Source organism: Streptomyces poriferorum (assembly GCF_019399235.1).
In the GTDB taxonomy this organism is placed as follows: Bacteria; Actinomycetota; Actinomycetes; order Streptomycetales; family Streptomycetaceae; genus Streptomyces; species Streptomyces poriferorum.
This window is the reverse complement of record NZ_JAELVH010000019.1, coordinates 1-41,269: the sequence shown is the minus strand read 5'-3', so window position 1 is coordinate 41,269 and position 41,269 is coordinate 1. Positions and strand designations below refer to the sequence as shown.

Sequence of the window (41,269 nt, the reverse complement as noted above, 5' to 3'; positions counted from 1 at the left end):
TGGTGACCGCGTCCGTCGGCACCGTGGCGCCGCCGACGACCGTCAGTTCCTGCGCGAACGACCGGAACGTCGCCACGCACCGCCCCTCGTCGAACACCCCCTGCGTGCGAGCCAGGTCCAGATACGGCAACCGGCCCGCCACCTCCTCGTCCGACGGTGTCGGCGCGCGCAGGAAGCCGGTGTTCAGGGCGCGCAGCCAGTCGTGGAGCTCGGAGTCGGTGATGGGGCGGATGTCGAGGGGGCGGGCGTCGAGAGGGCTCATCCGCCCCACGCTAGACACGAGGGCGAGGGATGTCGCCCGCTTTTCCAGGGGCCGCCGGCCCTCAGAACGCCGCCCGGATCTCCCCGACCTCCGCGCTGCCGCCCATCAGCGGCGCCCGGCCGATCCGCGACACCACCGGGGCCTCGACGCCGAGCAGGCCCAGCGCACGGGCCAGTACGGGGCCGAGTGCCCGGGTCGATCCGTCGTCGATCTTGAAGGCCAGTGCCCGGCCGTCCGCCAGCGCCACCGCCTGGACCGCCTCGGCGCCCATCTTGGACAGCGTCCCCGGCACCTCCCGCATCAGCCAGGTGTCGGGGCGACGGGTGCCGGCCACGTACTCGGGATGGGCGCGCATCGCGTCCGCCACCCGGCGCTCCGCCGTGCCCTGCTCCGCCGTGACGAACGTACGGAACGCCCGCGCGAGGCCCACCAGGGAGAGCGCCATCAGCGGCGCGCCGCAGCCGTCCGTCCCGACCGCGGCGACCGGCTCGCCCGCCGCCTCCTCCACGACCCGGTGGACCAGCTGCTGGAGCGGGTGGGCCGGGTCGAGGTACGTGGCCGGGTCCCAGCCGTTGTGCAGGCACACCGCGAGCATCGCCGCGTGCTTGCCCGAGCAGTTCATCGTGATCCGCTCCCGGACGTGACCCGCCGCGAGATACGTCTCCGCCTCCACCGGGTCCAGCGGCAGATCGGGCGGGGTCTGCAGATCGTCGGCCGACAGCCCGTGCTCGGTGAGCATCTTGCGTACCAGATCGAGGTGGAAGCCCTCACCCGAATGGCTCGCGGCGGCCAGCGCCAGCCGCTCCCCCGACAGGTCGAGACCGGCCCGGAGCACCGCGGCGGCCTGCATCGGCTTGTTGGAGGAGCGCGGGAAGACCGGGGCCGCCGGATCACCCAGGGACATCTCCACGCTGCCGTCCGCGGCCAGGACGACCAGGGAGCCCCGATGGTGCCCCTCGACGAAGCCGGACCGGACGACCTCGGCCAGCACGGGCAGAAGGGGGGCCCGGCCGGATATGCCGGACGGGGACGACGGGGCTGCGCTGGAGGTCATGGTGGCCTTCCGGGGACGGGCGGGACCCGCCTCCGGAAGGGTCGCTTCAGGCGAGCAGGTCGTCTACTTGTGCTTCCCCGTCACGGTACCTGCGGGCGATCTCCGCACTGCAATCGTCCGCGGTGCGCTGGAGCCGGAAGCGGCGTCGGGAGACCTGCTGTTCGTAGCGGACCAGGCGTCCCATCGCGGTGTGCAGCTCTTCGTCCGTCCGGGCGTCGAGGTCGGAGAGTTCGACCTCGGCCAGCGTCTCCGCCGCGAGCTTCCGGTACTCGTCGCTGCGCGGCGTGCTCAGCGTGACGTGCCGTGCGGAGGAGCGGTGCAGCGACGGGGTGTCGGCGAGGATCTCCGAGAGCCGGTCCACCACCGGGGACTCCGGGTCCCGCCGCCGCGCCAGCTCGGCCCGCAGGATGTCGATGCGCCCCTGGACGAGCCGCCGCACGTAGCTGAGGTCCGCCTCGTCCCGCTGCGCGTCCCGCCGCAGCGTGCGCAGCTCCGGCAGCCGCAGGGCACGCAGATCGCGCGGGGCCGATGCGGCGGGCCCCTCCTCGGAGCCGTGCCCGGTCCGCTGCACGGGTGGGCGCATGGTGCTCGCACCCACAGAGGCATTGTTGTTGACGCCGGGGTGCGCGACCGGCACTGCGCCCGGGGACTGCCCGGTTCCATGCATGCTCATGCTTGTGTCCATCCCCTCGACCGGTGCGTCGGCACACCGCCTCCTGTGCATCGTGCCACTCCGAGGGGTCCCGTGGAGATGCTCTGTACCCGTTCAGCCCAAGATAGGTTGGTCTGTATGCGTGCAGTGGTACAGAGGGTGGACGGTGCGAGCGTCACGGTGGCGGACGCCGGGGGCGAGGGCGGCGGTTCGGCGGTCGTCGGCGAAATCGTCGGCGAGGGCCTGTGTGTGCTGGTGGGAGTGACCCACGGCGACACCGCGGAGAAGGCGGCCCAGCTCGCCCGCAAGCTGTGGTCGGTCCGCATCCTGGAGGGCGAGAAGTCCTGCTCCGATGTGAATGCACCACTTCTGGTGATTTCACAGTTCACTCTCTACGGGGATGCCCGCAAGGGCCGCCGGCCCACGTGGAACGCCGCGGCCCCCGGCGAGATCGCCGAGCCGCTGGTCGACGAGGTCGTGGCGCAGCTGCGGGCCCTGGGCGCGCAGGTGGAGACGGGCCGGTTCGGAGCGGACATGCGGGTCTCGCTCACGAACCACGGCCCGTTCACCGTCATCGTCGAGGTCTGAGCCGGAGGCGGCAAGTACGCCGACGAGGCCCGAGCCGGACGTGGCAGGTACGCCGACGGGCCCGAGCCGGACGCGGCAGGCACGCCGACGGGGCCCGAGCCGACGGGTACGCCGGTCGGGCCCTACGGTTCGACGACCGTCTCCTGGGCCGCCGCCGTGTCGCCCGCCAGCAGCTCCGCGTCCACCGCCACGTTCCGCTTCACCAGGGCCAGCGCGATCGGCCCCAGCTCGTGGTGGCGGGCGGACGTGGTGATGAAGCCGAGCTGACGGCCCTCAGCCCCGTCCGCGGCCAGCCGCACCGGGGTGCCGTGCCCCGGCAGCAGCACCTCGCTGCCGTCCAGGTGCAGGAAGACCAGGCGCCGCGGCGGCTTGCCGAGGTTCTGCACCCGGGCCACCGTCTCCTGGCCCCGGTAGCAGCCCTTCTGGAGGTGGACGGCGGTGCCGATCCAGCCCAGCTCGTGCGGGATGGTGCGGTGATCCGTCTCGAACCCGAGCCGCGGACGGTGGCCCTCTACGCGCAGCGCCTCGTAGGCCAGCACCCCGGCGGCCGGGCCGTGCGCCGCCGCGAACGCCTCCAGGCCCTCGCGGGGCAGGAACAGATCGCGGCCGTACGGCGTCTCCCGCACGGTCGCGCCGTCGGGGACCTCCGCGATGGAGCCGGCCGGCAGGTACACGACCGCGAAGTCCTCGGTACGGTCGGCGACCTCGACGCGGTAGAAGAACTTCATCGACTCCAGATAGGCGATCAACTCGCCCTGGGTGCCCGGCTCGACGTGCATCCACACGGTCTCGCCGTCGTCGACGAGATACAGGGCGTGCTCGATGTGCCCGTTCGCCGTGAGGATCAGGGACTCGGTGGCCCGGCCCGGGGCCAGCTCGCTGACGTGCTGGGTGATCAGGAGATGCAGCCAGGCCAGCCGGTCGCTCCCGGTGACGGTGACGACCCCGCGGTGCGAGAGGTCGACGAGACCGGAGCCGTCGGCGAGGGCGCGCTGCTCACGGAACAGGTCGCCGTAGTGCGCGGCGACGCCTTCGTCGCGACCCTCGGCGGGGACGGCGCCGGGCAGGGACAGCAGGGGGCTCTTCATGCGACCAGCGTACGACTCGGTCTAGGGCTGGGGCCCGGCGGCCGGACCGGTCATCGCTCCGGCCGACTTCGCCGTGCAGTCGGCGCAGCGGCCGAAGATCGCGAAGTGCTTCATGTCCGTCTCGAAGCCGAACGTGCCGCGCAGCTTCTCGGTGAACTCGGCGACGACGTCGACATCGGCCTCGATGACGTTCGTGCAGTCCCGGCAGACCAGATGGATGTGGTGGTGGCGGTCGGCCAGGTGATAGGTCGGAGCGCCGTGGCCCAGATGGGCGTGGCTGACCAGATCCAGCTCCTCAAGGAGCTCCAGGGTCCGGTACACGGTGGAGATGTTCACTCCGGACGCGGTCCGGCGCACCTCGGACAGGATGTCGTCGGGCGTCGCGTGTTCCAGCGTGTCCACGGCTTCCAGGACAAGCTGCCGCTGCGGCGTCAGCCGGTAGCCGCGCTGCCGAAGATCGGTCTTCCAGTCGGTGCTCACCACAGGCTCCAGTGTAGATCCGGGCCGGCCCGTCACCCGGCTGTCCGCCGGAAATGCGCCTCGTGGGCTACTTGAAGAACGCGATTCCGTCGTCCGGCAGGTCGCCGAGGCTCTTCGCCATCGCCGCGACCTCTTCCGGGGTGACGACCTTCTTCAGGTGCGCCGACATGTACGGCCGCAGCTCGACCTCGGGCGTGGACTTCTCGCCCACCCACATGAGGTCGCTCTTCACGTAGCCGTAGAGCCGCTTGCCACCGTTGTACGGGCCGGAAGCCGCCGTCCGGGCCACCGCGTCGGTGACCAGGTCGATCTGCGGCTTCTGGTGGCCCAGCTCGCCGTACCAGATCTCGATGACGCCCTGGTCGCGGACCATGACGACCTCGACCTTGCGGTCCTTGTCGATGCGCCAGTAACCGGACTCGGACTCCAGCGGCCTGACCTTGTTGCCCTCGGCGTCGAGCACCCAGGAGTGCGAGACGTACTCCAGGAAGTCCCGGCCGTCGTGGCTGAAGGAGACCTCCTGGCCGAAGTTGCACTTCTCGGCGCCGGGGAAGTCGGACACACCCGCGCCCGCCCAGTTGCCCAGCAGGAAGGCCAGCGGGACGAGGTCCGGGTGGAGGTCGGACGGGATCTCGATCATGAACGGCTCAATCGATCTGTGAGGCGGAAGGCGGGAGGCAGGGGCGCCGGATGAGGAAGGGGGTTCAGCGCTGACCCTGGTACAGCTTCTTCACGGTCAAGCCGGCGAAGGCGAGAACGCCGACGCAGACCAGGACCAGCAGGGCGGAGAAGAATGCCTCAAGCACGGGAGCTCCTTGAACGAGCGGTATGGCGGCAGTACAGGGCCGGGCCCCAGCCTAATGGGTGGGGTCCCGGCCCGCCGGTTCGGGGCGTGCCGCGGAGCGGTCAGCCCAGCAGCTGGTTCTGCAGGATCACGGTCTGGTGGAAGGGCACGCGCGGCGTTCCGCCGCTTCCCTTGCGGGACTGGACGATCAGGGCGACAGTGTCGCCGGCGACCAGATACGCCTGCCGCGCCTGGGCGGCGCCATAGGGCTTCGCTTCGGTGAACACGTAGGACGAGGTGTCCGCCACCTTCCCGCCGCCCGACCACGACTCGTCGAGGTCCGTATCGGCCACACCTGCCAGCGGATGGCCCGCCGTCGGTCCTATGGAGCAGTCGTCGCGGAACGCGTCGGCGAAGGCGGTCGAGTTGAACTGGAGCAGATGGACCCGGCTCGACGTGCCGTCCGGCATGGTCCAGCCGCGCGCCGCGATGTGGCGCAGCGCCCCGTCGCGCAGCGTGGTGGTGATGTCGGCGCGGAAGTCATTCTCGTACTCCGACACGAACTGCCGCGTGCTCACCCACCCGCCTCTCAGCTCCATGTCGGCCGTCGCTCCGGCCAGGGCCCGGAACAGCAGGAATGGTGTCTTTCGGATTCAGAATGGGTCCCCCCACGAGACCTGAGGCGCAGATTCCGTGATCTGCGCACCCCACTGACCCGCCGGGCCTCAACGAGGGTGTGCGCACTGGGATTACAGTTCGACATATGCCGAAGAAGCTCGTGATCAAGGTGACCGCAGGTGCCGACTCCGCCGAGCGCTGTTCCCAGGCGTTCACCGTCGCGGCGGTCGCCGTCGCCAGCGGCGTGGAGGTCTCGCTCTGGCTGACCGGGGAGTCCGCCTGGTTCGCGCTGCCGGGGCGTGCCGCCGAGTTCGAACTGCCGCACGCGGCGCCGCTGCCGGATCTGATCGAGTCGATTCAGGCGGGCGGACAGATCACGCTCTGCACCCAGTGCGCGGCCCGCCGGGACATCACCGAGCAGGACGTCCTGGATGGCGTACGGATCGCCGGAGCGCAGGTCTTCGTCAGCGAGATCATGGCCGACGGCGTCCAGGCGCTCGTCTACTGACGTTCACCGCCCCGGACAGGCACACGCGCACGTCCAGCTCGGCGCGGACAGGCACCCACGCACGTCCACTGACCGGCTAGGCATACGCGCACGGCGCCCCTCACTGGCGGCGCTTCTTCCCGTCGAGTTCGTCCCACCACGCGTCCGACTCCGGATCACCGGTCGCTTCGCCCTTGCCCGGACGCGCGCGCGGCCGGGACGGAGGCCGGGGCGGCGCGGCCGCGGGGTCGTCCCACCAGCGGTCCTCCGGGCCCTTCCGGTTGGCGACCATCGCCGCGACGGGCGGTATCACCATCGCGACCACGCACATCGCGATGGCGGCGGGCATCGACCAGAGCCTCACGAAGGCCCAGGCGGAGACGAAGAGGACCAGACAGATCCCCATCATCACGAAGTAGGCGCGCCGGCGTCGGCGGTACATGCTTCCAGCGTAGGCCCGATCCGCCCGCCCGGCCGGTTCTGGACGGCACCGGTTCCCTGCCCGGACGGCACGAAGGGCCGTACCCCGTTTGCAGGAAGCGTCCAACCCCCTGGGGTACGGCCCTTCGGCCGGTCGTCGGCAGCGCCGAGACAGTGACCGCTAGACGGCGATGGCCACCTCGGAGAGGCCGCCCGTCTGCGCCACGACCGTGCGGTCGGCGCTGCCGCCGGGGACGAGGGCGCGCAGCGTCCAGGTGCCCTCGGCCGCGTAGAAGCGGAACTGTCCGGTCGCCGAGGTCGGGACCTCGGCGGTGAACTCGCCGGTCGAGTCCAGCAGACGGACGTAACCGGTGACGGGCTCGCCGTCGCGGGTCACGCTGCCCTGGATGGTGGTCTCACCGGGCTTGATCGTCGAAGCGTCGGGGCCGCCGGCCTTTGCTCCACACATGGCGTTCTGTCCTTCTGGTCGGGGGTCGTGCTGGTCCAGGTCGTACGGGTTACTTGTTGGCGCCGAGCTCGATCGGCACGCCCACGAGGGAGCCGTACTCGGTCCACGAACCGTCGTAGTTCTTGACGTTCTCCTGGCCGAGCAGCTGGTGCAGCACGAACCAGGTGAGCGCGGAGCGCTCACCGATGCGGCAGTAGGCGATGGTGTCCTTCGACAGGTCGACCTGCTCGGCCTCGTAGAGGGCCTTGAGCTCGTCGTCCGACTTGAAGGTGCCGTCGTCGTTGGCGTTCTTCGACCACGGGATGTTGCGGGCGCTCGGCACGTGGCCGGGGCGCTGCGACTGCTCCTGCGGGAGGTGGGCCGGGGCGAGCAGCTTGCCGCTGAACTCGTCGGGCGAGCGCACGTCGACCAGGTTCTGGCTGCCGATGGCCTTCACGACGTCGTCGCGGTAGGCGCGGATCGACTCGTCCTGCGGCTGGGCCTTGTACTGCGCGGCCGGGCGGGACGGGATCTGGTCGCCGTCGACCAGGTCGCGGGAGTCGAGCTCCCACTTCTTGCGGCCGCCGTCGAGCAGGCGGACGTCCTGGTGACCGTAGAGCTTGAAGTACCAGAACGCGTAGGACGCGAACCAGTTGTTGTTGCCGCCGTAGAGAACGACCGTGGTGTCGTTGCCGATGCCCTTCTTCGACAGCAGCTCCTCGAAGCCGGCCTGGTCGATGAAGTCGCGGCGGACCGGGTCCTGGAGGTCCTTGGTCCAGTCGATCCGGATCGCGTTCTTGATGTGGTTCTTCTCGTACGCGGAGGTGTCCTCGTCGACCTCGACGATGGCGACCTTCGGGTCGTCGATGTGGGCCTCGACCCAGTCGGCGTCTACCAGGACGTCACTGCGGCTCATTCTGTTCTCCTCCGGGGCAGTCTGCGGCGGGATGATGCGAGTGGTGCGCGATGGTGCGTGGTGATCCGGATGTACGCGGCCCGGTTTCGGCGCGTGCACGGGTGCCACGCGGGATGGCCCCGACGAGCGGTCGAAGGGCCTTGAATGCGGGAAATCCGACGGATCCCGCTCAGACAGTGCGACAGAGCATGGCGGCGACGCGGCACAGGTCCACTGCCCGCCGCTTCGTGAGATCCGCCTGTCCCCGCTGCGGGAGACCGCTAATAGAGCACTGCATGGGTCCGATCGTAGGGACGTACGGGCGGACATGTCACCGTTGTGTCGCATATTGAGACACGATCGTCCGCAGTGTGAGACGCGTGAGAGGTTCGCGGCTCCTCGGGAGCGCCGTCCCGGGCGTGGAACGCCTCGGCCATCTACGGAACGGACTGGTCCGTCTCAGCATGTGGCGGAACGGGCCGTACGGGGCCCCTACCCGGCCGCGACGGGAGTTATCCGGCGAGGCGGACGTCGGCGCCCGTCACCGAGATCTCCAGCCCGTCGGCGGTCGGCTGGATCTTCTCCAGCTTCAGGCCGTTCGGCAGTCTGCCCACCTCGCGCTCGAAGTCGGTCTTCTCACGCACGAGCCCTTCGAGCCCGGGGATGCCCTCGCCCGGCACCTTGTCCGCGTGCACCCGCACGGTGTGGCCGTCGACCAGGGTGACGGTGGACAGGACGCTGCGCGAGACCGTCCGGCCGACGACGGGGAGGGCGACCGTGCCGGTCACCTTCACCTTGCCGTCACCGCCGTACTCGACGACGACACCGTCGGCGGCGGCCTTCGTCAGGTCCTCGTACGAGATGACGGCCGTGCCACTGGCCCGGGCGGCCGTGGCTCCCGAGAAGCCGTCCGTCAGCCGCACCTGGTGCAGTTCGGCTTCCATGCTGCTGATCCGGAGCGCGCGGCCACCGGCGGTCGCCTCGATCCCGGTGACCTTCACGTCGACCTCGTCGAGTTCCGATCCGGCGACCTGGGTGAGGAACGGGAAACCCTTGATGGAGACGTCCGTCGACCCGGTCCGCGCCCCGGGGACCACCACCCGGTCCGCCGCCTCCGACTCTGCGAAGTACACCGCCGCACGGTCCACCGCTATGAACACCCCGGCCAGAACCACCACGACGATCAGCAGTATTCGCAGTGCACGCATGCCTGTCCTCCCCCGCGCCACATCCATCGGATCCCTGGCGCCGTGAGCCTACTGCGGCCACACGTCACGCCCCGGGTGATCGACGTGCGGAAGCCCCCCAACGGTTCCCCGTGGAGGGCTTCGGCAGGCCGGGTGACGCGGTACGGGCTACGCGACCATGCGCCCGACCAGATAGACGGCCGGGGCGGCCGCGGTGAGCGGCAGGGCCACACCCGCGGTCATGTGCACGAAGCGTGACGGGTAGTCATAGCTCGCCACCCGCAGCCCGATCAGCGCGCAGCCCCCGGCCGCGAGGCCGAGCAGCGCACCCTTGGCCCCCAGGTCGGTGACGGCACCGCCCACCGCACCGGCACCCGCGGCGACGACGAGCGCCGCCACGACCGAGGCCGGTCCGGGCAGCGGCAGCGCCCGGACGAGCACCGCCGCGGCGACGGCCACACCGCCGGCCGTGACGGCGTCCGGGACGGCCGCGAGGTGGCCGGTGGCGAGCACCGCGAGCGCGGCCGAGGCGACCGTGGCCATCAGCCCCTGCATCCGTTCGTCGGCACCGGCCCGGCTGCGCAGCTGGAGCACGACGGTGAGCAGCACCCACACACCGAGGGTGCCCAGGATCGCTGCCGGACCGTTCTCCCGGCCGGCCGCGAGCAGCGCCACATCGGCGACGAGGCCGCCCGCGAAGGCGAGCGCGATGCCCTGCCGGGCCGGCCACATGCCGTTGAGCCGGAACCACCCGGCCGCGGTCACCGCCTGGAGCAGGACCAGCGGCACGACGAGGGCGTACGGCCCGACGGCCGCGCCCAGCGCGAGCAGCAGCCCGAGTCCCGCGGTGATCGCGGCCGGCTGCATCCCGGGCGCGATGATCGGCGAGCGGCCCTCGGCGCGGGCGCGCTGGGCGTCGGTGATGCGGCTGTTGCCCAGGGTGGTCGGCGCGCTGTAGCCGTCCTCGCCCTGCGCGGGAGCCACGGGGGCCGGGGCGGGCGTGGCAGGCGCGGCCCGGGCCTCGGGAGGCAGCGGGTACGAGCCGGAGGCACCCTGCAACGGCGCCAGGTACGCGGTGTCCTCGGCGGGCTGCACGGGAGCGGGCTGCACAGGAGCGGCGGGCTGCACGGGGCCTGCGGGCTCGCCGGGCCGGATCGTCGGCTGGTACTGCGTGTCCCAGGTCTGGCCCTCCCAGGTCTGGGCGACACCCTGCTCCCCGGCCGGCCAGCCGGTCCCGGGCTGCGCCTGCGGGACCTGCGGGGCGGGCGAGCCCTGCTGCGGGTACGGAGCGGCCTGCTGGGGCGGGTGCGCGTCGTACCCGCCCGGCGTCCCGTACGGCGCCGCACCGCCCGCGTAGGGCGCCTGCTGCCCGTACGAGGGGTCCGCGTAACCCTGGCCGGAGTACGCCCGGCCGTCGTACGAGGCGTCGCCGTAGGAAGCGTCGCCGTACGAGGCGTCGCCGTACGCAGGGTCCCCGTACGACTGTTGCTGTTGCTGTTGTTGCTGCTGCTGCGGCTCCTGCCCGTACGGATACTGCGGCTGCGGATATGGCGGCTGCTGCTGGTGCGGGTACGGCTGCTGCTGATCGCTGCTGCTCATGTTCTGCGGTTCACCCTCCTGCGAACGGCGGGAGCACCTCGACCGTGCCGCCCTCGGCAAGGCGTACGGTCTCATGGCTCCGGGTCCCGACGGGGTCACCGTCGATGAGGAACGAACACCTTTGCAGTACGCGGCTCAGCTCGCCGGGGTGCCGTTCCCGTACCCCGTCGAGCGCCTCTTTGAGCGTCGCAGCGGTGTACGGCTCCTCCGCGGTTCCGGCCGCGGCCTTGGCAGCTGCCCAGTAGCGGATGGTTCCCGCAGGCATGGCGGCACTCCTCTCGTCTCGCGTCAGCTCACGCGTCGGCTGTCCATCATGGTTCACCGCGTCATCGCCCAGTCGGCGATGCGGGTGAGCAAGGTCTCGTCCGCCGCGTTCTCCGCGTGGCCCATGCCGGGCTCCAGCCACAGCTCGGCGGCCCCGCCCGCCGCGGCGGCGAGCATCCGCGGGTGGTCGAGCGGGAAGTACGGGTCCCGGTCGCCGTGCACGATCAGGAGCGGGGCCGGGGCGATCCGGCCGGCGGCCTCGACCGGGGAGAGCGGGACCGGGTCCCACTCGTCGCGGTCGATCCGGGTGCGGAAGCCGTACCGTCCGACGAGCCGGCCCGTGGGGCGGGTGACCATCCAGTGCAGGCGGCGCATCGGGGCCGTCCCCCGGTAGTACCAGCGCGCTGGAGCACTCACGGACACCACCGCGTCCGCATGCGCCTCCCCACGCGCTTCCGTGCGCCCCTCGGGCTCCCCCGCCCCTCCGGGGGCCGTATACAGCGCCCCGTGCCGCAGCACCACGGAACCGCCCATCGAGAACCCGGCCGTAACGATCCGCGTGTGTCCGAGCGACCGCGCCCAGGCCACGGCGGCCGCCAGATCCAGCACCTCGCGGTCGCCCACCGTGGACCGTCCGCCGGAGCGTCCGTGCCCCCGGAAGGAGAACGTGACCACTGCCGCACGCTGCGAGAACACCTCCGCGGCACGCCGCACCGCGGGGCGGTCGGCCGAACCGGTGAATCCGTGCGCGACCACGATCGCCGTACCGGAGCCGCCGGCCCCCGGGCCGGCGGCTCCATCTCCCGTACACGGGTCGTACACCGCCTCGATGAGGACCCCGTCATCGGCCCGCAATGTGGTCCGCAGCGGACCGTGCGTGATCAAGGGAACAGAGGAACTCCGAAATCGCCCCTCGGACACAGAAGTCATGTGGGCTATTCTGGCGGGAAGAGGATCCGGGCAATGCAGCCCCCGGGTCCTTTTGTGCATTCCGCGCGTTGTTACGACGACGTTTCGACAAGCTCAGCGGTCCTGGGCGCGGGCCGCACGAGTAAAGGCCGTATGACGAAACGTCGTACGACCGCACACGAAAAAGCGTACGAAGCAGTGCCGCATACTCCCCCGGGTCCGACCCGGGAGTGCCCCTCTCGCAGGGAACGAGGAGGACCGACGTAATGGGCGAGCCAACCGTGCACGATCATCGACCGACGAACCAGGCAGGTGGGCGGCGATGAGTTCACTGCTGCTCCTGACGAATGCCCTCCAACCGTCGACGGAGGTGCTTCCCGCCCTCGGCCTCCTGCTGCACAGCGTGCGGGTGGCTCCCGCCGAAGGCCCCGCTCTCGTCGACACCCCCGGTGCCGACGTCATCCTCGTCGACGGGCGGCGAGACCTGCCGCAGGTCCGCTCGCTCTGTCAGCTGCTGCGGTCCACCGGACCCGGCTGTCCGCTGATCCTCGTCGTCACGGAGGGCGGCCTCGCGGCCGTCACCGCGGACTGGGGCATCGACGACGTGCTGCTGGACACGGCGGGCCCCGCCGAGGTCGAGGCGCGGCTGCGGCTGGCCACCGGCCGGCAGCAGATCACCGCCGACGACTCCCCGATGGAGATCCGCAACGGTGATCTCTCGGTGGACGAGGCCACGTACAGCGCGAAGCTCAAGGGCCGGGTCCTGGACCTGACCTTCAAGGAATTCGAACTGCTCAAGTACCTGGCGCAGCACCCGGGCCGGGTCTTCACCCGCGCCCAGCTGCTCCAGGAGGTCTGGGGCTACGACTACTTCGGCGGTACGCGCACGGTCGACGTCCACGTACGGCGGCTGCGCGCCAAGCTCGGCCCCGAGCACGAGTCGCTCATCGGCACCGTCCGCAACGTGGGCTACCGCTTCGTCGCGCCGGAGAAGGTCGAGCGTGCCGCCGCCGAGGAGGCGAAGTCGGCGGCCGCGAAGTCGACCACCGAAACCCTCACCCGTTCGGAGCAGCCGGAGGTAGCCGAGGTCACGGAAGAAGCCCCGGTCCGGCCTGCCGGGAAGTAGTTCCATCCGCGTAGACTGCCGCGCGTGGCCAAGGTGACGCGGGACGATGTGGCGAGACTGGCGGGGACGTCGACCGCAGTGGTCAGTTACGTCATCAACAACGGACCCCGGCCGGTCGCCCCGGCCACGCGCGAGCGGGTACTCGCCGCGATCAAGGAGCTGGGCTACCGGCCCGACCGGGTCGCCCAGGCGATGGCCTCGCGGCGGACCGATCTCATAGGGATGATCGTGCCGGACGCGAGGCAGCCGTTCTTCGCGGAGATGGCGCACGCGGTCGAACAGGCCGCCGCCGAGCGCGGAAAAATGGTGCTCGTCGGCAACTCCGACTACCGCGACGAGCGCGAGGTCCACTACTTGCGCGCCTTCCTCGGCATGCGGGTCTCCGGCCTGATCCTGGTCAGCCAGGGCCCGAGCGAGCGCGCGGCGGCGGAGATAGAGGCGTGGGACGCGCGGGTCGTGCTGCTGCACGAGCGGCCCGAGGCGATCGACGACGTCGCGGTCGTCACGGACGACGTCGGCGGCGCCCAGCTCGCCACCCGCCACCTGCTGGAACACGGCAACGCGTACGTCGCGTGTCTCGGCGGCATGGAGTCGACCCCGTCGGTCGGCGACCCGGTCGCCGACCACGTCGAGGGCTGGCGCCGGGCGATGCACGAGTCGGGCCGCTCGACCGAGGGCCGGCTCTTCCAGTCCCCGTACAACCGTTACGACGCCTACCAGGTGGCCCTGGGGCTCCTCGCGGGCCCCGACCGCCCGCCGGCGATCTTCTGCACGACGGACGACCAGGCCATCGGGGTGCTGCGGGCCGCGCGCGAGCTGCGGATCGACGTGCCCGGTGAGCTCGCGGTGGCGGGCTTCGACGACGTGAAGGAAGCCGGCCTGACGGACCCGCCGCTGACGACGGTGTTCTCCGACCGCCCGGCGATGGCGCGTGCCGCGGTCGACCTGGTGCTGGACGACTCGCTGCGGGTGTCGGGTTCGCGGCGGGAGCGGCTGAAGCAGTTCCCCTCGGCGCTGGTGGTCCGGCGCTCCTGCGGCTGCGGTGAGCCGCCGGCTGCGCAGCGCGCGGCTGAGAACCTGTCGTAAGGCACCGGGAGGGACCGGGGGCGCCCTGCGGTCGCTTCAGCCCCGGGTCCTGATGTTCCTGTCGTCACCCGCGGCCGGGCCCGCGGCACGGAAGGTGCGCCGGTACGCGGACGGGGCGACCCCCGCCTCCGCCGCCAGGTGCCGCCGCAGCGAGGTGGCGGTGGCGAAGCCGACCTCGTGGGCGACCCGTTCCACCGGCAGGTCGGTGGACTCCAGCAGGTGCCGTGCCCTCCGCAGTCGTTGCTGGGTCAGCCAGCGGCCGGGGCTCAGACCGGTCTCCTCCTGGAAGCGCCGGGCGAAGGTGCGGGTGCTCATCGCCGCTTGCGCGGCCAGTTCGCCCAGCGACAGTGGCAGTTCAAGCCGCTGGAGCGCCCAGTCGCGGGTCGGCCCGGTGCCGGTGCCGCTCGCCGCCGGCAGGGGCCGTTCGATGTACTGCGCCTGCCCGCCGTCCCGGTACGGCGGCACGACGCAGCAGCGGGCGACATGGTTGGCCACCTCACTGCCGTGGTCCTGGCGCACCAGATGCAGGCAGACGTCGACACCGCTCGCCGCCCCCGCGGAGGTCAGCACGTCACCGTGGTCGACGAAGAGCACCCCGGCGTCGACCTCGACCCGGGGGAAGAGCTCCTGGAAGTAGTCGGTGAGCGCCCAGTGGGTGGTGGCCCGGCGCCCGTCGAGGAGACCGGCGGCTGCCAGCAGGAAGGCACCGGTGCAGATGGACACCAGACGAGTACCGGGGCGGACGCGGGCGAGGGCGGCGAGAGCCTGCGGATCCGGGGCCGTACCCAAGGCCGGCGAGATCGCGTACGGCGGGATGACCACGGTGTCCGCCTCGTCCAGCACCTCGGGACCGTGCCCGGGGGTGAGCGTCAGGTCCGAGTCGGTTCGCACGGACTGCCCGTCCACGCTCGCGGACACCACCTCGTAGCGTCCGTCGGCGGAACCCAGGACCCGGTGCGGGATGCCGAGTTCGAACGGGTAGACGCCGTCGAGGGCAAGAACGACAACCTTGTGGGCGCCGGACCGCGGAACCGGCCGCAGCCGACAGCCCAGTGCAGCCGCACGGTCGGCGCGGGCCGTGTCGTCCACGCGGTCGGTTTCTTCCGCGCGGTCGGTGGCGTCCGCGCGGTCGGTGCGGTCGGTGCGGTCGGCGTGGTCGGTGCGGGCGGCAAGGTCGCGAGGCATGGCAGGAATGTATCGGAGGATGACCTTCTTGCCATCGCCCGGGCCGCACCGTACGGGCCAGGATCGACACATGACTTCGACGGACACTCCTCAAACCCTCGTCCCCCAGGACTCCGCGGACCCGGCTGCCCCAAAGGGTGCACCGGTGATGCTCGCCCTGCATCAGACGGCCCTCGGCGGCCCCGAGGTCCTGCGGCTGACCGAGCTCCCGCGGCCCGCGCCCGGTCCCGGGGAGATCCTCGTCGCCGTGCACGCGGCCGGCCTCAACCCCACGGACTTCAAGCACCGCGCCATGAGTGTCTTCCTGCCGCCCCCGCCACAGACCCTCGGCTGGGACGTCTCCGGCACCGTGGTGGAGACCGGCTTCGGCGTCACCCTCTTCCGGCCCGGTGACGAGGTGTTCGGCATGCTGCCCTACCCGTACGGAGCCGGCTCCCACGCCGAGTACGTGACCGGCCCCACCCGCGCCTTCGCCGCCAAGCCCGCCGGCATCGACCACGTCCAGGCGGCCGCTCTGCCGCTGGCAGCGCTCACCGCCTGGCAGGCCCTCGTCGAGACCGCGGACCTCCGGGCCGGGCAGCGGGTGCTGATCCACGCCGCGGCCGGCGGTGTCGGCCATCTCGCCGTACAGATCGCCAAGGAGCGCGGTGCTCACGTGACCGGGACGGCGAGTGCGCCCAAGCACGACTTCCTGCGCGAGCTCGGTGCGGATGCCTGCATCGACTACCGCTCCGAGGACTTCACCGACGCGGAGGAGCCCTACGACATCGTCCTGGACACCCTCGGCGGGGAGACCGCCACCCGTTCCGTGGGCGTACTGCGCCCCGGCGGCGTCCTCGTCTCCCTGCTGCCGAGCAGCAAGGACACCCGGGCCGCAGCGGAGAAGGCACAGGTCCGCGCTGTCGTTCTGCTCGTCGAGCACGACCACGCCGGAATGCGCGCCGTCGCCGAACTCGTCGGCCGGGACAGGCTCCGCGCCCACGTCTCCGGCACCTTCCCTCTCGCCGAAGGTGCCCGGGCCCACGCCCTGGGGGAGACGGGCCGCACCACGGGCAAGTTGGTCATCACCGTGCGCTGAGGCGCAGCAGGGCCTCAGCTGAGGATCCTTGCAGGACCTCGGAGCACGGACCTTTATATCGGGCATACGAGGTTCTGCCGGGCTTCTCAGCGGGCACTCAGGGTCCTCTCATGTTCGCTGGACACTCTCGTAGACATGACAGAGACCCAGCGCCCGAGCGGCGAGTACCCGATGTACCCCTCGTACGGCAACGGAGACGCGGCCTACCCGCCGCCGCCGTCATACCAGCCCGTCCAGCCGGTCCAGCCGGTCGCCATGGGCCCCGGCACCACCGTGTGGCCCGCCCCTGGCACCGCCGGCTCCGGTGGCGCCGGCCACGGCGGAGACGGCTTCCCCGGGCTGCCGCAGGCGGCACCCGAACCGTCCGCGCCCCGCCGCCGGGCCCGCCGGCCCGTCGCGCTCCTCGCGGCGGTGGCCATCGCGGCCGCGATCGTCGGCGGCGGCACCGCCACCGTGATCGGGCAGCTCACCGACAACGGCACCGGCGGTACGGCCGGCAGCGTCATCCCCGGCACCACCGTCTCGCAGAGCAACAAGGGCACCGTCTCCGGCGTCGCCGCGGCGCTCTCGCCGACGATCGTCGAGATCGGCGCGACGTCGGCCTCGGGCCAGTCCACCGGTTCCGGCGTGGTCATCACGTCGGACGGCGAGATCGTCACCAACAACCACGTCATCGCGGGTGCCTCGTCCATCAAGGTCACGCTGAGCACCGGCAAGACGTACAACGCCGACATCGTCGGCACCGACGCCGACAAGGACCTCGCGCTGATCAAGCTCCAGGGCGCGAGCGGCCTGAAGACGGCCACCCTGGGCGACTCCTCCCAGGTCGCCGTCGGCGACCAGGTCGTCGCGATCGGCTCGCCCGAGGGCCTCACCGGCACGGTCACCAGCGGCATCGTGTCCGCACTCGACCGCGATGTCACGGTCGCCAAGGACAGCGACAGCGGCTCCGACAGCAGCCAGGGACAAGGTCAGGGACAGGGTCAGGGACAGGGCGGCGGGCAGCAGTGGCCGTTCGAGTTCGGCGGACAGCAGTTCAACGGCGACACCGGCGACTCCACCACCACGTACAAGGCCATCCAGACCGACGCCTCGCTGAACCCGGGCAACTCCGGTGGCGCCCTGATCAACATGAACGGCGAGATCATCGGCATCAACTCGGCCATGTACTCGGCCAGTTCGTCGAGCGGTTCCAGCGGCTCCAGTGCGGGCAGCGTCGGTCTCGGCTTCGCCATCCCGGTGAACACCCTCAAGGCCGACCTCGACACGCTGCGGGCCGGCGACAGCTCCTGAGCCGCGCCGCGCGACGCCGCGCCACGGCCGTGCGAGGCTGAGAAACCAGCGGTGCGCCCGGGCCCCGTACGGAACGAAAGAGGACGAAGCAGCGATGAGCCCCGCCGAAGACGATCCGCAGCGCATCCTGATCGTCGACGACGAGCCCGCCGTCCGCGAGGCCCTGCAGCGCAGCCTCGCGTTCGAGGGGTACGGGACCGAGGTCGCCGTCGACGGACTCGACGCCCTCACGAAGGCGGAGTCGTACGACCCCGACCTCATCGTCCTCGACATCCAGATGCCGCGGATGGACGGGCTGACCGCAGCCCGCCGCATCCGCGCCACGGGCACCACCACGCCCATCCTGATGCTCACCGCCCGTGACACCGTCGGCGACCGCGTCACCGGGCTCGACGCGGGCGCCGACGACTACCTGGTCAAGCCCTTCGAGCTGGACGAGCTCTTCGCCCGCATCCGGGCCCTGCTGCGCCGCAGTTCGTACGCGGCCGCGGCGGGCCCCGTCCCCGACGACAACGTCCTGGCCTTCGCCGACCTGCGCATGGACCTCGCGACCCGCGAGGTCATGCGCGGCACCCGCCACGTGGAACTGACCCGCACCGAGTTCACCCTCCTGGAGATGTTCCTGGCGCACCCGCGCCAGGTACTGACCCGTGAGCAGATCCTCAAGGCGGTCTGGGGCTTCGACTTCGAACCGAGCTCCAACTCCCTGGACGTGTACGTGATGTACCTGCGCCGCAAGACGGAGGCGGGCGGCGAACCCCGCCTGGTCCACACGGTCCGTGGCGTGGGATACGCGCTGCGGTCGGGCGGGGGCGAGGGATGACCGGCCCGCTCCGGCGGATCCGCGCCCTGCCCCTGCGCTCCCGGCTGGCACTGCTGGTCGCCACCGCGGTGGCGGTGGCGGTGGCGGCGGTGGCGGTGGCGTGCTGGTTCGTGACGAAGGCGCAGCTGGAGCATCAGCAGGACACGTCGCTGCGGGCCGCCACGGTCGACATCGACTATCTGAACGAGCTGTACCAGTACTGCAGCAACACCCGGAAGCTGCCGCCCTCGCCCTACACCGGCCTCACCGTCCAGCTCATCGACGCCCAGGGAACGGTCTGCATCGCCCCCGACGCAGCCGAGCTCCCGGTGACCGATGCCGACCTGGCGGTGGTCGATCACAAACAGCCCGGCGCACTGCATACGGAGTCCGATGCCGACGGAGTGAAGATGCGCGTCTTCACCTACTCGGTGACGGCTTCACGCGGGCCCGGCCAGCCGCGTACCGACCTCGGCGTCTCCATCGCCCGTCCGATGAGCGAGATCGACAAGCCCCTCACCACCCTCGCCTGGGTCCTCCTCCTCGTATCCGGCATCGGCGTCATCGGCGCCGGCGCCGCCGGGCTCTGGGTGGCCCGTTCCGGTCTGCGCCCCGTCGACGAGCTCACCGAGGCGGTCGAGCACGTCGCCCGTACCGAGGACCTGACGGTCCGCATCCCGGTGGAGGGCGAGGACGAGATCGCCCGGCTCTCCCGCTCGTTCAACTCGATGACCGCGTCGCTGGCCACCTCCCGCGACCGTCAGGCGCAGCTCATCGCGGACGCCGGCCACGAACTCCGCACCCCGCTGACCTCGCTCCGCACCAATGTCGAACTCCTCGCCCGGAGCGACGAGACCGGCCGGGCCATCCCGCCGGACGACCGCCGGGCGCTGATGACGTCGGTGAAGGCGCAGATGACGGAGCTGGCCTCGCTGATCGGGGACCTCCAGGAACTGGCCCGCCCGGACGCGGCCGACCCCGGCCCGCTCCAGGTGGTCGCGCTCCACGACATCGCCCGCACGGCCCTGGACCGCGCCCGGCTGCGCGGCCCGGAGCTGACCATCACGGCGGAGCTGGCCCCCTGGTACGTACGGGCCGAACCGGCCGCCCTGGAGCGGGCGGTCGTCAACGTCCTGGACAACGCGGTGAAGTTCAGCCCGCACGGCGGCACGATCGACGTGGTCCTGCACCGGGGCGAGCTGTCGGTCCGCGACCACGGCCCCGGCATCCCCGCCGACGAGCTCCCGCACGTCTTCGAACGCTTCTGGCGCTCCCCGTCCGCCCGCCAGCTCCCCGGCTCGGGCCTCGGCCTGTCGATCGTGGCGCGTACGGTCCAGCAGGCCGGTGGCGGGATCGACCTGCGTCCCGCGACGGGCGGCGGCACGGAAGCCGTGATCCGTCTCCCGGGAGCGCCGCAGCCGCCGCCGGAGCCTCCGCAGGGGTAGTGGCGGCCCTACGCCCCCTCCAGCCGCCCAGCCAGCGCCCGCAGCCCCGCCGCGATCTCGGCGGCGTCCGGGGCATGCTCCGGGTCGGTCAGCCACTGGATCATCACGCCGCTCATCAGCGCGAGCTGTACCGAACCGAGCCCCCGCACATCCGCCTCGGCGACCTCCGTCTCCGGTACCCCGGTCAGCTGGGCCGCGACCCCCCGGCGGCCTTCGCGCTGGCCGGCGGCCAGGAGGGCCAGCAGGTCCGGGGCGCTCTGGGCGTGGACGAAGGCCTCCACCGAGGCGACCCACAGCCAGCGGTCGGTGCGGTAGGAGGCGATCTCGCGCGTCCACAGGGCCTCGTACCGCTCGGCGGCCGTACCGTCTCCCGCCCCGAGGTCCCCGCCGGTCCGCCGGCCCCACTCGTCGATGGCCGCGAACAGCGCCTGGTTGAGCAGGGCCTCGCGGGAACCGAAGTGGTAGCCGATCGCCGCCATCGAGACCCGGGAGGCGGTGGCGATGTCGCGCACGGTGGTGCGGAGATAGCCCTTCTCCTCCAGGCAGCGCCTCGCTCCGGCCAGCAGGTCCTCGCGGTTTCCCATGCCCGGGATCGTACGGCTCCGCCACTGGGACAAGCGATCTGGGGCAAGCGATCTATACACACGTATTGCGCGGGCGATCTATACACACGTACAGTCGCCTTCATGACACAGCAGACCGCATCACGACGTGAACTGACCATCGACGGCCGCCGCATCTCCTACCTCGACCACGGCCCCGCAACCGGCCGCCCGCTCCTCGCCCTGCACGGCCATCTCTCCGAGGGCTCCTCCTTCGACGACCTGGCCGTCGAGCTCGGCCCCGAGTGGCGGGTCATCGCCCCCGACCAGCGCGGCCACGGCGACTCCGACCGGGCGGACGACTACGGCAGGGAGGGCTACGTCTCCGATCTGACCGCCCTGCTCGACCATCTCGGCACCGGCCCGGTCGTCGCCCTCGGGCACTCGCTCGGCGGCATCAACGCGCTGTACCTCGCGGCCGCCCGGCCCGCCGCGGTCACCGCCCTCGTCAACACCGACTCCCCGGTCGCCCTGCCGCACCAGGACCCCGGCCCGCTGGCCTTCCTCACGGGCTTCCCGTACACCGCGCCCACCCGGGAACAACTGATCGCCGCCTGCGGTCCGGTGGGCCCGATGGTGGGGCCCTTGCTGAGACCGCTGCCGGACGGCGACGGCTGGCGGCTGCCGTTCCACCCGCAGGACACACTCGACTCCGAGCGGCAGGTGCACGGCGACCACTGGGCGCAGTGGCTCGCGAGCGACTGCCCCGCGCTGGTGATCAACGGCCGCACCAGCCAGGCGCTGCCCGCCGAGCAGGCCGCCTCGATGGCGTCACTGCGCCCCCGCACCTCGCTCGTCACCCTGGAGACGGACCACTTCGTCCAGCTCCAGGACCCGAAGGGGTTCGCGCGGGCGGTACGGGAGTTCCTGGTGACCCTGTGAACGGGGCCTTCCCGCCGCTCCGCTTCGCGCCGCGGAGTCACGGCATTCGAGGGCGGCATCGACTTCGCCGGGCTCCGGGGCGGGTCAACGCTCAAGGAATGGCGCGGGAGAGGCAGTTACCGGGTCATGGCGCCCACCGAGCCCAACTCGCCGCCGCGCGCGACGTCCCCTGCCTGTACGTCGACGCCCCGGTCGACAGCGCTCCGATCCTCACCCGTCTCGGCCTGCACAAGGTCACCACGACCACGCCGTATGTCTGGTCCCCCTGAGCTCAGCCATTCGGATTGTGCCGGATCAGCGACTCCACCAGCCCCGACCGGGTCGCCGGGAAGTCCAGCGGGACGATGCCGAGGCCGGTCCAGCCGGCCGCCCCCGAGGAGTCGAGGAACGAGTGGACCTGGGGGTTGAGCCGGTCCGCGTTCCAGCGGGGCGGCAACAGGGCGGCGGTGCTCACGTAGTTCATGAAGAGCTTGCCGGGCTGCTCGGCCGCCTTGCGGAACTGGGCCTCGATCTTCGGGTACTTGGCGAACGGCTCCGCCATGTAGTCGTCCTGGATGTCGAAGAGCCCCGGATCGGCGTACCGCACGCCGGGCAGACCGCCGTTGTCGGCGAGCAGCACCACCTTGCCGCGCGCCCCGCCCAGCGTCGGCAGCGCGGAGTCGATGCGGAACAGCGGGCGCCAGCCCCGGTTGTCGAGGTAGTCGTCGAAGACCGCCCGGAACGCGGTGTCGCTCTCCTCCGAGTACTCCTGCTTGACCCGCATCAGCACGGTCTCGGTGGGGTGCTGGGCGAGGAAGTCCCAGCAGGCGCCGAGGACATCGCCGAACATCAGGTTCTGGTACGAGGCGCCGTGATGGATCGCGAACGAGCCACCGGTGATCCGGCACCGCACGTCGAGAAAGCGCACCCCGCTGTTCAGCTGCTCCGCGATCGTCGTGTTCTGGCACTCGGTCCAGGGCCCGCCGTAGCGGGCGCCGGAGTCGTGCGAACCGGGAATCGTCAGGCGCTGGAGCGCGGTGGCGTTCGCGATGCCGCTCATCCAGTCCCGCACCGTGAGTGCCCGCCGGGCCTCGGCGCGCGCGGGCGCCGCACCGACGAGAGCCGTGGCGGAAACGGCCAGCGCTCCGGCCAGGAAGTGTCTGCGGTTCGCGGTGTACGGGCTCATACGGGAACGCCTCCGGGTGCCGTGTGGGGTCAGCCAGCCTGGGATCAGCCCCCGGATTATGACCCGTACACATCACACACGGAACAGGGCGTACGCCTCGGGTGCGGCGCGGGAAAGACGGATGCGCGGGCCGGGGCCTCCGCCCCCGCCCGCGCATCCTGTCGGTGTCGTACGCCGGAACTACTGGACGATCGTGATCCGGTCCGTCGCCGGCGGGTCCAGCGGCGCGGCGGCCGTGGAGTGCGCGGCCAGGTAGGCGTTGAACAGGTCCAGGTCGGAGGCGCCGACCAGCTTGTTGGTGCCCGCACCGAGGGCCGCGAAGCCGTCGCCGCCGCCCGCCAGGAACTCGTTCATCGCGACCCGGTAGGACTTGGCCGGATCGATCGCCTCACCGTTCAGCTTGATCGTGCCCGTGACCACGCGGGCCGCACCGGACTTCGTCATGTCCAGGGTGTAGGTCAGGCCCTTCGACACCTGAAGGATCTTCGGGCTGGCCTCGTTCGAGCCGCTGACCTGCTGCTGGAGCGCGGAGACCAGCTGAGCGCCGGTCAGGTCGACGACGTTCATCATGTTGGTGAACGGCTGCACGGTGAACGACTCCCCGTACGTCACCACACCGTCGCCCTCGCTGCCCGACGCTTTGTACACCAGGTCGGCACGGATGCCACCCGGGTTCATGAACGCGACGACCGCCCCGCCCTTGTCCGCCGGCGCCAGGCCCTCCAGCTGCGCGTCGGCGATCAGGTTGCCGAGCGGCTTCTCGGGGGACGTGGCACCGCGGCCGTTGATGTCGGCGGAGATGAAGCCCTGCGGCCGGCTCGCGATCGGCGCCGCGAGGGTGTTCCAGCGGGCGATCAGGGCCGTCATGTCGGTGGCCTTGGCCTGGTCCCGGGTGACGACGTGGTTCGCCGAGACCGGGTTCGCGGGCGCGGGGCGGTGGTGCTGCGAGGACTTGGCGGAGCCGGATCCCTTCACCGCGGTGCGCACGATGTCCTTGGTGCGGCGGTCGTACGTCAGCGTCGTGTCCGTGTACAGCTTGCCGAACGACGAGGCCGAGGTGACCAGGCGCGGGTTGCCCGCCGGGTCCGGGATCGTGCACACGTACGCCTGGTGGGTGTGGCCCGTGACCAGCGCGTCGACCTTCGGCGAGATGCCCTTGGCGATCTCGGTGATCGGCCCGGAGATGCCGTCACCCGCGGCCGGGCTGTCGCAGTCGTAGTTGTACGAGGACGAGGCCGGGGCACCGCCCTCGTGGATCAGCGTGACGATGGACTTCACGCCCTGCCGGTCCAGCTCCTTGGCGTACTTGTTGACCGTCTCGATCTCGTCGTGGAACTTCAGGCCCTTGACGCCGTTGGCCGTCACGATGTTCGGCGTGCCCTCCAGGGTCACCCCGATGAAGCCGATCTTGACGCCGTTCTTCTTCCACACCGTGTACGGCTTGAGGATCGGCTTGCCGGTCTTCTCGTCCGTCACATTGGCGGCCAGGTAAGGGAAGTCGGCGCCCTTGAACTTCTTGCCCTGCTCGTAGCACCCCTCGACCGGGTGGCAGCCGCCGTTCTGGAGGCGGGCCAGCTCGGTGGCGCCCTCGTCGAACTCGTGGTTGCCGACGGTCGTCACATCGAGGTCGATCTTGTTGAGCGCCTCGATGGTCGGCTCGTCGTGGAAGAGACCCGACAGCAGCGGGCTCGCCCCGACCATGTCGCCGCCGGCCGCGGTGATGGAGTAAGGGTGGCCCTTGCGCGCGGCACGCAGCGACGAGGCGAGGTACTCCACGCCGCCGGCCGGGACGGCCTTCACCGTGCCGTCGGCCTGCTTCTCGTTGACCGTGCCGGCCGAGCCGGACGGCGGCTCCAGGTTGCCGTGCAGGTCATTGAAGGACAGCAGTTGCACGTCGACGGTCCGGGCGGGCGTGTGGTGGCCGTGGCCCTTTCCGTGACCGTGGCCCTGGGCGCCGGCCGGCATGGCGGCGACCAGCGCGCCGACGGTGGCCAGACCGGCTGCGGCGGCGAGCACCCGCCGGGACGCGCGGTTCTTCTGTGTCGCTGACATCGGTCCCCTTGTGAGTTCAGCGGGTGGTGTGAGGGTGTGACAAGTCTGGAGACTGCGTGCCGCAGCCTAGAGTCAACGCGCGTAGCGCGACAGGTGTTCGGGGTTACGAATAGGTTGCCGTCCGAGCAGAACGGGGCCATTCACTCATATGGCTTACATACGTGAGCAGAGACGTCACCGCCTGCATCGCGGGCGCGCAAATCTGTACGCCATGGACAGCGACAGCACCACCACAGCGGAGGCCGTCGTCCCCGCTCAACAGCCCTCGGGACTGCCTCCCGGCCTTCACGAGGTGATCGACGGACTGAATTCGATCGTGCGGAGCGCGCATGCGCACGACGGCTTGAACTCGATCGCGCGGAGCGCGCATGCGCGCGCCCAGCTCAAGGTGAACACCGAGATGCTCCGGATGTACGGGGAGATCGGGCGGACGATCCCGGAGCGGCAGCGCGGGGGGCAGCGAGGCACGAAGATCATCGACCGGATCGCCACCGCGCAGAAGTCTTCAAGGATCCGCACCGTCTCGACTTCACCGAGCTGGAGGGGCGTCCCGCCGAGCACGGCCCGGAGGACGCCCTCGTCGCCGGCCTGATCCGCTTCCTCACCGAGCTCGGGGCCGGTTTCGCCTTCGTCGGACGCCAGTGCCCGACCGGGCACGCGAACTGCTGCCCGCCGCCGAGGACCTCTCACGCATCGCGGTCGGCGTGCTGAACCCGCCGGAGCCCAACAGCTGAGCGTGGAGGACCCCGCACACCCCTCGTTCCCACCCCGCCCGCCGTACGCTCGTACACATGACGACTGACGTACCCCTCCCCGCCCCCGGACGCGAGATCCAGACGCTCGACACCCTCTCCCCCGACCAGGCGGCCGCCGTCTCCGAGCTGCTCGCCGAGGCCGCGCAGTCGGACGGCCGGCAGGCCGTGTCCGAGCAGGGGCGGCTGCAGTTGCGGGGCGGGCACCGGCAAGGCGTACGGCACTTCCTGCTGACGGCCGGCGGCACGCTGGTGGGTTACGCGCAGCTGGAGGACACCGACCCCGTCGAGGCACCCGCCGCCGAGCTGGTCGTGCACCCGTCGCACCGCGGGCACGGGCACGGGCGTGCGCTCGGGGCGGCGCTGCTCGCCGCGACCGGCAAGCGGCTGCGGGTCTGGGCGCACGGCGGCAAATCCGCCGCGCGGCACCTCGCGCAGGTGCTCGGCCTCTCGCTCTTCCGCGAACTGCGTCAGCTGCGCCGCCCGTTGAGCCCGCTGAACATCGCCGAGCCGGTACTGCCTCCGGGCGTCACCGTCCGCACCTTCGTGCCCGGCGAGGACGACGCCGCCTGGCTCGCCGTGAACAGCGCCGCATTCGCCCACCACCCCGAGCAGGGCTCGCTGACCCAGCGCGACCTGGACGACCGCAAGGCCGAGCCCTGGTTCGACCCGAAGGGGTTCTTCCTGGCCGAGCGCGGAACGGACGACGGCGGCTCCGAGTTGATCGGCTTCCACTGGACGAAGGTGCACGCCGACGAACAGCTCGGCGAGGTCTACGTGGTCGGCATCCGGCCCGACGCGCAGGGCGGCGGCCTGGGCAAGGCCCTGACCGCGACCGGGCTGCGCCACCTCGCCTCCGAGGGGCTGCCCACCGCGATGCTCTACGTCGACGCGGACAACACGGCGGCCGTGGCCGTCTACGAGCGGATGGGCTTCACCACCCACGAGGTCGATCTGATGTACCGCACGGAGTCCTGAGACATCGTCACGGCAGCGAGGGCCTCTCGTTTGGATCATGCCGGGCTCGCGGGGCCCGGCCCCTGATCCGGCCTGATCCAGACGAAAGACCTTAGGGGCGGCGTCTCTTGACGTCGCCCCTTCCTTACGCCACCCTTTCACTACTCAATTAGTGAAAGGGGTGAACATGGCACAGTCCGCAGCGGTCGAGTTCCGCATCGACCGGCGCAGCGGCGTCGCCACGTACCTCCAGATCGTCCAGCAGACCAAACAGGCCCTGCGGCTGGGACTGCTGGAGCCCGGCGACCGGCTGCCCACCGCGCGCGAGGTCGTGGAGGCCACCGCCATCAACCCGAACACCGTGCTGAAGGCATACCGCGAGCTGGAGCGCGAGGGTCTCGTCGAGGCGCGGCGCGGCCTCGGCACCTTCGTCACCCGGGCGCTCGGCGGCGCGGCGGCGGCCGACGACGCCCCGCTGCGCGCCGAGCTCGCCGACTGGGCCGGCCGGGCCCGCGCCGCCGGCCTGGAAAGGGACGACGTGAGCGCGCTCTTCACCGCCGTACTGGACAAGACGTTCGAGGGGGATCACACCGGATGACAGGCGCTGCGATCGAGGCCGTGGGCCTCGGCATGACATATCGGAGCAGAGGCGGGAACCGGGTGCTGCACGACTGCTCGTTCCGGCTGCCCGCCGGGCGCGTGTGCGCGCTCGTCGGACCCAACGGGGCCGGCAAGTCCACCCTGCTGGCCATCGCCGCGGGGTTCCTGCGGCCGGCCGAGGGAACGGTACGGGTGCTGGGCCTGACGCCCCCCGACGCCCGCGCCCGGATGGCCTTCGTGGCCCAGGACAAGCCGCTGTACCCGCAGTTGACGGTCACCGAGACGCTCTGGGCGGGCGCCGAGCTGAATCCGGCGAGCTGGGACCAGGCAACCGCCGAACGCATCACGGAGCCGCTCCCCGGCGGCGCGAAGGTCCGCACCCTGTCGGGCGGTCAGCGCACCCGGCTCGCGTTGGCCCTCGCGCTCGGCAAGCGGCCCGAACTGCTGCTCCTGGACGAGCCGATGGCCGACCTCGACCCTCTGGCGCGGCACCAGCTGATGGGCGCGCTGATGGCGGAGTCCGCCGAGCACGGCACCACCATCGTGATGTCCTCGCACATCCTCACCGAGCTGGAGGGCGCCTGCGACTACCTGCTCCTCGTCGACGGGGGCCGCATCCGCCTCGGCGGCGAGACGGACGACCTGATCGCCGCGCACACGCTGCTCACCGGCCCGGTGGGCGACCTCGCCCCGCACACCGTGGTCGAGTCCCGCACCACGGGGCGGCAGCTGACCGCACTCGTCAGGAGGGAAGGCCCGGTGGACGCGTCCGCCGGCTGGGAGACGGCGGAGCCGTCGCTGGAGGAGCTGCTGCTGGCGCACCTGCGGTCACCGGACGCGCCCCCACTGCTCACGCCGAGCGCGGACACCCGGACCCGTGAGGCGGTGAGCGCGGCATGAGCACGATCACCACAACCACGCCGCCGCGCTCCGCCCCGTCCGGCCTCGCCCTGCGCGCCGGTGCCCGGGTCCTCCTGCGTCAGCACCGGGCGGCCCTGCAGATCGCGGGCGCACTCGCTCTCGCCGGGATCGTCGTCCTGGTCGGCTTCGCGCTGCGTGCGGCACAGGTCGCGGACACGTTCGCCGCCGATCCCTGCTCGGCGGCGAACGTCGGCCTCGAGTGCTCCCAGCCGGTCCGGAACTACCTGGACTCCATGTCGCAGTTCAGCACAGTGCTCGGGTACGGAGGGCTCGCACTGATCGTCCTGCCCGGTCTCATCGCCGCCTTCGTCGCAGGGCCGATGATCGCCAGGGAGTTCGAGAGCGGGACGTACAGGGTGTCGTGGACACAGTCCGTGTCACCCGCCCACTGGTTCGTCGCCAAACTTGCCGTACCGGCCGTTGTGCTGCTCGCCGGTGTGTCCGTCCTGACTGCCGTCTACGCCTGGTCCCGGTCGCAGTCGAGCACCGAGTACCCGGTCAACTGGTACGAACGCCCCGTATTCGGTGCGCTGGGGACGATGCCCGTCGCGTACGCCCTGCTCGGCCTCGCCCTGGGCGCACTCACAGGGCTTCTGATCCACCGAACCGTCCCCGCGATGGCCGTGGCCGTGCTCGCCACCGGAGCGGTGGCCGTGACGCTGACCACCGTACGCAGCGCTCTGTGGCCCCTGCGGACGGCGATCAACACGGCGTCGGCCGGTAACGGCGTCGATGCCGACTCCTGGGTCCTCGGCACCGGCCGGATCACCGCCGACGGCAGTCGCCTGCCCATGGAGACCTGCTGGCAGCGTCCCCACGCGGAGGAAGTCCGGTGCCTGGCGGATCACCACGTCACCGGGTTCTGGGTCGACCACCACCCCGCCTCCCATTTCTGGCCCCTCCAGCTCGTCGAGACCGGCATCGTCCTCGTCCTCGCCGCCGCGGCCGTCGCGCTCGCCTTCCGCGTCCTGCGCCGCCGCCACGCCTGAGGGGCCGGGGCCGTGCCCGGGGGCCCACGGGACCCCCGGGCACGGCCACACCGCTTCCTGCATGTCATGTCGCCGTTACCGGGCATTCAGACGCCCTTGCGACCCTCTCAGGATGCAGCCAGCTGTGCCGACCCCCCGCAACGGGAGAAATCCCGGCGGAGAGCGCGCCGACCACGCGATCTCCGCGATCTCCTTCCTCTCCGACGCGCCCCCGGAGCACTCCACGCGGAAGAATGGGCCCATGAGCCAGCAGCCCAGCTCCGAGGTCCCGGTCCAGCCCACCGCCCAGCCGTCCGTCGGCTCCCTCGCCGCGCACCGGCCGCACGCCGTCGCCACCCCGTCGTCCTCCTCGGCGGCCCTGTCCACCGCGGCCGACCTCGACCCCGACATCGACGCCGACGCCGACGCGTACGAACCCGATGTCGACGGGGACGAGCTGCCGCAGGGCCGGTTCCTCGACCGGGAACGCAGTTGGCTCGCGTTCAACGAACGTGTTCTGGAACTGGCCGAGGACCCGGCGACGCCGCTCCTCGAACGGGCTAATTTCCTCGCCATCTTCGCCTCGAACCTGGACGAGTTCTTCATGGTCCGGGTGGCGGGCCTCAAGCGCCGCATCGCGACCGGTGTCGCCACCCGCTCCGCGTCCGGTCTCCAGCCCCGCGAGGTCCTCGACCTGATCTGGACCCGCTCGCGCGAGCTCATGGCCCGGCATGCCGCCTGCTACCAGCAGGACGTCGCCCCCGCCCTGTCCGACGAGGGCATCCAGCTGATCCGCTGGCCGGAGCTGACCGAGAAGGAGCAGGCCCGCCTGTTCACCTTCTTCCGCCAGCGCGTCTTCCCCGTGCTGACGCCGCTGGCCGTCGACCCGGCGCACCCGTTCCCGTACATCTCCGGCCTCTCGCTGAACCTCGCCGTCGTCGTACGCAACCCGGTCAGCGGTCACCGCCACTTCGCCCGGGTCAAGGTGCCGCCGCTGCTGACCCGCTTCCTGGAGGCCTCGCCGCAGCGCTACGTCCCCATCGAGGACGTCATCGCGGCCCACCTGGAGGAGCTCTTCCCGGGGATGGAGGTCCTCGCGCACCACATGTTCCGGGTCACCAGGAACGAGGACCTGGAGGTCGAGGAGGACGACGCCGAGAACCTGCTCCAGGCCCTGGAGAAGGAGCTCATGCGGCGCCGCTTCGGCCCGCCGGTCCGCCTGGAGGTCGAGGAGTCCATCGACCCGTACGTGCTGGACCTGCTGGTCCGCGAGCTCAAGGTGTCCGACGCCGAGGTCTACCCGCTGCCCGGGCCGCTCGACCTCACCGGGTTGTTCGGCATAGCGTCGCTGGACCGGCCGGAGCTGAAGTTCCCCAAGTTCATCGCCGGCACCCACCGCGACCTCGCCGAGGTGGAGTCCGCCTCCGCGCCCGACATCTTCGCCGCCCTGCGCGAACGCGACGTGCTGCTGCACCACCCGTACGACTCCTTCTCCACCTCCGTCCAGGCCTTCCTGGAGCAGGCGGCGGGCGACCCGGACGTCCTCGCGATCAAGCAGACGCTCTACCGCACCTCCGGCGACTCCCCGATAGTGGACGCCCTGATCGACGCCGCCGAGTCCGGCAAGCAGGTCCTCGTACTCGTCGAGATCAAGGCTCGCTTCGACGAGCAGGCCAACATCAAGTGGGCCCGCAAGCTGGAGGAGGCGGGCTGCCACGTCGTCTACGGGCTCGTCGGCCTGAAGACGCACTGCAAGCTCTCGCTCGTCGTCCGCCAGGAGGGCGACACCCTGCGCCGCTACTCGCACGTCGGCACGGGCAACTACCACCCCAAGACGGCCCGGCTGTACGAGGACCTCGGCCTGCTCACCGCCGACCCGCAGGTCGGCGCGGACCTCTCCGACCTCTTCAACCGGCTCTCCGGCTACTCACGCCGAGAGACCTACCGCCGGCTCCTCGTCGCTCCGAAGTCGCTGCGTGACGGGCTGATCGTCCGGATCAACAAGGAGATCGCACACCAGCGGGCCGGCCGGCCCGCCTACGTACGCATCAAGGTCAACTCGATGGTCGACGAAGCGATCATCGACGCCTGCTACCGGGCCGCGCAGGCGGGCGTCCCGGTCGACATATGGGTCCGCGGCATCTGCGCGATCCGCCCCGGCGTCACCGGCCTCTCCGAGAACGTCCGGGTCCGCTCGGTCCTGGGCCGCTTCCTCGAACACTCGCGGGTCTTCTCCTTCGGCAACGGCGGCGAGCCCGAAGTCTGGTTCGGCAGCGCCGACATGATGCACCGCAACCTCGACCGCCGCATCGAGGCCCTGGTCCGGGTCACCGACCCCGCGCACCGGGCCGCTCTCAGCCGGCTCCTGGAGACCGGCATGGCCGACACCACCTCCTCCTGGCACCTGGGCCCCGACGGGAACTGGACCCGGCACGCCACGGACGCGGAGGGCCGGCCACTGCGCCACGTACAGGAAATGCTCATTGACGCCCGGAGGCGCCGGCGTGCGACGCCCTGACCACCAGACACAGGCGGACGTGACCGCGGGGGCGGTGCTCGCACCGTATCTGCGGGCACAGGCCGCGGACTTCCTGCGCAGCCTGCGTCTGCACCGCGAGAACAGTGCCCCCAGCGACGCCGGGCCCCAGGCCGCCGTTCAGGCCACCGGGGCGCTGCGCCGCTCGTCCCGCCGCATCGGCGCCACCCTGCACACCTTCCGGACGGCGCTCGACCCGCTCTGGGCCGAGCAGCTGCGCACCGAACTGGCCTGGCTCTCCGGCACGCTCGCCCGCGAGCACGCGTACGCGGACCGGCTGACCCGGCTCCTCGAAGCGCTGCACGGGCTGTCGGGGGCACAGCTCCCGGCGGCGCGGGCCGAGTCCGGTGGCGCTGCCGTCGACAAGGAACGCGCCGTCCTCGGCGTCGGCGCGGCGCGCGCCGGCGCCCTGCTGGAACGGCAGCTGACCCTCGCCCGGACCCGAGCCCACTCCGCGGCGCTCCAGGCACTCGGCTCCTCGCGCTTCCACGCGGTGGCCGACGCCGTCGCGCTGCTGGCCTCCGAGGTCCCGCTGTCCGCCGAGGCCGCCGAACCCGCGGGTGAGCTGCTGCGCGAACCCGCCGAGCGGGCGGAGCAACGGCTGCTCGGGGCCGTCGCGGCGCTCCCCCCGTGGGAGACGGCCGAGCCGTACAACGAGGCGCACGACGCGCCCTGGCACCAGACCCGTCTGCTGCTGCGCCTGCACCGGTACGCCCACGAGGTGGTGCGCGGCGCCCCCGATCCGGTCCTGGCCGGCCCCGGTCACGCGCTCGACCTGCACCGGGACGCGGCGGAGGCGGCCGCTGCGGCCTCCGCGGCCGCCCGTACCCCTCGCATCGCGCCGACGACCGCCTACGCCCTGGGGGTGCTCCACGCCGACCAGCGCCACGAGGTGGAGGCGGCACGGTCCGTGTTCCGGGAGACCTGGCCGTACGCGACGGCGGGGGTGAGCCGGCCATGACCCGGGCGGTGGGCTCCACGGTGCGGGCGGCGGGCTGCGTCCTGTGGCGCCGCCCGCCCGCGTCCGCCGGCGGGGGCGTGGAGTTCTGTCTCGTACACCGTCCGCGATATGACGACTGGGGGTTCCCCAAGGGCAAGCTGAAGCGCGGCGAGTCCCCGCGGGACGCGGCCCTGCGCGAGGTCCTGGAGGAGACGGGCCACCACTGCGTGCCGGGGGCCGTGCTGCCCATGGCCCGTTACGTGGTGAACGGTCGGCCGAAGGAGGTCACGTACTGGTCCGCCGAGGCCACGGCGGGTGCCTTCGTGCCGAACGACGAGGTGGACGGCGTGCTGTGGCTCCGCCCCGCCGCCGCCCGCACCCGCCTGACCCAGCCCCGCGACCGCGACCTGCTGGACGCGGCCCTGCGAGTGCTGCCGCGCGCTTAGGGCGCCGGGGCGGGCGCTCACGCCGGGAGCGGGCCTCGCCCGGGCGAGGGACCACTCCCGGGCGAGGGACCACTCCCGGGCGAGGGACCACTCCCGGGCGAGGGACCACTTCCGGGCGAGGGGCCACTTCCGGGCGAGGGGCCGTCCTCATACGCCGGACGGGCTGAAGCGGCGTACCGCACCGGAACCAGGCCGCCCGACACGGTTCACCTCCCGTTCACTCACCCCCGCAGACCGCTTCACCTGTTCTGCCTAATTTTGGCAGTGCACGGTGCGAGGAACACACCGCACCGGACACGACTTCCGCTCGACCCACCACATCGCACGCCGTCGTAGACCGAAACCACCACGGCGGCTCCTGGAAGGAACACCCGAAAGTGAAGCTTCAGCGCAAGAACCGGCTTCGTGCCACCGCGCTCGGTGCCCTCGCCGTCTCCGGCGCCCTGGTCCTCACGGCGTGCGGTTCGGACAACAACAGCGGTGGCGACACCGGCGGGACCGGCGGCCAGACGAAGGCCGCGTCCAACGTCAAGTGCGACGGCGCCAAGGGCCAGCTGCGCGCCTCCGGGTCCAGCGCCCAGAAGAACGCCATGGACCTCTGGGTCAAGGAGTACATGGCCGCCTGCTCCGGCGTGGAGATCAACTACAACTCCTCCTCGTCCGGCGAGGGCATCGTCGCCTTCAACCAGGGCACCGTCGGCTTCGCCGGCTCCGACTCGGCGCTGAAGCCCGAGGAGGTCGCCGACTCGAAGAAGATCTGCAAGACCGGCCAGGGCATCAACCTCCCGATGGTCGGCGGCCCGATCGCGATCGGCTTCCACCTGGACGGCGTCGACAGCCTCACGCTGGACGCCCCCACCCTCGCCAAGATCTTCGACACGAAGATCAAGAAGTGGAACGACGAGGCCATCGCCAAGCTCAACCCGGGCGCCAAGCTCCCGGACAAGGCGATCCAGCCCTTCCACCGCTCCGAGGACTCCGGCACCACCCAGAACCTCGGCAAGTACCTCGGCGCCGCGGCCCCGAGCGACTGGAAGTACGAGGCCGAGAAGAAGTGGCCCGCCCCCGGTGGCCAGGGTGCGACCAACTCCTCCGGCGTGGCCACCCAGGTCAAGCAGGTCGACGGCTCGATCGGCTACTTCGAGCTCTCCTACGCCGCCTCGCAGCAGATCACCACGGTCGACATCAACACCGGTGGCGCCGCCCCGGTGAAGGCCTCCTCGGAGAACGCCTCCAAGGCCATCGCCGCCGCCAAGGTCAAGGGCACCGGCAAGGACCTGGCGCTCGACCTCGACTACACCACCAAGGCCGAGGGCGCGTACCCGCTGGTCCTGGTGACGTACGAGGTCGTCTGCGACACCGGCAACAAGGCCGACACCCTCGGCACCGTGAAGTCCTTCCTCACCTACACCGCCTCCGCGGACGGCCAGAAGCTGCTCACCGAGGCCGGCTACGCCCCGATCCCCGAGGCGATCAACGCCAAGGTCCGCGAGACGGTCTCCGGCCTCTCGTAACCCGCACGCCCCACCACGCCCCGCACGAATCACAACGAACGACGCAACTGGCGGCCCGGTCCGGTGCACCTCTCCGGACCGGCCCGCCACCCGACCCATCCGGTGCACCGCCGCCAGGGGAGCCCCTCAGGGACTCCCCCACACAGACCGGAAAGACCATGGCTTCCACCACACAGACAGAAATTCCACCGGCCCCGCCGGGCAGGCGCACCCGCGCCAAGTCCACCGGCCGCGTCGGTGACAAGATCTTCCTGGGCCTCTCCCGCGGCTCGGGCATCCTGCTGCTCGTGATCATGGCGTCGATCGCCGCCTTCCTCACGTACCGCGCGGCCATCGCCATCTCCGACGACGAGGGCAACTTCCTCACCACGTTCGACTGGAACCCGGCCGGTGACCCGCCCGTCTTCGGCATCGCCGTCCTGCTCTTCGGGACCGTCGTCAGCTCGATCATCGCGATGGTCATCGCGGTTCCGATCGCTGTCGGCATCGCCCTGTTCATCTCGCACTACGCGCCGCGCAAGCTGGCCGGTGCGATCGCGTACGTCATCGACCTGCTCGCCGCGGTGCCCAGCATCGTCTACGGCATCTGGGGCGCGCTCGTCCTCGTGCCGTACCTCGAGGGCCTGAACCTCTGGCTCGACCAGTTCTTCGGCTGGACTTACATCTTCGAGAAGACCGAGATCGGTGTCGCCCGCTCGCTCTTCACCGTCGGCATCCTGCTCGCGATCATGATCCTGCCGATCGTGACCAGTGTCAGCCGCGAGGTCTTCCTCCAGGTCCCGAGGATGAACGAGGAGGCCGCGCTCGCGCTCGGCGCCACCCGCTGGGAGGTCATCCGCCTCTCGGTGCTGCCGTTCGGCCGCTCCGGCGTGATCTCCGCCTCGATGCTGGGCCTGGGCCGCGCGCTCGGCGAGACGATGGCCGTCGCCACGGTCCTGTCGCCGAACTTCCTCATCTCGCTGCACGTGCTCAACCCGGGCGGCGGGACGTTCGCCCAGAACATCGCCGCGAAGTTCGGCGAGGCCGACGCGTTCGGGCGCGACGCCCTGATCGCCTCCGGACTGGTCCTCTTCGTCCTCACCCTGCTGGTAAACGGCGCCGCGCGGCTCATCATCGCCCGCCGCAAGGAGTACTCGGGGGCCAACGCATGAGCCACGCATCCACCAGCGTCCAGGACCGCCCGGTGCCCACACCGCCCGCCCCGGTGAGCAGCCTCAGCAGCCGGACCCTGCCCCGCCTGGCCCCGCTCGGCTTCGCCGTCGTCTCCATCGCCCTGGGTGTCGGTATCGGCGCGGCCGCCGGCTGGCACAGCCGGGTCCAGTGGGGCCTGCTCTCCGCGCTGCTCTTCCTGACGATCTCCTACGTCGCGACCAGCGTCGTGGAGAACAAGCGCCAGGCGAAGGACCGCCTCGCCACCAGCCTCGTCTGGGTCTGCTTCCTGATCGCCGTCGTCCCGCTGGCCTCGCTGCTCTGGACGACCATCAGCCGCGGCTCGGAGCGCCTGGACGGCTACTTCCTGACCCACTCGATGGCCGGCGTCCTCGGGCCCGAGGCCAGCGGCGGCGTCTACCACGCCCTGATCGGCACCCTGGAGCAGGTCGGCATCGCCACCCTGATCTCCGCCCCGCTCGGCCTGCTCACCGCGGTCTACCTGGTGGAGTACGGCAAGGGCGCGCTGGCCAAGGCCGTCACCTTCTTCGTCGACGTGATGACCGGCATCCCGTCCATCGTCGCCGGTCTGTTCATCCTGTCGATCATGCTGATCGCGGGTCTCGAGCCCTCCGGCCTGATGGGCGCGCTGGCCCTGACGATCCTGATGATCCCGGTCGTGGTCCGCTCCACCGAGGAGATGCTGAAGCTCGTCCCCAACGAGCTCCGCGAGGCCTCCCTCGCCCTCGGCATCCCGAAGTGGCGCACCATCCTGAAGGTGGTCCTGCCGACCGCGATCGGCGGCATCGCCACCGGCGTCATGCTCGCCATCGCGCGCATCGCGGGCGAGACCGCGCCGATCATCCTGCTGGTCTTCGGCAGCCAGCTGATCAACCCGAACCCCTTCGAAGGCGCCCAGTCGTCACTGCCGTTCTACATCTACGAGCAGTACAAGATCGGTGAGGCCGCGTCCTACGACCGCGCCTGGGCCGCGGCCCTGGTCCTGATCGCCTTCGTCATGATCCTCAATCTGGTGGCCCGCGGCATAGCCCGCTGGAAGGCCCCCAAGACCGGCCGATAGGGCCAGCAGAAAGCAGTGATTCAGATGGCCAAGCGCATCGACATCAGTGGCCTGTCCGCCTTCTACGGCAGCCACAAGGCGATCGACGACATCTCCATGACCGTGGAGCCCCGCTCCGTGACCGCCTTCATCGGCCCGTCCGGCTGCGGCAAGTCCACCTTCCTGCGCACCCTGAACCGGATGCACGAGGTCACCCCCGGTGGCCGCGTCGAGGGCAAGGTGCTGCTGGACGACGAGAACCTGTACGGATCGAACGTCGACCCGGTCACCGTGCGCCGCACGGTCGGCATGGTCTTCCAGCGCCCGAACCCGTTCCCGACCATGTCGATCTTCGACAACGTCGCGGCGGGCCTGCGGCTCAACGGCTCGTACCGCAAGAACGCCCTGGCCGACATCGTGGAGAAGTCGCTGCGTGGCGCGAACCTGTGGAACGAGGTCAAGGACCGGCTGAACAAGCCCGGCTCCGGTCTCTCCGGCGGTCAGCAGCAGCGTCTGTGCATCGCCCGCGCCATCGCGGTCGAGCCCGACGTCCTGCTGATGGACGAGCCGTGCTCCGCCCTGGACCCGATCTCCACCCTCGCCATCGAGGACCTGATCGGCGAGCTGAAGGAGCGCTTCACGATCGTCATCGTGACGCACAACATGCAGCAGGCGGCCCGGGTCTCGGACCGTACGGCGTTCTTCAACCTCGCGGCGGTCGGCATGCCCGGCAAGCTCATCGAGATCGACGAGACGGAACGCATCTTCTCCAACCCCTCGGTCCAGGCCACGGAGGACTACATCTCCGGCCGCTTCGGCTGAGGGTTCCCGCAGACGGCCTTGGGGTGCTGCATGGCGGTGCCACCACAAGGCGAAGGGTCCGCCCCGCTCTCCACGAGGAGAGCGGGGCGGACCCGTTCATACGGTGTGCGGACCTGCGGTCAGCCGAACATCAGGACGACGACCCCGTAGCTCGCGGCAGCGACGAGCGCCGCCGCCGGCATCGTGATGAACCACCCCAGGATGATGTTCTTCGCGACACCCCAGCGGACCGCGTTCACCCGCTTCGTGGCGCCGACACCCATGATCGCCGAGGTGATGACGTGCGTCGTCGAGATCGGCGCGTGGAACAGGAACGCCGAACCGAACATGATCGAGGCCCCCGTCGTCTCCGCGGCGAAGCCCTGCGGCGGGTCCAGCTCGATGATCTTCCGGCCGAGCGTACGCATGATGCGCCAGCCACCGGCGTACGTACCCAGCGACAGCATCAGCGCGCAGACGAGCTTCACCCAGACCGGGATCGGGTCGCTGTACGTCTCGTGGCCGGAGATGACCAGGGCCATCACCACGATGCCCATCGTCTTCTGCGCGTCCTGCAGACCGTGACCGAGCGCCATGCCCGCGGCCGAGACGGTCTGCGCGATCCGGAAGCCGCGCTTGGCCTTGTGCGGGTTGGACCTCCGGAACATCCACATGATGGCGACCATCACCAGATAGCCCACCACCAGGCCGATCACCGGCGAGATGAACATCGGGATGACGACCTTGTCGAGCACCCCGTCCCAGTGCACCAGCGTCCCGCCCGCGAGCGCGGCGCCGACCATTCCGCCGAACAGGGCATGGGAGGACGACGAGGGCAGGCCGAAGTACCAGGTGACCAGGTTCCAGATGATCGCGCCGACCAGAGCGGCGAAGAGGATTCCCATCCCCTTGTCGCCCGTGGGCGTCGCGATCAGGCCCTCGCTGACGGTCTTGGCGACCCCGCTGCCGAGGAACGCGCCGGCGAGGTTCATCACCGCCGCCATGGCCAGGGCCGCACGGGGGGTGAGCGCCCGGGTGGAGACCGACGTGGCGATGGCGTTCGCCGAGTCGTGGAAGCCGTTCGTGTACGTGAAGCCGAGCGCGACGCCGATGGTCACGACCAGCACAAAGGTGTCCACGTGGTTCAGGACTCCTTGACCGCGATGGTCTCCACCGTGTTCGCGACGTGCTCGAACGCGTCCGCAGCCTCTTCCAGCACGTCCACGATCTGCTTCAGCTTCAGCACCTCTATGGCGTCGTACTTGCCGTTGAAGAGCTGGGCGAGCAGCTTGCGGTGGATCTGGTCGGCCTGGTTCTCCAGGCGGTTGACCTCGATCCAGTACTCGGTGAGGTTGTCCATGGTCCGCAGGTTCGGCATGGCCGCGGCGGTCAGTTCAGCCGCCCGCGCCAGTACCTCGACCTGCTGCTCGACCCCCTTCGGGAGCTCGTCCACCTGGTACAGAACGACCAGGTCGACGGCCTCCTCCATGAAGTCCATGATGTCGTCGAGCGACGAGGCGAGGTTGTAAATGTCCTCGCGGTCGAAGGGCGTAATGAATGAGGAGTTCAGCTGGTGGAAGATCGCGTGGGTGGCATCGTCCCCCGCGTGCTCCGCTGCCCGCATGCGCTCCGCGATCTCGACTCGGGAGGCAGAATCCGCCCCGAGCAGTTCCATCAGGAGTTTCGAGCCCGTGACGATGTTGTCCGCGGATGCGGAGAACATGTCGTAGAAGCTCGTCTCCCTGGGGGTCAGACGAAAGCGCACGTGGGGTCCTCGGGGTGCTTTGGATTCGGTCAGGCTGATGCTAGGCGCATCATCCGGCCACGGCTAACCGGCATTCTTCAGTGTCGCGCATCAGGCACAGTGATCAGCACGGGGCCCCGGTCACGTTTCAGCTGAATTCGTTAGGATATACCCACCAGGGGTATATAAACGGCAGGGTAAAGGGAAAACGGGAGGCAGCAATGACCACTACCGAGGCCACCGAGGCGGATCGGTCGCCCGACGCGGCGCACGGCGCGGGCACGGCCGACGCCACGGCTCCCGCCGAAGCGATCGTGACCGACCACGACCGCGGGATACACGGCTACCACCACCAGAAGGCCGAGCACCTCAAGCGTCTGCGCCGCATCGAGGGCCAGATCCGCGGTCTGCAGCGCATGGTCGACGAGGACGTCTACTGCATCGACATACTCACCCAGGTGTCGGCGTCCACCAAGGCGCTCCAGTCCTTCGCGCTCCAGCTGCTGGAGGAGCACCTGCGCCACTGCGTCGCCGATGCCGCGGTCAAGGGCGGCGAGGAGATCGACGCGAAGGTCGAGGAGGCCACCAAGGCCATCGCCCGCCTGCTGCGCACGTGATCAGGGCCGTTCGCCGCGCCACGTGATCGGAGGCTGGTCAGGACCTCGGCCAGCTGCCGTGCACATGATCAGGGCCTGCTCAGAACCCTGGTCGCCTGCCGCGCAGGCAAGTGATCGGAGGCTGCTGAGAACTCCGGCCTCCCGCCGCGCACGTGGTCAGAACCTGATCAGAACCCAGGTCGCCTGCCGCACACGTGGTCAGGGCCTGCTCAGAACCCCGGTCGCCTGCCGCACACGCACGTGATCGGAGGCTGCTCAGAACCCCGGCCTCCCGCCGCACGCGCACCTGGTCAGGGCCTCGGCCCGCGTCTGTCGCCCGCCCCGTCACCCCGGTGATCCGCCTGCCGGGGGACGGTGGTGCGCTCGGTGATCACCTGTACGTCGAGCACCTCGTCGATACGGTCGGCGCTGAGCCGCTCCCCGATGGCCGCAGACGCCGCGATCATCAGCTCCCCGCAGAGTTCGATCTCGGCGAGAGCCACATGGTCCGATACGGTCCGCGGGCTGAGCGTCACCACGTCACTCACCTCTCACTGCCGTCGCCGACTTCCCAGGGTAGGGACCGCGGCGCACACCGCGCATGGCACGGACGGACCATTTCACCGCCGCCGGATGCCTAGGAACGGCCCGGGGACGGCTCGGATCCGGCCCGGGTCCGGTCCGAAGTTCCCGCTGCGCGCCCCTGTTCGATCTCTCCGGTGTAGATGTCGCGTGCGTCCGGCAACGGTACGGAGACCGTCACGCCGAACCCGTAGAGCAGCGTCGTCGACACCACCTCCCGCGTCTCCCCCTCGTTGGCGAAACTGAACCGGTGGCGGACCTTGCGCAGCCGGCCCTGCTCGTCCAGATACGCGTCGAACGGCACCGTGTCCGTACGGAACCCGTTCGCCGCCGCCGTCAGCGCACCGCGCGAAGCGGCCGAGGCCCGGCGCGCGGCGCGTCCGATGTCGGAGGTTCCCCGGTAGTGCCGCACGGTGACCCCGGCCAGGTCGGTCTCGCCCACGTACGTCACCGCGCTCACCCCGCCCAGCAGTTCGGCCGCGGCCATCGGGTCGGTGACCCCGCCGGTCACCAGGTTGCCGTCCGCCAGCGCCGTCGTGTCGATCCTCACCCACTTGTCGACGGGCACCCCGGCCCCCCGGTTCATCATGTACAGCGCGCCCGGGGCCAGCAGTTCCGTGATGGGCCGGTGCTCGTCCTCGCCCGCCGGGTCCTGCGGCAGCACAACCTTGAGCCGGCCGGACTGGTTACGGAAGTCGTACGTCCCCTTGCCCCGGATCGTCACGCGGGTGCCGCCGGCCGCCGTCTCCATGGACGTGACCACCTCCGCGCTCCCGGCCGCCGCCGACCCGGAGCCCGGCCCCACCAGGACCGCCGCGGCCCGTCGCACCGCCGCGACGGGGCCCGGACCGGACCGGTCGTCGGCCGCGGCACGATCCCCGCCCCCGCCGTCCCCGGCGCACCCGGCGGCCGCCACCATCACGCCCACGACCGCGAGGGCGCGCACAGCGCGCGTCCCGCCTCCGGACCTGTGCTGCTGCACCACCATCGCCTGCCAACCCCCAACGCCGACCGCCTGCCCGAGCTCCCCACCCGTTCCGCATAACGACGGCCCGTGCCCCCCGTAACGCCGCCCGCACACCCCTCACCGCCGGACAGCCGCGGCCAGTACCTTGGACGCGTGTACGACCAACACACCGCCGAGGTCCCGCCGGCCGTCCCACCGGCCCGGCCCGCCCACGAAGCCACCACCGTCGAACGCGGCTCGTTCTGCACCGCCCGCTGCAGCTGCGGCGGGCCGGGCCCGTACGGA

General features: G+C 71.0%; 45 protein-coding genes and 1 pseudogene. 23 read left to right on the top strand and 23 right to left on the bottom strand.

Features of this window, described 5'->3' with window-relative positions:
* From JGS39_RS05920 to JGS39_RS05910, 3 genes are all read right to left on the bottom strand, one after another.
* Positions 1-262, bottom strand: a 262-nt coding sequence (locus JGS39_RS05920; RefSeq protein ID WP_219567656.1) for a GNAT family N-acetyltransferase, incomplete at its 3' end; no start/stop codon positions are given.
* Positions 263-323: 61 nt separating this feature from the next.
* Positions 324-1,316 (bottom strand): asparaginase, encoded by a 993-nt coding sequence (locus tag JGS39_RS05915; RefSeq protein WP_219567655.1) that lies wholly within the window; start codon positions 1,314-1,316, stop codon positions 324-326.
* A gap of 46 nt (positions 1,317-1,362) precedes the next feature.
* A complete protein-coding gene (locus JGS39_RS05910; protein WP_219567654.1) occupies positions 1,363-1,989 on the bottom strand; it encodes an RsiG family protein in 627 nt (208 codons plus the stop codon).
* A 117-nt stretch (positions 1,990-2,106) separates the two neighbouring features.
* On the opposite strand from JGS39_RS05910, the gene dtd reads away from it, so the two are divergent.
* Complete coding sequence (gene dtd, locus JGS39_RS05905) at positions 2,107-2,556, top strand: D-aminoacyl-tRNA deacylase (protein ID WP_148019466.1); 450 nt, start codon at positions 2,107-2,109, stop codon at positions 2,554-2,556.
* A 122-nt stretch (positions 2,557-2,678) separates the two neighbouring features.
* Here the strand turns inward: dtd and ygfZ are convergent, their stop codons facing one another.
* The 4 genes from ygfZ to JGS39_RS05885 form a co-directional block, all read right to left on the bottom strand.
* On the bottom strand, positions 2,679-3,644 hold the full coding sequence (gene ygfZ / locus JGS39_RS05900; protein WP_219567653.1) for a CAF17-like 4Fe-4S cluster assembly/insertion protein YgfZ: 966 nt from the start codon (positions 3,642-3,644) through the stop codon (positions 2,679-2,681).
* Between the two features lie 21 nt (positions 3,645-3,665).
* Positions 3,666-4,127, bottom strand: coding sequence for a Fur family transcriptional regulator (locus tag JGS39_RS05895; protein ID WP_219567652.1), 462 nt, complete (start codon positions 4,125-4,127; stop codon positions 3,666-3,668).
* 64 nt (positions 4,128-4,191) lie between these two features.
* Positions 4,192-4,764: a heme-binding beta-barrel domain-containing protein gene (locus JGS39_RS05890; RefSeq protein WP_219567651.1), complete on the bottom strand. Its 573-nt coding sequence runs from the start codon at positions 4,762-4,764 to the stop codon at positions 4,192-4,194.
* A gap of 266 nt (positions 4,765-5,030) precedes the next feature.
* Positions 5,031-5,486: a hypothetical protein gene (locus JGS39_RS05885; protein ID WP_219567650.1), complete on the bottom strand. Its 456-nt coding sequence runs from the start codon at positions 5,484-5,486 to the stop codon at positions 5,031-5,033.
* Between the two features lie 185 nt (positions 5,487-5,671).
* Here JGS39_RS05885 and JGS39_RS05880 point away from each other — a divergent pair, with 185 nt between their 5' ends.
* Positions 5,672-6,034, top strand: a complete 363-nt coding sequence (locus JGS39_RS05880; protein WP_219567649.1) for a DsrE family protein — start codon at positions 5,672-5,674, stop codon at positions 6,032-6,034.
* A gap of 100 nt (positions 6,035-6,134) precedes the next feature.
* Here JGS39_RS05880 and JGS39_RS05875 read toward each other — a convergent pair whose 3' ends face one another.
* The 8 genes from JGS39_RS05875 to JGS39_RS05845 form a co-directional block, all read right to left on the bottom strand.
* Positions 6,135-6,455, bottom strand: coding sequence for a DUF3099 domain-containing protein (locus JGS39_RS05875; RefSeq protein WP_219567648.1), 321 nt, complete (start codon positions 6,453-6,455; stop codon positions 6,135-6,137).
* A 159-nt stretch (positions 6,456-6,614) separates the two neighbouring features.
* Positions 6,615-6,902 (bottom strand): DUF1416 domain-containing protein, encoded by a 288-nt coding sequence (locus tag JGS39_RS05870; RefSeq protein ID WP_018490348.1) that lies wholly within the window; start codon positions 6,900-6,902, stop codon positions 6,615-6,617.
* Between the two features lie 49 nt (positions 6,903-6,951).
* A complete protein-coding gene (locus JGS39_RS05865; RefSeq protein WP_219567647.1) occupies positions 6,952-7,797 on the bottom strand; it encodes a sulfurtransferase in 846 nt (281 codons plus the stop codon).
* 169 nt (positions 7,798-7,966) lie between these two features.
* Positions 7,967-8,074: a putative leader peptide gene (locus tag JGS39_RS41825; RefSeq protein ID WP_353961645.1), complete on the bottom strand. Its 108-nt coding sequence runs from the start codon at positions 8,072-8,074 to the stop codon at positions 7,967-7,969.
* Positions 8,075-8,288: 214 nt separating this feature from the next.
* Positions 8,289-8,984: an LmeA family phospholipid-binding protein gene (locus JGS39_RS05860; RefSeq protein ID WP_219567646.1), complete on the bottom strand. Its 696-nt coding sequence runs from the start codon at positions 8,982-8,984 to the stop codon at positions 8,289-8,291.
* Between the two features lie 147 nt (positions 8,985-9,131).
* Complete coding sequence (locus JGS39_RS05855) at positions 9,132-10,562, bottom strand: hypothetical protein (RefSeq protein WP_219567645.1); 1,431 nt, start codon at positions 10,560-10,562, stop codon at positions 9,132-9,134.
* 10 nt (positions 10,563-10,572) lie between these two features.
* Positions 10,573-10,827, bottom strand: coding sequence for a MoaD/ThiS family protein (locus JGS39_RS05850; protein ID WP_219567644.1), 255 nt, complete (start codon positions 10,825-10,827; stop codon positions 10,573-10,575).
* 53 nt (positions 10,828-10,880) lie between these two features.
* A complete protein-coding gene (locus tag JGS39_RS05845; protein ID WP_219567643.1) occupies positions 10,881-11,756 on the bottom strand; it encodes an alpha/beta hydrolase in 876 nt (291 codons plus the stop codon).
* A 301-nt stretch (positions 11,757-12,057) separates the two neighbouring features.
* Between JGS39_RS05845 and JGS39_RS05840 the strand changes: the two genes are divergently transcribed.
* A complete protein-coding gene (locus JGS39_RS05840) occupies positions 12,058-12,861 on the top strand; it encodes a response regulator transcription factor (RefSeq protein WP_219567642.1) in 804 nt (267 codons plus the stop codon).
* A gap of 24 nt (positions 12,862-12,885) precedes the next feature.
* Positions 12,886-13,947 (top strand): LacI family DNA-binding transcriptional regulator, encoded by a 1,062-nt coding sequence (locus JGS39_RS05835; RefSeq protein ID WP_219567641.1) that lies wholly within the window; start codon positions 12,886-12,888, stop codon positions 13,945-13,947.
* A 36-nt stretch (positions 13,948-13,983) separates the two neighbouring features.
* Here the strand turns inward: JGS39_RS05835 and JGS39_RS05830 are convergent, their stop codons facing one another.
* Positions 13,984-15,132, bottom strand: a complete 1,149-nt coding sequence (locus tag JGS39_RS05830; protein ID WP_236064067.1) for a GlxA family transcriptional regulator — start codon at positions 15,130-15,132, stop codon at positions 13,984-13,986.
* A 70-nt stretch (positions 15,133-15,202) separates the two neighbouring features.
* On the opposite strand from JGS39_RS05830, the gene JGS39_RS05825 reads away from it, so the two are divergent.
* The 4 genes from JGS39_RS05825 to JGS39_RS05810 all read left to right on the top strand — a co-directional run bounded on the left by JGS39_RS05825 (position 15,203) and on the right by JGS39_RS05810 (position 19,750).
* Positions 15,203-16,210, top strand: coding sequence for an NADP-dependent oxidoreductase (locus JGS39_RS05825; protein ID WP_219567640.1), 1,008 nt, complete (start codon positions 15,203-15,205; stop codon positions 16,208-16,210).
* A 135-nt stretch (positions 16,211-16,345) separates the two neighbouring features.
* A complete protein-coding gene (locus tag JGS39_RS05820) occupies positions 16,346-17,503 on the top strand; it encodes a S1C family serine protease (RefSeq protein WP_219567639.1) in 1,158 nt (385 codons plus the stop codon).
* 94 nt (positions 17,504-17,597) lie between these two features.
* Positions 17,598-18,326, top strand: a complete 729-nt coding sequence (locus tag JGS39_RS05815) for a response regulator transcription factor (protein ID WP_148019481.1) — start codon at positions 17,598-17,600, stop codon at positions 18,324-18,326.
* Positions 18,323-19,750 carry a sensor histidine kinase gene (locus JGS39_RS05810; protein WP_219567638.1) on the top strand — a complete coding sequence of 476 codons (1,428 nt, stop codon included), beginning with the start codon at positions 18,323-18,325 and terminating at the stop codon, positions 19,748-19,750. The genes JGS39_RS05815 and JGS39_RS05810 overlap by 4 nt, the downstream gene beginning before the upstream one ends.
* Before the next feature lie 8 nt (positions 19,751-19,758).
* On the opposite strand, the gene JGS39_RS05805 is transcribed toward JGS39_RS05810, so the two are convergent.
* Positions 19,759-20,334 carry a TetR/AcrR family transcriptional regulator gene (locus tag JGS39_RS05805; protein WP_219567637.1) on the bottom strand — a complete coding sequence of 192 codons (576 nt, stop codon included), beginning with the start codon at positions 20,332-20,334 and terminating at the stop codon, positions 19,759-19,761.
* 102 nt (positions 20,335-20,436) lie between these two features.
* Here JGS39_RS05805 and JGS39_RS05800 point away from each other — a divergent pair, with 102 nt between their 5' ends.
* Positions 20,437-21,234 carry an alpha/beta fold hydrolase gene (locus JGS39_RS05800; RefSeq protein WP_219567636.1) on the top strand — a complete coding sequence of 266 codons (798 nt, stop codon included), beginning with the start codon at positions 20,437-20,439 and terminating at the stop codon, positions 21,232-21,234.
* Between the two features lie 45 nt (positions 21,235-21,279).
* Positions 21,280-21,503: pseudogene (locus JGS39_RS05795) on the top strand (GNAT family N-acetyltransferase); the annotation flags it as partial.
* A gap of 2 nt (positions 21,504-21,505) precedes the next feature.
* Here the strand turns inward: JGS39_RS05795 and JGS39_RS05790 are convergent.
* Both JGS39_RS05790 and JGS39_RS05785 read right to left on the bottom strand, forming a co-directional pair.
* On the bottom strand, positions 21,506-22,399 hold the full coding sequence (locus JGS39_RS05790) for a phosphatidylinositol-specific phospholipase C (protein WP_219567635.1): 894 nt from the start codon (positions 22,397-22,399) through the stop codon (positions 21,506-21,508).
* Positions 22,400-22,579: 180 nt separating this feature from the next.
* Entirely contained in the window at positions 22,580-24,451 is a 1,872-nt protein-coding gene (locus JGS39_RS05785; protein WP_219567634.1) for a bifunctional metallophosphatase/5'-nucleotidase, read from the bottom strand.
* Positions 24,452-24,988: 537 nt separating this feature from the next.
* On the opposite strand from JGS39_RS05785, the gene JGS39_RS40630 reads away from it, so the two are divergent.
* The 12 genes from JGS39_RS40630 (at position 24,989) to pstB (ending at position 37,116) form a co-directional block, all read left to right on the top strand.
* Complete coding sequence (locus tag JGS39_RS40630) at positions 24,989-25,162, top strand: DUF1016 domain-containing protein (RefSeq protein ID WP_236064072.1); 174 nt, start codon at positions 24,989-24,991, stop codon at positions 25,160-25,162.
* Positions 25,163-25,242: 80 nt separating this feature from the next.
* Entirely contained in the window at positions 25,243-26,181 is a 939-nt protein-coding gene (gene mshD / locus JGS39_RS05775) for a mycothiol synthase (protein ID WP_219567633.1), read from the top strand.
* Between the two features lie 166 nt (positions 26,182-26,347).
* Positions 26,348-26,758: a GntR family transcriptional regulator gene (locus JGS39_RS05770; RefSeq protein ID WP_219567632.1), complete on the top strand. Its 411-nt coding sequence runs from the start codon at positions 26,348-26,350 to the stop codon at positions 26,756-26,758.
* Positions 26,755-27,660: an ABC transporter ATP-binding protein gene (locus JGS39_RS05765; protein ID WP_219567631.1), complete on the top strand. Its 906-nt coding sequence runs from the start codon at positions 26,755-26,757 to the stop codon at positions 27,658-27,660. Before JGS39_RS05770 ends, JGS39_RS05765 begins: the two co-directional genes overlap by 4 nt.
* A complete protein-coding gene (locus tag JGS39_RS05760; protein WP_219567630.1) occupies positions 27,657-28,670 on the top strand; it encodes an ABC-2 membrane transporter-related protein in 1,014 nt (337 codons plus the stop codon). Before JGS39_RS05765 ends, JGS39_RS05760 begins: the two co-directional genes overlap by 4 nt.
* Before the next feature lie 241 nt (positions 28,671-28,911).
* Positions 28,912-31,167 (top strand): RNA degradosome polyphosphate kinase, encoded by a 2,256-nt coding sequence (locus tag JGS39_RS05755; protein WP_219567629.1) that lies wholly within the window; start codon positions 28,912-28,914, stop codon positions 31,165-31,167.
* Positions 31,154-32,146, top strand: coding sequence for a CHAD domain-containing protein (locus tag JGS39_RS05750; protein WP_308120200.1), 993 nt, complete (start codon positions 31,154-31,156; stop codon positions 32,144-32,146). Before JGS39_RS05755 ends, JGS39_RS05750 begins: the two co-directional genes overlap by 14 nt.
* Before the next feature lie 8 nt (positions 32,147-32,154).
* Positions 32,155-32,571, top strand: coding sequence for an NUDIX hydrolase (locus JGS39_RS05745; protein ID WP_219567658.1), 417 nt, complete (start codon positions 32,155-32,157; stop codon positions 32,569-32,571).
* A 377-nt stretch (positions 32,572-32,948) separates the two neighbouring features.
* The gene (gene pstS, locus JGS39_RS05740) at positions 32,949-34,085 is read left to right on the top strand and encodes a phosphate ABC transporter substrate-binding protein PstS (RefSeq protein ID WP_219567627.1); all 1,137 of its coding nucleotides are present in this window, start codon (positions 32,949-32,951) and stop codon (positions 34,083-34,085) included.
* Between the two features lie 158 nt (positions 34,086-34,243).
* Positions 34,244-35,236, top strand: coding sequence for a phosphate ABC transporter permease subunit PstC (gene pstC / locus JGS39_RS05735; RefSeq protein ID WP_219567626.1), 993 nt, complete (start codon positions 34,244-34,246; stop codon positions 35,234-35,236).
* Positions 35,233-36,315 carry a phosphate ABC transporter permease PstA gene (pstA, locus tag JGS39_RS05730; protein WP_219567625.1) on the top strand — a complete coding sequence of 361 codons (1,083 nt, stop codon included), beginning with the start codon at positions 35,233-35,235 and terminating at the stop codon, positions 36,313-36,315. The genes pstC and pstA overlap by 4 nt, the downstream gene beginning before the upstream one ends.
* Before the next feature lie 24 nt (positions 36,316-36,339).
* Complete coding sequence (pstB, locus tag JGS39_RS05725; protein ID WP_148019496.1) at positions 36,340-37,116, top strand: phosphate ABC transporter ATP-binding protein PstB; 777 nt, start codon at positions 36,340-36,342, stop codon at positions 37,114-37,116.
* A 119-nt stretch (positions 37,117-37,235) separates the two neighbouring features.
* On the opposite strand, the gene JGS39_RS05720 is transcribed toward pstB, so the two are convergent.
* The gene (locus tag JGS39_RS05720; RefSeq protein WP_219567624.1) at positions 37,236-38,234 is read right to left on the bottom strand and encodes an inorganic phosphate transporter; all 999 of its coding nucleotides are present in this window, start codon (positions 38,232-38,234) and stop codon (positions 37,236-37,238) included.
* Between the two features lie 5 nt (positions 38,235-38,239).
* The gene (locus JGS39_RS05715) at positions 38,240-38,860 is read right to left on the bottom strand and encodes a DUF47 domain-containing protein (protein WP_148019498.1); all 621 of its coding nucleotides are present in this window, start codon (positions 38,858-38,860) and stop codon (positions 38,240-38,242) included.
* 200 nt (positions 38,861-39,060) lie between these two features.
* Between JGS39_RS05715 and JGS39_RS05710 the strand changes: the two genes are divergently transcribed.
* Positions 39,061-39,456 (top strand): metal-sensitive transcriptional regulator, encoded by a 396-nt coding sequence (locus JGS39_RS05710; protein ID WP_236064093.1) that lies wholly within the window; start codon positions 39,061-39,063, stop codon positions 39,454-39,456.
* Between the two features lie 290 nt (positions 39,457-39,746).
* On the opposite strand, the gene JGS39_RS05705 is transcribed toward JGS39_RS05710, so the two are convergent.
* Together JGS39_RS05705 and JGS39_RS05700 are read right to left on the bottom strand one after the other, a co-directional pair.
* On the bottom strand, positions 39,747-39,974 hold the full coding sequence (locus JGS39_RS05705; RefSeq protein WP_219567623.1) for a hypothetical protein: 228 nt from the start codon (positions 39,972-39,974) through the stop codon (positions 39,747-39,749).
* Between the two features lie 98 nt (positions 39,975-40,072).
* Complete coding sequence (locus tag JGS39_RS05700) at positions 40,073-41,005, bottom strand: SCO4651 family lipoprotein (RefSeq protein WP_219567622.1); 933 nt, start codon at positions 41,003-41,005, stop codon at positions 40,073-40,075.
* Positions 41,006-41,269: the final 264 nt, after the last annotated feature.

Excerpts from the sequence above, each read along its gene's own strand:
- JGS39_RS05915 (WP_219567655.1), bottom strand. The coding sequence starts at position 1,316 with ATGACCTCCAGCGCAGCCCCGTCGTCCCCGTCCGGCATATCCGGCCGG.
- JGS39_RS05910 (WP_219567654.1), bottom strand. The coding sequence starts at position 1,989 with ATGAGCATGCATGGAACCGGGCAGTCCCCGGGCGCAGTGCCGGTCGCG.
- dtd (WP_148019466.1), top strand. The coding sequence starts at position 2,107 with ATGCGTGCAGTGGTACAGAGGGTGGACGGTGCGAGCGTCACGGTGGCG.
- ygfZ (WP_219567653.1), bottom strand. The coding sequence starts at position 3,644 with ATGAAGAGCCCCCTGCTGTCCCTGCCCGGCGCCGTCCCCGCCGAGGGT.
- JGS39_RS05890 (WP_219567651.1), bottom strand. The coding sequence starts at position 4,764 with ATGATCGAGATCCCGTCCGACCTCCACCCGGACCTCGTCCCGCTGGCC.
- JGS39_RS05880 (WP_219567649.1), top strand. The coding sequence starts at position 5,672 with ATGCCGAAGAAGCTCGTGATCAAGGTGACCGCAGGTGCCGACTCCGCC.
- JGS39_RS05875 (WP_219567648.1), bottom strand. The coding sequence starts at position 6,455 with ATGTACCGCCGACGCCGGCGCGCCTACTTCGTGATGATGGGGATCTGT.
- JGS39_RS05870 (WP_018490348.1), bottom strand. The coding sequence starts at position 6,902 with ATGTGTGGAGCAAAGGCCGGCGGCCCCGACGCTTCGACGATCAAGCCC.
- JGS39_RS05865 (WP_219567647.1), bottom strand. The coding sequence starts at position 7,797 with ATGAGCCGCAGTGACGTCCTGGTAGACGCCGACTGGGTCGAGGCCCAC.
- JGS39_RS41825 (WP_353961645.1), bottom strand. The coding sequence starts at position 8,074 with ATGCAGTGCTCTATTAGCGGTCTCCCGCAGCGGGGACAGGCGGATCTC.
- JGS39_RS05860 (WP_219567646.1), bottom strand. The coding sequence starts at position 8,984 with ATGCGTGCACTGCGAATACTGCTGATCGTCGTGGTGGTTCTGGCCGGG.
- JGS39_RS05855 (WP_219567645.1), bottom strand. The coding sequence starts at position 10,562 with ATGAGCAGCAGCGATCAGCAGCAGCCGTACCCGCACCAGCAGCAGCCG.
- JGS39_RS05850 (WP_219567644.1), bottom strand. The coding sequence starts at position 10,827 with ATGCCTGCGGGAACCATCCGCTACTGGGCAGCTGCCAAGGCCGCGGCC.
- JGS39_RS05845 (WP_219567643.1), bottom strand. The coding sequence starts at position 11,756 with ATGACTTCTGTGTCCGAGGGGCGATTTCGGAGTTCCTCTGTTCCCTTG.
- JGS39_RS05840 (WP_219567642.1), top strand. The coding sequence starts at position 12,058 with ATGAGTTCACTGCTGCTCCTGACGAATGCCCTCCAACCGTCGACGGAG.
- JGS39_RS05830 (WP_236064067.1), bottom strand. The coding sequence starts at position 15,132 with ATGCCTCGCGACCTTGCCGCCCGCACCGACCACGCCGACCGCACCGAC.
- JGS39_RS05825 (WP_219567640.1), top strand. The coding sequence starts at position 15,203 with ATGACTTCGACGGACACTCCTCAAACCCTCGTCCCCCAGGACTCCGCG.
- JGS39_RS05820 (WP_219567639.1), top strand. The coding sequence starts at position 16,346 with ATGACAGAGACCCAGCGCCCGAGCGGCGAGTACCCGATGTACCCCTCG.
- JGS39_RS05815 (WP_148019481.1), top strand. The coding sequence starts at position 17,598 with ATGAGCCCCGCCGAAGACGATCCGCAGCGCATCCTGATCGTCGACGAC.
- JGS39_RS05810 (WP_219567638.1), top strand. The coding sequence starts at position 18,323 with ATGACCGGCCCGCTCCGGCGGATCCGCGCCCTGCCCCTGCGCTCCCGG.
- JGS39_RS05805 (WP_219567637.1), bottom strand. The coding sequence starts at position 20,334 with ATGGGAAACCGCGAGGACCTGCTGGCCGGAGCGAGGCGCTGCCTGGAG.
- JGS39_RS05800 (WP_219567636.1), top strand. The coding sequence starts at position 20,437 with ATGACACAGCAGACCGCATCACGACGTGAACTGACCATCGACGGCCGC.
- JGS39_RS05790 (WP_219567635.1), bottom strand. The coding sequence starts at position 22,399 with ATGAGCCCGTACACCGCGAACCGCAGACACTTCCTGGCCGGAGCGCTG.
- JGS39_RS05785 (WP_219567634.1), bottom strand. The coding sequence starts at position 24,451 with ATGTCAGCGACACAGAAGAACCGCGCGTCCCGGCGGGTGCTCGCCGCC.
- mshD (WP_219567633.1), top strand. The coding sequence starts at position 25,243 with ATGACGACTGACGTACCCCTCCCCGCCCCCGGACGCGAGATCCAGACG.
- JGS39_RS05770 (WP_219567632.1), top strand. The coding sequence starts at position 26,348 with ATGGCACAGTCCGCAGCGGTCGAGTTCCGCATCGACCGGCGCAGCGGC.
- JGS39_RS05765 (WP_219567631.1), top strand. The coding sequence starts at position 26,755 with ATGACAGGCGCTGCGATCGAGGCCGTGGGCCTCGGCATGACATATCGG.
- JGS39_RS05760 (WP_219567630.1), top strand. The coding sequence starts at position 27,657 with ATGAGCACGATCACCACAACCACGCCGCCGCGCTCCGCCCCGTCCGGC.
- JGS39_RS05755 (WP_219567629.1), top strand. The coding sequence starts at position 28,912 with ATGAGCCAGCAGCCCAGCTCCGAGGTCCCGGTCCAGCCCACCGCCCAG.
- pstC (WP_219567626.1), top strand. The coding sequence starts at position 34,244 with ATGGCTTCCACCACACAGACAGAAATTCCACCGGCCCCGCCGGGCAGG.
- pstA (WP_219567625.1), top strand. The coding sequence starts at position 35,233 with ATGAGCCACGCATCCACCAGCGTCCAGGACCGCCCGGTGCCCACACCG.
- pstB (WP_148019496.1), top strand. The coding sequence starts at position 36,340 with ATGGCCAAGCGCATCGACATCAGTGGCCTGTCCGCCTTCTACGGCAGC.
- JGS39_RS05710 (WP_236064093.1), top strand. The coding sequence starts at position 39,061 with ATGACCACTACCGAGGCCACCGAGGCGGATCGGTCGCCCGACGCGGCG.
- JGS39_RS05700 (WP_219567622.1), bottom strand. The coding sequence starts at position 41,005 with ATGGTGGTGCAGCAGCACAGGTCCGGAGGCGGGACGCGCGCTGTGCGC.